The 46,638-nt window shown below is 47.3% G+C and carries 44 protein-coding genes and 1 pseudogene (1 of these 45 cut by a window edge); 42 read left to right on the plus strand and 3 right to left on the minus strand.

From position 1 onward, the window contains the following. The 36 genes and pseudogenes from IEY53_RS17760 to argH all read left to right on the plus strand — a co-directional run. Window positions 1-51 carry the end of a flagellar protein FlgN gene (locus tag IEY53_RS17760; RefSeq protein ID WP_189027250.1) on the plus strand. 450 nt of this gene lie to the left of the window's left edge, so 51 of the gene's 501 nt are visible here — the last part of the coding sequence; its start codon lies beyond the left edge, outside the window; the stop codon is at window positions 49-51. 17 nt (window positions 52-68) lie between these two features. Beyond that, window positions 69-1,649, plus strand: a complete 1,581-nt coding sequence (gene flgK / locus IEY53_RS17765) for a flagellar hook-associated protein FlgK (protein ID WP_189027252.1) — start codon at window positions 69-71, stop codon at window positions 1,647-1,649. 21 nt (window positions 1,650-1,670) lie between these two features. After that, entirely contained in the window at window positions 1,671-2,579 is a 909-nt protein-coding gene (gene flgL / locus IEY53_RS17770; protein WP_189027254.1) for a flagellar hook-associated protein FlgL, read from the plus strand. A gap of 85 nt (window positions 2,580-2,664) precedes the next feature. Then, window positions 2,665-3,114 (plus strand): flagellar assembly protein FliW, encoded by a 450-nt coding sequence (gene fliW, locus IEY53_RS17775; protein ID WP_189027256.1) that lies wholly within the window; start codon window positions 2,665-2,667, stop codon window positions 3,112-3,114. Beyond that, complete coding sequence (csrA, locus tag IEY53_RS17780; RefSeq protein WP_189027258.1) at window positions 3,114-3,347, plus strand: carbon storage regulator CsrA; 234 nt, start codon at window positions 3,114-3,116, stop codon at window positions 3,345-3,347. The genes fliW and csrA overlap by 1 nt, the downstream gene beginning before the upstream one ends. A gap of 221 nt (window positions 3,348-3,568) precedes the next feature. Continuing rightward, on the plus strand, window positions 3,569-4,336 hold the full coding sequence (locus tag IEY53_RS17785) for a flagellin N-terminal helical domain-containing protein (RefSeq protein ID WP_189027260.1): 768 nt from the start codon (window positions 3,569-3,571) through the stop codon (window positions 4,334-4,336). A 163-nt stretch (window positions 4,337-4,499) separates the two neighbouring features. Beyond that, window positions 4,500-4,874: a flagellar protein FlaG gene (locus tag IEY53_RS17790; protein ID WP_189027262.1), complete on the plus strand. Its 375-nt coding sequence runs from the start codon at window positions 4,500-4,502 to the stop codon at window positions 4,872-4,874. An 11-nt stretch (window positions 4,875-4,885) separates the two neighbouring features. After that, a complete protein-coding gene (gene fliD / locus IEY53_RS17795; protein WP_189027264.1) occupies window positions 4,886-6,412 on the plus strand; it encodes a flagellar filament capping protein FliD in 1,527 nt (508 codons plus the stop codon). A gap of 18 nt (window positions 6,413-6,430) precedes the next feature. After that, on the plus strand, window positions 6,431-6,823 hold the full coding sequence (gene fliS, locus IEY53_RS17800) for a flagellar export chaperone FliS (RefSeq protein WP_189027266.1): 393 nt from the start codon (window positions 6,431-6,433) through the stop codon (window positions 6,821-6,823). Next, window positions 6,813-7,157: a flagellar protein FliT gene (fliT, locus tag IEY53_RS17805; protein WP_189027268.1), complete on the plus strand. Its 345-nt coding sequence runs from the start codon at window positions 6,813-6,815 to the stop codon at window positions 7,155-7,157. Before fliS ends, fliT begins: the two co-directional genes overlap by 11 nt. Before the next feature lie 124 nt (window positions 7,158-7,281). Further along, a complete protein-coding gene (locus tag IEY53_RS17810) occupies window positions 7,282-9,081 on the plus strand; it encodes a motility associated factor glycosyltransferase family protein (protein ID WP_229696212.1) in 1,800 nt (599 codons plus the stop codon). Window position 9,082: 1 nt separating this feature from the next. Continuing rightward, on the plus strand, window positions 9,083-10,096 hold the full coding sequence (locus IEY53_RS17815; RefSeq protein WP_189027270.1) for a UDP-N-acetylglucosamine 4,6-dehydratase family protein: 1,014 nt from the start codon (window positions 9,083-9,085) through the stop codon (window positions 10,094-10,096). 76 nt (window positions 10,097-10,172) lie between these two features. Further along, window positions 10,173-11,690: a UDP-2,4-diacetamido-2,4,6-trideoxy-beta-L-altropyranose hydrolase gene (gene pseG, locus IEY53_RS17820; protein WP_189027272.1), complete on the plus strand. Its 1,518-nt coding sequence runs from the start codon at window positions 10,173-10,175 to the stop codon at window positions 11,688-11,690. Window positions 11,691-11,693: 3 nt separating this feature from the next. Continuing rightward, window positions 11,694-12,755 carry a pseudaminic acid synthase gene (gene pseI / locus IEY53_RS17825; protein ID WP_373293879.1) on the plus strand — a complete coding sequence of 354 codons (1,062 nt, stop codon included), beginning with the start codon at window positions 11,694-11,696 and terminating at the stop codon, window positions 12,753-12,755. A gap of 22 nt (window positions 12,756-12,777) precedes the next feature. Continuing rightward, on the plus strand, window positions 12,778-13,503 hold the full coding sequence (locus IEY53_RS17830) for a cytidylyltransferase domain-containing protein (RefSeq protein WP_189027274.1): 726 nt from the start codon (window positions 12,778-12,780) through the stop codon (window positions 13,501-13,503). 52 nt (window positions 13,504-13,555) lie between these two features. After that, complete coding sequence (locus IEY53_RS17835) at window positions 13,556-14,503, plus strand: dTDP-glucose 4,6-dehydratase (protein ID WP_189027343.1); 948 nt, start codon at window positions 13,556-13,558, stop codon at window positions 14,501-14,503. 75 nt (window positions 14,504-14,578) lie between these two features. Beyond that, window positions 14,579-15,721, plus strand: a complete 1,143-nt coding sequence (gene pseC, locus IEY53_RS17840; protein ID WP_189027345.1) for a UDP-4-amino-4,6-dideoxy-N-acetyl-beta-L-altrosamine transaminase — start codon at window positions 14,579-14,581, stop codon at window positions 15,719-15,721. 48 nt (window positions 15,722-15,769) lie between these two features. After that, the gene (locus IEY53_RS17845) at window positions 15,770-17,326 is read left to right on the plus strand and encodes a glycosyltransferase family 4 protein (RefSeq protein ID WP_189027276.1); all 1,557 of its coding nucleotides are present in this window, start codon (window positions 15,770-15,772) and stop codon (window positions 17,324-17,326) included. A 2-nt stretch (window positions 17,327-17,328) separates the two neighbouring features. Then, window positions 17,329-17,607: a hypothetical protein gene (locus IEY53_RS17850; protein WP_189027278.1), complete on the plus strand. Its 279-nt coding sequence runs from the start codon at window positions 17,329-17,331 to the stop codon at window positions 17,605-17,607. Window positions 17,608-17,617: 10 nt separating this feature from the next. Beyond that, window positions 17,618-17,785 (plus strand): annotated as a pseudogene (locus IEY53_RS36075) (3-oxoacyl-[acyl-carrier-protein] synthase III C-terminal domain-containing protein); the annotation flags it as partial. A gap of 23 nt (window positions 17,786-17,808) precedes the next feature. Beyond that, the gene (locus IEY53_RS17860; protein ID WP_189027282.1) at window positions 17,809-18,018 is read left to right on the plus strand and encodes an acyl carrier protein; all 210 of its coding nucleotides are present in this window, start codon (window positions 17,809-17,811) and stop codon (window positions 18,016-18,018) included. After that, the gene (locus IEY53_RS17865) at window positions 17,996-18,487 is read left to right on the plus strand and encodes an SDR family NAD(P)-dependent oxidoreductase (RefSeq protein ID WP_268240786.1); all 492 of its coding nucleotides are present in this window, start codon (window positions 17,996-17,998) and stop codon (window positions 18,485-18,487) included. Before IEY53_RS17860 ends, IEY53_RS17865 begins: the two co-directional genes overlap by 23 nt. A gap of 129 nt (window positions 18,488-18,616) precedes the next feature. Further along, window positions 18,617-18,934 (plus strand): GNAT family N-acetyltransferase, encoded by a 318-nt coding sequence (locus IEY53_RS17870; protein ID WP_268240787.1) that lies wholly within the window; start codon window positions 18,617-18,619, stop codon window positions 18,932-18,934. Window positions 18,935-19,280: 346 nt separating this feature from the next. Continuing rightward, window positions 19,281-19,478 (plus strand): cold shock domain-containing protein, encoded by a 198-nt coding sequence (locus IEY53_RS17875; RefSeq protein WP_019915069.1) that lies wholly within the window; start codon window positions 19,281-19,283, stop codon window positions 19,476-19,478. 277 nt (window positions 19,479-19,755) lie between these two features. Next, window positions 19,756-21,210: an S-layer homology domain-containing protein gene (locus IEY53_RS17880; protein ID WP_189027288.1), complete on the plus strand. Its 1,455-nt coding sequence runs from the start codon at window positions 19,756-19,758 to the stop codon at window positions 21,208-21,210. Window positions 21,211-21,413: 203 nt separating this feature from the next. Continuing rightward, window positions 21,414-21,968 (plus strand): ribosome hibernation-promoting factor, HPF/YfiA family, encoded by a 555-nt coding sequence (hpf, locus tag IEY53_RS17885; protein ID WP_189027290.1) that lies wholly within the window; start codon window positions 21,414-21,416, stop codon window positions 21,966-21,968. Between the two features lie 277 nt (window positions 21,969-22,245). Continuing rightward, window positions 22,246-24,756: a preprotein translocase subunit SecA gene (gene secA, locus IEY53_RS17890; protein WP_189027292.1), complete on the plus strand. Its 2,511-nt coding sequence runs from the start codon at window positions 22,246-22,248 to the stop codon at window positions 24,754-24,756. Between the two features lie 308 nt (window positions 24,757-25,064). Further along, a protein-coding gene (gene prfB, locus IEY53_RS17895; protein WP_189027294.1) for a peptide chain release factor 2 occupies window positions 25,065-26,178 on the plus strand; the annotation gives its coding sequence in 2 pieces (ribosomal slippage) (window positions 25,065-25,136 and window positions 25,138-26,178; 1,113 coding nt in all). A 98-nt stretch (window positions 26,179-26,276) separates the two neighbouring features. Then, entirely contained in the window at window positions 26,277-27,161 is an 885-nt protein-coding gene (locus IEY53_RS17900) for a YitT family protein (protein WP_189027296.1), read from the plus strand. A 163-nt stretch (window positions 27,162-27,324) separates the two neighbouring features. Next, window positions 27,325-28,380 (plus strand): N-acetyl-gamma-glutamyl-phosphate reductase, encoded by a 1,056-nt coding sequence (gene argC / locus IEY53_RS17905; RefSeq protein ID WP_189027298.1) that lies wholly within the window; start codon window positions 27,325-27,327, stop codon window positions 28,378-28,380. A gap of 19 nt (window positions 28,381-28,399) precedes the next feature. Then, window positions 28,400-29,629 carry a bifunctional glutamate N-acetyltransferase/amino-acid acetyltransferase ArgJ gene (gene argJ / locus IEY53_RS17910; RefSeq protein WP_189027347.1) on the plus strand — a complete coding sequence of 410 codons (1,230 nt, stop codon included), beginning with the start codon at window positions 28,400-28,402 and terminating at the stop codon, window positions 29,627-29,629. Between the two features lie 40 nt (window positions 29,630-29,669). After that, complete coding sequence (gene argB, locus IEY53_RS17915; protein WP_189027349.1) at window positions 29,670-30,497, plus strand: acetylglutamate kinase; 828 nt, start codon at window positions 29,670-29,672, stop codon at window positions 30,495-30,497. 85 nt (window positions 30,498-30,582) lie between these two features. Next, window positions 30,583-31,800 carry an aspartate aminotransferase family protein gene (locus tag IEY53_RS17920; protein ID WP_189027300.1) on the plus strand — a complete coding sequence of 406 codons (1,218 nt, stop codon included), beginning with the start codon at window positions 30,583-30,585 and terminating at the stop codon, window positions 31,798-31,800. Beyond that, window positions 31,797-32,765 (plus strand): ornithine carbamoyltransferase, encoded by a 969-nt coding sequence (gene argF / locus IEY53_RS17925; protein ID WP_189027302.1) that lies wholly within the window; start codon window positions 31,797-31,799, stop codon window positions 32,763-32,765. Before IEY53_RS17920 ends, argF begins: the two co-directional genes overlap by 4 nt. 605 nt (window positions 32,766-33,370) lie before the next feature. Beyond that, window positions 33,371-34,609, plus strand: a complete 1,239-nt coding sequence (locus IEY53_RS17930) for an argininosuccinate synthase (protein WP_189027304.1) — start codon at window positions 33,371-33,373, stop codon at window positions 34,607-34,609. Between the two features lie 84 nt (window positions 34,610-34,693). Then, a complete protein-coding gene (argH, locus tag IEY53_RS17935; RefSeq protein ID WP_189027306.1) occupies window positions 34,694-36,109 on the plus strand; it encodes an argininosuccinate lyase in 1,416 nt (471 codons plus the stop codon). Window positions 36,110-36,213: 104 nt separating this feature from the next. Here argH and IEY53_RS17940 read toward each other — a convergent pair whose 3' ends face one another. Then, complete coding sequence (locus IEY53_RS17940) at window positions 36,214-36,999, minus strand: alpha/beta hydrolase (RefSeq protein ID WP_189027308.1); 786 nt, start codon at window positions 36,997-36,999, stop codon at window positions 36,214-36,216. A 254-nt stretch (window positions 37,000-37,253) separates the two neighbouring features. On the opposite strand from IEY53_RS17940, the gene IEY53_RS17945 reads away from it, so the two are divergent. Next, window positions 37,254-37,853: a DL-endopeptidase inhibitor IseA family protein gene (locus IEY53_RS17945; RefSeq protein WP_189027310.1), complete on the plus strand. Its 600-nt coding sequence runs from the start codon at window positions 37,254-37,256 to the stop codon at window positions 37,851-37,853. 14 nt (window positions 37,854-37,867) lie between these two features. Here the strand turns inward: IEY53_RS17945 and IEY53_RS17950 are convergent, their stop codons facing one another. Beyond that, the gene (locus tag IEY53_RS17950; RefSeq protein WP_189027312.1) at window positions 37,868-38,275 is read right to left on the minus strand and encodes a CBS domain-containing protein; all 408 of its coding nucleotides are present in this window, start codon (window positions 38,273-38,275) and stop codon (window positions 37,868-37,870) included. A gap of 131 nt (window positions 38,276-38,406) precedes the next feature. After that, window positions 38,407-39,831 carry a VanW family protein gene (locus IEY53_RS17955; RefSeq protein ID WP_189027314.1) on the minus strand — a complete coding sequence of 475 codons (1,425 nt, stop codon included), beginning with the start codon at window positions 39,829-39,831 and terminating at the stop codon, window positions 38,407-38,409. A gap of 197 nt (window positions 39,832-40,028) precedes the next feature. Between IEY53_RS17955 and ftsE the strand changes: the two genes are divergently transcribed. The 5 genes from ftsE (at window position 40,029) to IEY53_RS17980 (ending at window position 46,252) form a co-directional block, all read left to right on the plus strand. Next, window positions 40,029-40,715: a cell division ATP-binding protein FtsE gene (ftsE, locus tag IEY53_RS17960; protein WP_189027316.1), complete on the plus strand. Its 687-nt coding sequence runs from the start codon at window positions 40,029-40,031 to the stop codon at window positions 40,713-40,715. After that, window positions 40,705-41,619, plus strand: a complete 915-nt coding sequence (ftsX, locus tag IEY53_RS17965) for a permease-like cell division protein FtsX (protein WP_189027318.1) — start codon at window positions 40,705-40,707, stop codon at window positions 41,617-41,619. The genes ftsE and ftsX overlap by 11 nt, the downstream gene beginning before the upstream one ends. Before the next feature lie 57 nt (window positions 41,620-41,676). Beyond that, a complete protein-coding gene (locus tag IEY53_RS17970) occupies window positions 41,677-42,978 on the plus strand; it encodes a murein hydrolase activator EnvC family protein (RefSeq protein ID WP_189027320.1) in 1,302 nt (433 codons plus the stop codon). 116 nt (window positions 42,979-43,094) lie between these two features. Further along, window positions 43,095-44,561, plus strand: coding sequence for a S41 family peptidase (locus IEY53_RS17975; RefSeq protein ID WP_189027322.1), 1,467 nt, complete (start codon window positions 43,095-43,097; stop codon window positions 44,559-44,561). Window positions 44,562-44,881: 320 nt separating this feature from the next. Continuing rightward, a complete protein-coding gene (locus IEY53_RS17980) occupies window positions 44,882-46,252 on the plus strand; it encodes a PDZ domain-containing protein (protein ID WP_229696213.1) in 1,371 nt (456 codons plus the stop codon). Window positions 46,253-46,638: the final 386 nt, after the last annotated feature.

Here is a 46,638-nt window from a genome sequence, read left to right on the forward strand (position 1 = left end):
GGGAAAACAGCTGGAGTGCAACGCTCCGGACTTTTTGATTCTCGGGCCTAACTTTGGAGGAATAAAAGATGACCTCAACATTTCATAGTATAGAAACCGCCAAGCGAAGCCTGAACACCCAGACGGCTGCATTAAACACGGCAGGACATAACATTGCTAATGTCAATACAGAAGGATATTCAAGACAAGTTGTGAAGATGCAAGCCTCTCTTCCTATGGAAGCCTATGGTTTCTTGCGTTCTACAGCAGCCGGGCAAATGGGCACGGGGGTCGAATTCACATCGATTGAACGGGTGAGACAGAGTTTTCTGGATGATCAATACCGTAATGAAAGCTCGAATGCGGGGAGCTGGGATATCAGATTCGATACCCTGCAAAAGCTTGAATCTATTGTGAATGAACCATCAGATACTGGTATTCGCAAGGTTCTGGATAATTTTTGGAGTGCCTGGTCCGACCTGAGTCAGGATCCCGAGAATATTACCAACCGTAAAATCGTCAAAGAAACAACACAGGCGCTTACGGATGCTATGAATCAAATCAGCACACAACTGGATGCCTTGACCTCTGACCTGACCAGTAATATTTCTCTAAAAGCTACAGAGATCAATTCTCTATTGCAGACAGTAGCAGATCTTAATAATAACATTACCAAGCTTGAGGGCTTGGGTGATAATCCTAACGATCTCCGGGACCAGCGGGACTTGGCCATCGACAAGCTCTCCAAGCTTGCCAATGTTCAGGTTACCCAGCTCAGTGACGGCTATCAAGTGACATTGGGCGGTCAATTGGTTGTGACTGGTGATCAGGTAACAGCAGTAACGGCGGAGGGTCTGAAGGCAGCATATGATGGAGGGACACTTACCGGTGGTGAAGTCTATGGCATGTTTATGTCCAGGGATAAATACGTAACCGATTATAAGAGTCAGATGAACCAACTGGCCAATACCCTTGCTAATGGTGACATCGAAATCACTTTGCCTGCCGGAACAGTTTTACCTGAAGGTACTGTCCTGAATACCGGAGCCAATAACACACCTGTTACCTATTCGAATGCGAATAATAACCGGACGATAACAGCGGACACCAAAGTAACCGTCAAAGGAATTAATGGACTGCTGCAATTAGGTTACACTGTTAGCGGCACAACACCGGAGAAGGGGCTCGCACTCTTTACTTCCAAAGATAGTGGAGTAATCACAGCGGGCAATATTACGCTTAATCCGTTAATTGCAACCGACCCTAACAAAATCTCCACATCCATGCGTGTCACTGGGGTTGGCACCACCAACGAGAAGGTTGTTATCGGAAATAACGATATGGCCCTGACGATGGCAGGGCTAAAGACAGCCAAATTTGATTTTGGAGCTGCTTTGTCCACACCAGGCACCGTGGATGATTATTTCAGCTCTATAGTAGGACAACTGGGTGTTCAAACACAGGAAGCTGAACGTCAAGCCAAGAATGCGGAACAGCTGACAGAGCAGGTAGCATTGAATCGGGCTTCAGTCAGTGGAGTATCACTGGATGAGGAAATGACGGATCTGATTAAATTCCAGCATGCTTACAGCGCAGCTTCCAGATTTATGACCACATTTGACGAGCTTCTAAATAAACTAATTAACGGAACAGGCCGGGTAGGTCTCTAATCTGAGGAAGGAGGGTAATCCATGTCTATTCGTGTAACCCAAGGGATGATGAGCATGCAGACGCTCAGCAATCTGAACAAAAATAATAGTACCAGAAGTGATTTGTCCAATCAGGCCTCCACAGGACGCAAGATCAATAAGCCTTCAGATGACCCGGTGGGTGTGACATACTCACTCCGTTACAGAGCGGAGCTTGCTTCTAATGAGCAATTCCAGAGCAATGCTGACGCAGCCGTGAGCTGGCTTGATTTTACCGATACAACCATGCAGCAGGCAACAGATGTGATGAAACGGATGAAAGAATTAACGATACAAGGATCTAATGGAACACTACCTCAATCTGGCCGAGATGCGATTAAGTTGGAAATTCAACAATTAAAAGAGCAAATGGGCAATATTGGTAATGCTCAAATAAGAGGAAAGTATATTTTTAATGGTCAAAATTATGATAAGGTTCCATATGAGTTATCTGGCACAGTAACGAGTTTTTCTCAAATTGATACGGATTCTGGTTCGGTTAATTATGCCATTGGTGATCAATCGACATTCCAAGTGAATACTCCAGGTAACGATTTTTTTGGGAAATCTACGGATGCTGATAACGTTTATAAAGTAATGGATGATTTAATAGCTGCACTTGCAAGCGGTGATACGTCACAAGTAGCCGCACAAACCGCTAATATGGACTCGAGAACTAATAAAATGCAGTCTGCTCTGTCTGAAGTGGGAGCGAGGACAAATCGAGTGGAATTGGTTCAGGCCCGGTTAGATGACCGTAATTTAAATTTAACTACGCTGCAGTCCAAGGTAGAGGATGCAGATATTGCCGAAGTGTTAATTAAGTCAACAACTGCTCAGACTATTTATGAGGCTGCTTTAAAATCTTCAGCTCAAATATTACAACCATCGCTAATGGATTTTATGAGATAGACTTGATTCTTTGAAACCGAAATGAGAAGCTATGGACAAAGCAGTCCATAGCTTCTTTTGTTAATATCCCAAGGAGGATGAGAGAATGACATCAGACCATACACATCATGAGGAAGCAAATTTAACTATAACACCCATATATTCATTTCCAAAAGGATTGCCAGGTTTTGATCAGTTGAAAGAGTTTTTACTTCAGGAGCACAACGAGGTATTCAGCTTATTAAGCGCTGTAGACCAACCAGAGATTAGTTTTATTACGGTTAATCCATTTGATTTTATATCAGATTACGAATTTTCCCTGTCTGATGATACGATGTTGGATATAGAAGTCAACAATCGCGAACAAGTTGCAGTGCGTTGTATCGTGACATGGCATAGTGATCGAGTGAAGACAACAATTAATTTGCTAGCCCCTCTTATCTTTAATGTTGAATCTTTTAAAGCCAAGCAAATTGTATTGCAGAATACCGTATATACTACTAAACATCCTTTGTGGTCAGAGTCTGAAACTGATGGTGAAGGCGGTGATTCCTGATGCTGGTGCTCACACGAAGAAAAGGGGAGTCTATTGTTATCCAAAATGATATCGTGATTACAGTGCTCTCTGTTGAAGGCGACGTCGTAAAAGTTGGAATCTCTGCTCCGAGGGATATTGATATCTATCGAAAAGAGATTTTTGAAGCTATTCAGCAGAATAACCAAAGTGCAGCTATGGATTTGGAAAAAATAAAGAATGTTATGTCAGATCTCAATGGAACAAACAAATAATAATCATCAGAGATCGAGAAAAATGCATTGATTTGTATGAATTCCTCTATGTATTAAAAATAATTACTAAAGTCAAAGAAAAAAACGGTATTGACTATAAACAATCCTATCCGTTAAGTCGATATATAATGTAGAGCGGTAATTCTTCAGGGCGGCCGACCTGTGAAGACGCTAATACCACATGGATGTGGGATAAAACCATTTCAGGGAGGAAATATCAAATGATTATCAATCACAATCTACCGGCTTTTAACACACACCGTAACATGGGGCTGAACAATGCTGCAGCTAGTAAGAACATGGAGAAATTGTCTTCAGGTTTGAAAATCAACCGCGCAGCTGACGATGCTGCTGGTCTCTCCATTTCCGAAAAAATGCGTGGTCAAATCCGCGGTTTGGAACAAGCACAACGTAACGTTCAAGACGGTATCTCATTCGCTCAAACAGCTGAAGGTGCAATGAACGAGGTTTCCTCCATGCTGACTCGTATGAAAGAATTGAATGTACAAAAACTCAATGGTACTTATGGTGCTGGCGATAAATCTAATATCAATGCTGAATTGAATCAATTAGGTTCGCAAATTGATAACATCATGTCGAAAACTACATTCAACGGAATCAAGATTACTTCCAATGTTAGTGTACAGGCTGATGACAGTACCTTTACAATTGCTATCGCTGGTGTAGCAACAACTGGCTTTACTGGCCTTAAATCTACAACTAATCTCTCTAACGTAAGTGCTGCTATTGAAAAAGTTGCAACTCAACGGGCTAACCTCGGTGCTGTACAAAACCGTCTGGAATACACTTCCAACAACCTGGGAACTACTGTTGAGAACTTGACAGCCTCCGAATCCCGTATCCGTGATACTGATATGGCTAAGGAAATGGTTGCTCTCTCCAAGAACAACATCTTGCTGCAAGCATCCCAATCTATGTTGGCTCAAGCCAACTCCGCTCCACAGGGCGTATTGTCCCTGCTTCGTTAATTTTCACTTTAAGCATTTCATTCAAAGATCCTGCATTTGCAGGGTCTTTTTTTTGTTATTCCATAAACATTTCAACAGGTTGACCGATATATAAAGTAACAGCTTGGGATTTCTAACCGGACAATATTATGTAGATAATCTAGCGACAAGCGAGGGATTAGATATGGACTCATTGATTTCTGCAAATTCAGGAGTAGGTGCACAGGTACAACATCCGAGTTTTGGGAAAAAGGATGTTGTTATGAGTGATGACCCGGCATCATCTATAGCACAGAAGACAACCCAATCTGTGATTTCAGGGGATAGCCAAAAGTCACATGAACAAGTAGTTGCAGAACTGCAAAAAGCAATTGATGCCATCCAAGGGCCGCAAAAGTCATTGGAGATCTCTGTACATGAAAAAACGCATGCCATTATGATCAAAGTACTTAACAAGGAGACAGGCGAGTTAATACGCGAAGTGCCACCAGAAAAAATTCTGGATTTAGCAGCACGGATGATGGAGATAACAGGAATAATTGTTGATAAAAAAGTATAAGGAGGCGCTTTATGGTTACAAGAATTAGCGGATTAGCTTCAGGGATGGATATTGACGCTATAGTAAAAAAATTAATGACAGCAGAAAGTGCACCCCTCAATAAATTAAACCAACAAAAACAGCTGATGGAGTGGAAGCGTGATAACTACCGTCAAACCAGTGTTAAACTGGTTTCATTTCTACAAGATAAACTAGATACGTTAAGTAAAAGCAGCTCTCTCAGTGCACAAAAAGCTACTACGACAGGTAACACAACTTCTGTTAGTGCTATTGCTACACCCTCAGCTAGTGGTTCTCTTGAGGTCACGGTTACTTCATTGGCTACGGCTGCTAGAATAACCTCCTCAGCTCCCCCTACCAAAAGTGATGCAACAACCACTGATTGGGGAAATGTAAAACTATCAGCAATTACGGGTTCTGGTATTGATTCCAATAGTACTGCCAAAGTTGCAGTTACAATTGGTGGCGCCAGTATCGAAATAGATCCTCAGACGGAAACCTTAAGCTCTTTTGTAAATAAGATCAATGACAGTACAACTGCTGGTGTATCTGCTCTGTATGATTCTGCAACTGGTCAAGTATCTATAACAAGCAAGAGCACTGGGGCACAGGGCAATGCTATTAAGTTAGATGGAGCTGGAGCAGCAGTATTTACAGCCTTAAAGTTGGATAGCTCATTTTTAAGTGGAGGGGCAGATGCTAAGCTTAACGTTAATGGCATGGACATTACCCGCTCGACTAACAGCTTTACTATGAATGGCGTTCAACTGACGCTTAATAGCGGCAGTGGAGGGGTCTCTACTAAAATTGAAGTGAACAAAGACGTTGATACACTTGTGTCGGCTGTAAAAGGTTTTGTGGATGCATATAATGAGGTTTTGACCTTTATGAATAGCAAAGTTAGTGAGGAACGTTATACCAAGTACTCACCTCTTACTACTGAACAAAGAAAGGATATGTCAGATACCGAAGCTGAGCTTTGGGACTCTAAGGCAAAGAGCGGAATGCTCAAAAATGATAGTATTTTAACCTCAGCAATTTCAAGCATGCGAACAGCAATGGTAGAAGGAGTTCAGCTAGCTGATGGTTCGAAAATAGACTTTACGCAGTTGGGCATAACAACGGGAACTTATGAAACTAAAGGTAAATTAAGTCTGAATACGGATAAGCTGAAAACAGCATTAGAGGGAAACCCAGAGATGATTAATAACTTTTTAGGAAATAATTATTCGACCTCATCTTTGAATAACACCTACACATCAGAAGATGGAATGCTGGCACGTATGAAGAAAATCTCTAATTCGGCACTTATTAAACTGGCTGAAACAGCAGGTACATCTAAGTATAGTTCTGATTTAACAGCATCCTTCATGAGTACTAGTACGATGGGGGAAACACTGACTAGCTTAGATAAAAGGATCAGCGATCTTACAGCTAAATTAACAATGAGGGAAACGAACTATTATAAAAAGTTTACAGCAATGGAAACGGCCATAAATAAGTACAATAGCATATCATCAAGTCTAATAAGCTCTTAGTAACAAGGGGGAGGAAATTTGATTAACTCGCCATACCAAAAATATCAACAAGCCCAGGCACAGACGGCATCTAAGCCAAAACTTTTAATCATGCTTTATGATGGTGCTATTCGTTTTGTGAAGTTAGGCATGGATGGCATATCACAAAAGGATTATGAGAAAGCTAATAATAACCTTTGCAGGGCACAGGCTATTATTAACGAATTGATCTCAGCTTTGGATTATAATTACCCTATTTCGAATGATTTGCTTAAAGTATACGAATATATGCAACGTAGATTAATTGAGGCAAATGTGAATAAGCAAAATAAACAGGCCGAAGAAGTTCTAGAATATTTAATAGATCTTAGGGAAGCTTGGTTCGAGGCCAGCAAGTCACAGGGATTAAATACGGTGCAAGATGGAAGATGAGCATTTCCTGTTACTCTTTACAGAGTTACAAAGAATATCGGCACAAGCAATAAGTGATATTTCTGCAATGGACACAGATGAATTAGTGGCATTTGTAGAACGGAGAGAAGAGATTGTGTGCGCCATGAAGCCCTATCTATCAATGATTTCTTCCAAAGATAAACAAATAATTGATCAGATGCTTAAAGATGAGCAAGTTATTGTGGACAGAATGTATGAATTGAAGAATGAAGCTGGAGAATGGCTTCAAAACCTTAGTACCGTTCGTGTTCAACAAAATGCGTACAAACAATCTTTTTCGGTAGACAGTCTATTCATAGATCATCGTAAGTAAGGACAAATAAAATGAAAACCCTCAACCATTTTATGGATGAGGGTTTTCATTTTTAAGAGGTTCATTCTTATGGGATAAAGTCCGATATATACAATATAAATTAATCCGGAATGGTGGTATCGCCGTGTCATATTTCCAACAGAATCAGGCAGTGTTACGACTACGTTTTCCTCATGTTGCTGATCAAGTATCTAATATAGAAGAGCAAGATATTGAATTAATTAAGTATTCTGAACCGGTTGAAAAAGATGAGAATTGGCTGGAAGCAGTAAGAGGTTCGGTAGGTGACCTAAGTATTATTCTTTTGTATGGATTTGGACAGGGGATTAGCATAGCTGATTTAGTGGAAATGTATCCAGATCGTTTATTATTTGTATACGAACCAAATGAAGAAAATTTCCATGATAGTTTGAATACGATGGATTTAACGCTGATATTGGAGCATCCAAATCTATATTTTTTAGCGGTTGGTAAATCACAGTTAAAAGCTCTATTTCATTCTATTTCTACACATATGCGTAAAGATATGGCTTTTGTAGCGTTAAGACATTACCTGGAGCACAACGCGGATTCTCTCCAAGATATAAAAAAGAAATTTGAAGAGTACTCTGAAACGTTTGATTCAAACAAACTTACACGAAATTTGTTTCGTAGGGATTGGATCCGAAACAGTATGTATCATATGGCAGGAATGCTGTCTTCGCCAAGTATTAAAGAATTCTATAAAGAATATGAAAATGCTACAGCTGTTATCATTGCTTCAGGCCCATCTTTACAAGCGGATATTGAATGGGTAAAGCGAATTAAACCCCATGCGTTAATTATATCTGCTGGTTCAAGTATTCAAGCATTAGTCAAGAATGGAATAGAACCCCATTTAGCTACTCTTTTAGATGGCGGAGTCATTAATAACAAAGTTTTTGCGGATCCTGCTACTTTAAAAGCTCCCTTTCTATTTGTTTCATCATCTTATTATGGAATATCAGATAAAAAAGATAAGCACAAGATTCACGCTGTCGTTAAAAATGATGAAGTTGCACAATACTATATGGGTATAGATACCGATGAGGCTGAGATCATACCAACCTCAACAGTGACTGGAACTGCTATACAAGCGGCAGTATGGTTAGGGGTCAAAAGAATTGTCATGATGGGGCAGGATCTCTCCTTCCCGAATAAAAAGTATTATGCTGATGGTGTTGGTCATAGTGAACTTAATATACTAAATGCTATGGTGAAAAATTCTGATCACAAGGTATTAAGTGTTCAAGGAAATTACAATGCTACTAGTTCGGCTTTTATGTCGATGAAGGACGGATTGGAGAATCTAATTTCAACTCTTCCTGGTATAGAATTCATAAACTCTACTCGTAATGGCGCTGTAATTGAAGGTACTTTGTGGAAACCAATTGAGCAAGTATATGAGCTATTAGCTGAAGAGATTATAGATGAAAGAGCAATTGAAAATTTAATTGATAAAAAAGAGTTTGCTGAATATAATGAAGCTTTTGAAAAAGTAGAAAAAAGAATTTCTTCAACCGTACGTGATTTTTCTGAAATTATTAAGGATTTCAAAATACTTAAAAAATTATTTAGTGATATAAGAGAACTAAGTCGTACCAATCCTCTAAAATGTCAGCGGAAAATTGTGAAAATTGAGCAAGTATGGGGTGGTGTTGTAAACCGCCCTTGGTTTGAAGCATTGATTGAGACATTATTGCCTATAGAATTGCAAGAATACGATAGAGAATTACCTTCCATTATATTGGAGAAAAACTTAGTGCAAAAATGTAATCTTATTGAAAAGTATCTTGGAACACTGGTTAAACAAATTGAAAGTGAAATTCCCTTCCTGGAAGAAGTATTTATAGAATCCTTGCGAAGAATTGAAGCATTAAGCGATAAAGTACAAGGGGGCAGATAACTTGGAAGAGGGACTTTATAGTGGTAAGAGGATATTAGTAACCGGTGGAACTGGTACGATAGGTCGCCACTTAATACAAAGGCTATTAATGGAAAACCCCAAGGTTATACGTGTCTTTAGCCGGGACGAACACAAACAATATGAAATGGGTATAGATTTCAAACAAGATTCAGAACATTTAAGATTCCTAATTGGAGATGTTAGAGATCAGCAACGTCTTAACAGAGCCATGGAGGATATTGATTATGTATTTCATTGTGCAGCCATGAAACATGTTCCTGCATGTGAATACAATCCTTTCGAAGCAGTGCAGACAAATGTAATAGGGACACAGAATGTTATTCAAGCGGCAATCGAAAACAAAGTGAAGAAGGTATTGTTTATAAGCACAGATAAAGCTATTTCTCCCACCAATACTTATGGTGCCACTAAATTAACAGCAGAGCGCTTAATTTCGGCTACAGAGTATCATAAAGGAGCAAAGTCTACAATATTTTCATCTGTACGCTTTGGAAATGTAATGGGTTCCAGAGGATCTGTTATTCCTTTATTTAAGAAACAAATATCCGAAAAACGTATGATTACACTGACTGATCCAAATATGTTAAGGTACATGATGACTCCTTCCCAAGCTATTGAACTTATACTTAAAGCTAATGACATGGCCTTAGGTGGAGAAGTATTTGTGTTAAAAATGCCACTAATAAAAATAGGTGAACTAGCTGAAGTTCTTATAGAAGACGCTAAGATAAGAAATGGAATTACCGAAGAAATTATTATTGATGTAATAGGACTTCGTCCAGGGGAAAAAAGGTTTGAAGAACTGATGACAGATGATGAAGCGGTTATCGCTTATGAGACAAAGGATATGTACATTATTCCGCAGCATGGGATGAATAACTCTAGTCACTGGAGAGAGTATGATAAAGTCCTAGAGAAACCTTTTCCTAATGAAGCCCAAATTATCGAAAAAGATCAAATAAAAGATTGGTTGATTACAGAACAAATAATGTAAGGGTAATAAATGATGCGTTTAAAGTGTTTTTATACAGCTACATGGAACAGAATAATAAATCAAAGGAAGTTATTTGATGAAGTGTTTTATTCGTGCAGATGCATCGGAGAAATTAGGTATAGGACATGTTATGAGATGTCTAGCATTAAGTTCAGGACTTATTGAACAAAAGCATGAAGTGATATTCATCAGTAGAGAGCTTAACCCATTTGTTTCTGAACTAATTATTACGCAAGGTTGCTCAATTATCCAAATTGAAACCCCATTACCGTTGGGGAGTGCTTTGGAATCAGAGTTTATTATCGAACTCATCAATAAGGACTATAGACTAACAAAAGAAGATTGGTTAATTATAGACCATTATTCACTGGATTACAGGTTTGAATCTCACCTTAGAAGCTTGTTTAATAATATTTTGGTCATTGATGATCTAGCTGATAGATTTCATGATTGTAATATTTTACTGGATTCTGGGCTAGACAAAACTAAGGAGATTGAATACAACAGGTTAATTCCTAATTCAGCAATAAAACTCTTAGGCCCGTCGTATGCTTTACTTAGGAGAGAGTTTTCCGATGTGAGTCAAACTATAAATAATATTAACGGAGAACATGTACGGAATATTTTGGTTTGTTTTGGTGGAACGGATCCTACGAATGAAACACTGAAAACAATCAGAGCTTTGGAACCCTGTCTAAACGATATTAGTAACGTTAAAATTATCTTAGGAAAGACGAATCCTCATATAAAGGAACTAACAAATTTATATGAGGGAAATAATAAACTGCAATTCTTAATCCAACCAAGCTCAGTTGCATTAGTAATGGCTTCTTGTGATTTAGCAATCTGCGCTGGTGGAAGTATGACCTGGGAAAGATACTGTCTGGGTTTGCCCGGAATAGTCATAGCTATAGCGGATAACCAATTGAAAAATGCTCAGCAAGGTCATTTAATGGATGTAGATAAGTATTTAGGCTTTCATCAGTTTGTAACAGAGGAAGATATTAGACAGACATTTGAAAGTATAATTCATTCAAAATCGTGGCTTCAAAACGCTAGACAAAAAGCTAGGATGATAGTTGATGGTAAAGGGGTATCGAAGGTAGTGGATCTATTAAGCATGAAGCAGAATCCCCTAGTGCTACGAGATGTAGAACGGAATGAAATTTTATGGATGTGGGAATGCCGGAATGATGCTGAATCAAGGTCCAATTCAGTTCATACTGATGAGATACCCTATAGTGAGCATGTCAAATGGGTAGAACAAAGTAAATCAATGTTAAATAGAAAATTGATGATTGCTTGGGATGGAGAATTTAAGATTGCAGTGGTGAGACTGGATAAAGATGGCGATAGTGCAATTGTTAGCATAAATGTTGCAAAGGAGCATCGAAACAAAGGGAACGCTCTGAAAATATTAAGAGAGCTTGAACTCACAGTAATAAAATGGGATCGCAGGATCCATACTTTACAAGCCCTGATTAAAAAAGAGAATACAGCTTCAATAAGGGTGTTTTTAAAAGCAGGTTATAAACAATGTTGCGATGATAATAAATTCATAAAGATGCAAAAAAAATTGTTTAAAGAAGGTTAGAAGATGAGAAAAGATAATATGAATATAGTCATAGATGGCAGAGTAATCGGGAAGGGATTTAAACCATTTATCATCGCTGAGATGTCTGGAAATCATAATCAGTCTTTGGATCGAGCGTTAGCTATTGTAGAGTCTGCTGCAAAAACAGGAGTGGACGCTATTAAGTTGCAAACGTATACCGCTGATACAATGACACTTAATGTTGACTCCTCAGACTTTATGATTAGTGAGGAAAAAAGCTTATGGAAAGGGAATTCATTATACAATTTGTATAAACAAGCATACACTCCGTGGGAATGGCATTCAGAGATCTTTAAAAAGTGTAAAGAATTAGGTCTCATTGTCTTTAGTTCACCTTTTGATGAATCAGCAGTAGATTTTTTAGAAACGTTAGATGTTCCTGCATATAAGATTGCCTCTTTTGAGAATACAGATCTTCCACTGATTAAAAAGGTGGCTGCTACTGGTAAACCTATAATTATGTCTACAGGTATGGCGTCTGCTGCTGAATTGGATGAGGCAGTACAGACTCTTAGAGAGTCAGGGTGTGAACAGTTAGTACTATTAAAATGTACTAGCACTTACCCTGCAGAGCCTACTAATTCAAATCTTGCAACCATTCCGCACATGAAACAGCTATTTAATTGTGAAGTAGGATTATCGGATCACACTTTAGGAATTGGGGTATCGATAGCAAGCGTTGTTCTGGGGGCAACCGTAATCGAGAAACATTTTACATTATCAAGAGCAGATGGCGGTGTGGATTCTGCTTTCTCTATGGAACCTCACGAAATGAAAAGTTTAGTTGAAGAAACTATAAAGGCATGGCAGTCGATAGGTCAGATTTCCTATGGTGCTACCGAAAGTGAAAAGGATTCACGGAAATTAAGAAGATCTATTTATGCATCTGAAAATATTAAAAGCGGTGAGAAGATTAGTATGGAAAATATTAAAATAATTAGGCCTGGTTATGGCCTCCCGCCAAAATTTTTAGGTATGGTAATGGATAGAACTGCTGTGGTAGATATCCCAAAAGGGACACCAATAACTTGGGATTTAATCTAGTATACTAAAATCGGGGTGCATGATGAACTTTGTTGCCATTATTCAAGCTCGTATGGGATCTACCCGTCTCCCAGGCAAGGTGTTAATGCCGCTTGGTGATACTTGTATTCTTGATTACGTTGTTGCTCGTTGTCAGAAGATTCAAAAAGTTTCGCAAGTGGTAGTCGCTACTTCAATTTTGAAACAGGATGATGATATTGAAAATTGGTGTGAATTAAATGGTGTGAGTTGTTTTCGTGGTTCGGAAGAGGATGTATTAGAACGGTACTATGTATGTGCTCAAAAATATAAAGCCGATTATATATTGCGGGTAACAGCTGATTGCCCATTCGTAGATTATGAGTTAGCCAGTTTGATGATTGAAGCTATGATAACTAATCCATCCGATATATTGTTATACGAGGGGCAGATACCCCGCGGGTTGGCTGTCGAAGTGATTTCCTTACAAGCGCTTGAGAAGGTTAATCTTCAAGGGACTGAGTCTAGGCATCGCGAACATGTCACTTATTATGCCTACGAAAATAAAGACAATTTCACCTGTGTCTCGTTAAATTTACCTAAATATCTAGATCACCCTCAATTAAGAATAACGGTGGATACCTCTGAGGATTATGAGGTTTGCCAATTGATAGCAGAAAAGTTTGTGGATAATAAAACAATTAGTTCTGCAGAAGTGATTCAATATCTTTTGAATTCTCCTGAGGTATCTGAGATTAATGCACACATAGAACAAAAACCTGTAATTTAACAATTAGTTAAGCTTATTAGGTAACCATGTATATCTAAAAGGAGTGGGAATAATAAATATTTTACTTACTGGAGGAGCCGGTTTTATCGGTCGTTGGGTTGCAAAGCGGTTATTGGACGAAGGGCATCAGTTATGGATTATAGACGACCTATCTAATGGACGGGAAGAAAATATTGAGGAATTCCGCGAACATCCGTCTTTACGCCAATTTATAAATGGAACAATCCTAGATGTGGCTCTTTTAAGTCATTTGTTTAGTGAAAACAATTTTGAAGTATGCTACCATTTGGGTGCTTCAATTAATGTACAGGATTCCATTGATAATCCATCCACCACATTTAATAACGACACTGTAGGCACATTTAATATTCTGGAGCAATGCCGTAAATATCGTACTAAAGTGGTATTTATGAGCACCTGTATGGTATACGACCAATGCAGCAAAGGAGACGGTATATCAGAGCTACATCCTACAAAGCCTGCCTCCCCTTATGCTGGCGCAAAGGTTGCCGCGGAGAATATGGTTCTCTCGTATTTTTATGCTTATAATCTGCCTACGGTGGTAATACGGCCCTTTAATACTTACGGACCGTTCCAAAAGACAGGAGGAGAAGGCGGAGTAGTTGCGATCTTCATTAAAAATCAATTGAGTGGTAAGGATCTTAATATTTATGGAGAAGGTACGCAAACTCGCGATCTTTTGTATGTAGAGGACTGTGCTAAGTTTGTAACAGCGGCAGGTTTCTCGGATGCAGTAAACGGTGAAATTGTAAATGCTGGATTGGGACGGGATATTGCAATCAATGATTTGGCACTGCTTATTGCTGGTGATTCATCGCGAATTAAGCATATAGAACATATTCATCCACAGAGCGAAATTCAGAAGCTACTATGTAATTCCTCGAAGGCCAAGCATCTGCTGAATTGGGAGCCGGAAATTAGTTTGGAAGAAGGAATTGCGCGTACTACAGAATGGATTAAGTCTGGAGGTCTTGACTAAAATAAAAAAGCTCAAGGGGGAGACTTAGTGTCTGATAAATCTAATGGATTTTCTACCAAGCCGGTTCGATCAACAATGTTGCCATATGGACAGCAATGGATTGACGAACAGGATATTGAAGCTGTTGTAGAAGTACTTAGGGGAGATATGATTACCCAAGGGCCAGCTATCGAAGCATTTGAAAATAAGGTCGCTGCGTATGTAGGAGCTAAGTATGCTGTTGCCTTCACCAATGGAACTGCTGCGCTTCATGGGGCTTGTTTTGCTGCTGGTATCGGGGAAGAGGATGAAGTGATTACTACACCCATTACTTTTTTGGCGAGCAGTAATTGCGTACTCTACCAGGGGGGCACCCCGGTGTTTGCAGATATTGACATGAACACGTATAACGTGGATCCAGTAAAAATCGAATTGAAAATTACAGAACGGACAAAGGCGATTATAGCAGTAGACTTCACGGGGCAGCCTGTAGAAATTGATCGGATTTCTATGCTTGCTCGTGATCGGCAACTGGTGCTCATTCAGGATGCAGCCCATTCTCTTGGAGCTAGTTTCGGGGGGCGAAAGATAGGTTCATGGGCAGATATGACGATGTTTAGCTTCCATCCTGTTAAGCATGTAACCACAGGAGAAGGGGGCATTATCACAACCGATAATGAAGAGTATTATCGTAAGCTTATGCTATTTCGCAGCCATGGGGTGACTAAGATTCCGGAAGAAATGACTAAGAATGACGGACCTTGGTACCACGAAATGCAAGAACTGGGGTATAATTACAGAATGACGGATTTACAAGCTGCACTAGGTGTAAGTCAGATGGATAAATTAGATAGTTTCATTGCAAGAAGACGTGAGATTGTATCAATGTACAATGAACGGCTAAGTAATTTACCAGGAGTTATAATTCCGACGCAGCATCCTAAAGCAGAGTCCAGCTGGCATCTCTACGTTATACGTATTCTACCTACATCTTCGCAAGGAAGCCGTCGGGAATGGTTTGAGGCATTGCGTGCAGAAGGAATCGGCGTAAATGTACATTATATTCCAGTGTATCTCCAACCTTTTTATAAAAAAATGGGGTATCAGTCAGGTTTATGTGAAAATGCAGAGCATTATTATGAAACTGCAATAACGTTACCTTTATTTCCAAAAATGAGCAATAGCGATGTGGATGATGTAGTAGCAGCTATTGTGAAAATATCCAAAAGATTTTCATGAAGATGTCATTTTTGGTGAATAATTACATTCAAAGTTTAAGGAGATATTATGAATCTCACAAGTGAAATTCTAAAAGATTTAGTTTATAACTCCGACCTTTCAATAGGACAAAGTGTTAAACAGTTAGAAAAGGCATTTTTTGAAATAAGAAACTCTGAAAAGGATTATGCACTGACTGCACTGATCGATATTATTGCTGTGATAGATGATAGTTCAAAGTCAATGCACTGGAAGTTAGAGTGCTATATTCTTTCCTTTTTACTAGATTACTCTAGAGAAGAAAAATACTTGAACAAATTAATGTCTCATTTAGAGAGCAATCCTAAAATTGATACCAATGAGTACAACTTCTTGTATTGGCAGCTAACCAAAACTATGTTTGTGTCACCCGAATTAAATACGAAGATTAATCAGATTCGGATGCGGAAGATATATGCTCAAATGTTTAGTTTTTTTAATGAGCAGATTCAGCAGGAAAACAATTGGATTTCTTCAGACGAAAGGGATCAAGGGTTAGTTATCGTTATGACCGGCCAACTGCTGTCGCCGCAACACGCTCCTACGCAAATTGCTTTAGAAAGTTGCTATACACTTATTAAAAATTATAATAAGAAAGTGTTACTGATAAATGCTGCTAATATGCCTAGAAGTATGTGCCTTCCATATTACTCACCACAATTATGGAACTATATGAATGAATTTAATAACAGAAACATTCTTACTTATCAGAATATTGAGATTCCATTTTATCAATTTGTTGAAGAGATGCCCAGTGGTGAAGAGATGGACTCTGTTTTAAAGACTGTAATGGAATTGAAGCCGGAATACATCCTATCTATTGGAGGTTCCAACGTAATTGCGGATCTTTGCTCCAATTTTGTACCAGTAGTTACAATACCATGCGTGGTTGAAATTCCGATCTCAGAAGGTACATTTCTTGTACTCCCAAGAAAAATTACTAATGATGATGCCGATGTTATAAGCAAGTTAACCCAGTCCCTAGACAAAGTTATTGAGAGCGAAGTATCTTATAAGCCAAAGGAAACAGAAAACGAATTTAATAGATCAGATTGGGGTATCCATAAGGATGATCATGTAATAGTGATAATTGGAAACCGGTTAAATGAAGAAATGTCCGAAGAATTTATTGGTTCTTTAAATAAATTGCTTGATAATAATTTGAAAGCGCGCCTTGCAATAATAGGGGATTTTAGTATTAGTGAGAAAATTGCAGGAAAATACAAGAGCTTTAAGGAACGAACCATACTTATGGGGTATCAAAAGGATCTTTCAGCAGTTTTTTCAATTTGTGATATCTATTTAAATCCGCCACGTACAGGCGGAGGGACCTCAGCTGCAGATGCTTTATACAGGGGAGTTCCTGTATTAACATATCCCTTTGGGGATGTCTCTTATGTCGTAACTGACAAATATCATATTGAGAATTTGGAGCGAGTGGAAGAATATCTCATTAATTGGAAACAGGAAGAGTTTAGAGAGTTAGAGCGGAAAGCTGCTTTGAGAAGAGCTGATGAGATCTTTGACTCCAGTAGAGTTTTTTCGAATCTTGTCAATGAGATGAAAAAGTCATCTGGGTTCCATTAATAATGGAAAGAGACTTATCACATGAAGGAGCATATGAGAACAAGTTTGACGCAGCAAAGGTTCTCTTAACTACTTCTTGTACACACGATGGTAAAGGTGCAGAAAATCTCATTATTCCGGCAGGAGGCTTAAAGGAACCAATCTCTAACCTGAATAAAGAGGAGACAGAGGATACCTTCGGAAACGTACGTTCACGTTGTGATTTGTATATGAATGGTCCTGAGATCTTCAACTTCACATTAAAAGAAATACCAGAGGCAATCCAAAGGGTTACATGCTAAAAGTGATAAAAGCATGGAAGACTATGACTACTTAGTATTTCATCAAGCCAATCAATTCATGCTGGAACATTTGCGAAAGAAGTTGCACATCAATAACGAGAAATTTTCAATTCAGTTAAAAGATATAGGCAACACTGTATCATCGTTTATTCAAATTGCATTAAAGAGAGACTCCTAAAATTACACGAGTTTATTGAAGAAATGGAGAATACAGTATTGGATGTACCTGCTGGAACAATTGAATTGGATACAGTTCTTGAGGATATTGAGGAGTGGGACTCCATGGTTAGAGTAGCTTTGAATGCAGTATTAGATACAAATTTAGATTTTACGCTTAATACTGAGGAATTACAGAATATTGTCACTTTTTCCGATATTGTTGCCAAGCTTGAAGGAAAGCTGGAAGCTTAATTATGCCTACTCAAACTATATTCGTACGTTGACAACAGCACAGATAAATACAGTAATGAATGTGAACTTATACTCAGGAATAATGTTGTTAAAAGCATGTGCTAATAAAAAAGCTTCAAATGAAGGTTCATCCTTTGTATTTATCTCATCTGCCAACGCTTCTTTAGGAGCTCCCGGTAACTCAATTTATTCCGCTAGTAAGGCTGCAATAGATGCTATGGTGAGATGTTCAGCAGTGGAACTTAGTCCAAGAGTAAGAGTGAACAGCATTGCTCCTGGTCTCGTAGAAACCTCGTTGTTAGTGAGCACACCGAACAAGGAAGATATAATAGAACAACATCCTTTGGGCGTTGGGCATCCAGAAGACATTGCTTATGCTGCTGCTTATCTGTTATCCGATTCGGCTAGATGGGTTACCGGGACAACGATGATGGTTGACGGAGGTTTTGTAGTAGGAGGAGTAAAATGAAATGGGATAGTGTCCAATTTTCACGCTTAACAGAGGATGATATAGAGCTTGTGAGTAATTGTAGAAATGATAAAAAATAAGTAAATTTATGCAATATAGAGGTTATATCACTCCGGAAATGCAATTAAAATGGTACGAACAATTAATAATAATGAAAACTTTTATTTTATAATTATGTATGATGAATTGAAAATCGGATTAGTAAATATTAAAGATATAGATTGGGATAGAAAATGTGGTGAAGTAGGGATATATATTTATGAGGATACCTATCTTAATTCCCTACTTCCTTATGTAGTAGCACTTAAAGGATTAGAGTTAGATTTTAAAGAGTATAATCTTCAATATGTGTATGCACATATACTTAAGACCAATAAAAGGGCTATTCGTTTCAATAAATCTTTTGGTTTTGAGCTGGAGTCTGATCAAGAAGATGTAGAAAATTAAAAATATATATTAACTAGGGAAAATTATGAGAAGAAAGCTAACTCCTTAGAGAAAATAATTAGAAAGTCAATGATTTAATGCGAAATATTCTTTTAGTAGACCTGTTATTCTTCTATCACTGATTCAATAGGATAATAGTCGGTTAATTATCTTTAAACTATGTTATTGCCGTTTTTAATAAGGGTCTTTTGTAGAATAATGTTGAAAAAAATAAGTTAATATTTTGGTGGTAATTTATTGCAAGTAAACATTTTCTTTTCCAATTGACAATGAAGAAGCTGCGGTGGTATAGTCGATTTGTGAGCAAGACTCACGTTCATCTGATGACGAAGGGAATGTTTAATCAATGGAAGGTAAAGTAAAATGGTTTAATGCAGAAAAAGGTTATGGTTTTATCGAAACTGCAGATGGTGGGGACGTATTCGTACACTTTTCCGCGATTCAAACAGACGGTTTCAAGACATTGGATGAAGGTCAATCCGTAGAATTTGACATCGTTGAAGGTGCACGCGGTCCACAAGCAGCTAACGTAATCAAATTATAATCATCCGGCGAAGCCGACCTACATATATGGTAGATGGTTAGCAATTGAGACAACGCTAGCGTGGACCCTGGGATTCTTCCCGGGGTCTTTTTTCTGTTGTTTTGTTCCAAGAGGTCATACAACATGTGTCGAAATAAAGACAGGAATTAGACAATTTGTACAGTTTCTTTTTGAGAAACCGTTACCAACCTCCAGAATCTGGGTAATTAGAGACGTTGAGCTCTTTATTTTGCAAGGGCGCACATTACACTTAAGCTTAAGGAGGATGAACAGCAGAATGAAAAAGAAGTGGCGTGGTCTTTTGACCGGATTGCTTGGAGTCAGTATGTTATTCGGATCTCTGGGCAGTGTATCGGCAGCCCCGGTACCCAAGGATATTCAAGGACACTGGGCGCAGGGCCAGTTGCAGGAGTGGCTGAATAAGGGGTATCTGGGAGGATACCCGGACGGAACCGTCAGACCCAATAAGCCAATCACCCGGGGAGAGTATGTGGCACTGGTGAACCGGTTGTTCGGCTTCACGGAGACGGCGACGATTAGCTTCAAGGATATCAAAAGTTCAAACTGGGTATACAGTGAAGTTTCCAAAGCCGTAAAAGCCGGTTACATCGGAGGCTATGAGAATAATACGTTCCGTCCCAATAGTCCGCTCACCAGACAAGAGGCGGCTGTGATTGCCGCGAAGATCCTCAAGCTGGATACCAAAGCCACTTCGTCCAAGTTCAAGGACAGTGCACAGATTGCAGCCTGGAGCCGGGGTGCGATTGCGGCAGCGGCGGACAAAAAGATTATTAATGGTTATCCCAATGGAACCTTTGGTCCCAAGAAACCTTTGACACGCGCTGAAGCGGTAGGCATTATCGGCAACTCGGTAGTGTACAAGCCTGCCGGAACCGGTGGCGGGGTGACACCTCCGAAACCGGCGCCTAGTCCCGGTGCAACGCCAGCACCGACAGCCAGTCCTGCACCAGCGCCAACCTCAACTCCTGTCACAGGTGGGGGTTCTGGCGGCGGCGGCGGTGGTGGCGGCGGGGGTTCGACCCCATCCGCTCCGTCGGTAACCGGTGCTGCCTATGGACATGTGGGCTCGGTTACGGCTGATGTGTATCTCACGTCAACGGTAACAGGGGCAGTGTATTATGTGGTGGCTCCTTATCAGAGCAATGTGGCCGCGCCGACTGCGATGCAGGTCAAGGATGGCATGACAAGTGCCGGAACGGCCGGCACCTTGCATGGCTCTACAGCAACGGTCGCTAATACCAAGACATCTTTCTCGATATACAAGCTGCAAGCCAACACAGAATATGCCTTTTATGTGGCGGCAACAGATACTTCGGGGAATTGGTCCACAGTGACGACGGTTCGCTTGAAAACTGCTCCAAGCTCAACGAACGCCATTACGCTCCTGGAGCCTGGACAAGCCGGAACAGTAACAGCTGATGTGTATGTAACTTATGGACAGGTATCCGGCACCGCAGCACCGGTAAGATATGTGGTATTGCCGGCAGGTGCGGCTGATCCAAACGCAAGCCAAATAGCTGCCGGACAGAACAGCACAGGCGGCGCGTTAGCTTCTCCTTGGACAGGCTTGATTTCGCCGGCACCGGGAGTAAGACATACGCTAACGCTGACTGGACTGACAGCCAATACAGGGTATAAGGTGTATCTGATAACGGGGGCTGGCAGCACCTGGTCGCCGGTGGAAATCATTCGTATTCATACGCGCGGATAAGACAGATGAAACCTACAATCCGATAGGTTTTGAACAAGTCCGGGAGGGCAGCTAGACGGCTCTTCCCGGATTTTCTTTTTAGTTTCACTTGAGGCGGGACTTGGACATCTTTTGTCAGATAATTGTAAAGGATGTCATGGATTGCTTTTTACTTAGCGATAACAATTTGGTATAATGGGAATGTAAACAAAGGAGGAGTGCCCATGCAATTCAGCATTCGAGGTCAACAAATTGAAGTGACCGACGCTTTGAGAGATTATGTTGATAAGAAGCTCAGCAGACTTGAGAAGTATTTCGATGCACCCCCTACCTCAGAAGGATATGTGACGCTTAGCGTGGTTCGCGGTATTCACACGGTGGAGGTTACCATTCCACTGGCAGGTGTGACGCTTCGTGCAGAAGACCGCAGCGACGACATGTATGCCTCTATTGACGCTGTAGTGGACAAGCTGGAACGCCAGATTCGCAAGCACAAGACCAAACTCAACCGTAAATTCCGTCAGGAAGGCAGCTTGAAGACTTTATTCGTAGAAGGAGCCAATGGCTCTGTTGCGGTAGAGGAACAGGATACCGATGATGATTTGGCTGTTGTGCGGAACAAGCGCTTCACCTTGAAGCCTATGGATGTAGAGGAAGCTATCCTGCAGATGAACATGGTGGGACACAACTTCTTCGTCTTCTCCAACATTGACACTTCTGAAGTGAGTGTCGTTTACAAACGCAATGATGGCAAATATGGACTGATCGAACAGGATTAAGCCCGGCTGTTGCCGATTATCCGGTAAGTGTTGCCAGCAATCACAGCTTTTTTTGATAAAAAATTTAAACGAGCCCCTATTCGCGCGAAGCGAATAGGGCTCTTGTGCGTATATATAGTTATGGATAAAATTTGTGAGCGCGGCTGCTTGTATTGCGGCATCTCTTACAAACTGTTACAATTTATGAAGCAGCGGAATCGATAGTGTACACAGGCCCTTTCAGTTTTATGAGGATGGGCTCGGTTCCACCATCTGTGTTGCATGAAAGGGGTTAACCATGCTAGGACTTGTGAAGAAAATTTTTGGCGATACCAACGAACGTGATGTCAAACGTCTCATGAAGACGGTCGAAGTTATTAATGGATTAGAGCCTGATTTTGTGGCGCTTTCGGATGAAGCGCTCAAGGCAAAGACGGATGAATTCCGTGCCCGTATTGAGAAGGGCGAAACCCTTGAGGAGATTCTCCCTGAGGCCTTTGCAACCGTACGTGAAGCTTCCAAACGGACGCTTGGCATGCGGCATTTTGACGTTCAACTCGTTGGAGGTATGGCGCTGCATGAAGGCCGGATCTCCGAGATGAAGACTGGTGAAGGGAAGACGCTTGTAGGTACATTGCCGGTCTATCTGAACGCCTTGCTGGGCAAGGGTGTACACGTGGTTACGGTCAATGACTATCTGGCTCAGCGCGACAGCGCGCAGATGGCACAAATCTATAACTTTCTGGGACTGACCGTTGGGGTAAACCTGACGGGTATGGACCATGCCAATAAACAAGATGCTTATGCCTGCGATATTACGTATGGCACGAATAACGAGTTTGGTTTCGACTATTTGCGTGACAACATGGTGCTCTACAAAGAGCAAATGGTACAGCGCCCGCTCTATTTCTGTATTATTGATGAAGTGGATTCCATTCTTATCGACGAAGCGCGTACTCCACTGATTATTTCCGGACAAGCCGAAAAGTCGACGGAGCTTTATTTTGCAGCAGACCGGTTTGTGAAGAAATTGACTGCGGAAGAGGACTACACTGTAGACATTAAGGTGAAGTCCGTAGCCTTGACTGAGAAGGGCGTAGCGAAGGCTGAACGCGCTTTTGGCATCGAGAACCTCTATGACCACAGCCATGTCACTCTGAATCACCATATCGTACAAGCACTCAAGGCCAATGTGATTATGCGCCGTGACGTAGACTACGTAGTAACTGAAGAGGAAGAAGTAGTGATTGTAGACGAGTTCACGGGCCGTTTGATGGCTGGACGCCGTTACAGCGACGGACTGCATCAGGCGATTGAAGCCAAGGAAGAAATTGAGGTACAGAACGAGAGCATGACGCTCGCTACGATTACCTTCCAGAACTACTTCCGGATGTACCGCAAACTGGGCGGAATGACAGGAACTGCGAAGACGGAAGAAGAGGAATTTAAGAAGATTTATGGCCTGGAAGTTCTGCAAGTGCCAACGAACAAACCGAATAGACGTCAGGACATGCCGGACGTGGTCTACAAAAGCGAAAATGGCAAGTTTAATGCTGTAGTAGACGAAATAGTGGAACGCCACAAAAAGAACCAACCGGTACTGGTCGGTACCGTCTCGATTGAAAACTCCGAACGTGTATCTGATATGCTGAAACGCAAAGGAGTCAGACATCAGGTGCTTAACGCCAAGCATCACGCAGCGGAAGCGGAAATTATCTCGCAAGCCGGTCAACCGGGTACGGTTACGATTGCGACTAACATGGCCGGACGCGGAACAGACATTGTGCTGGGTGAAGGTGTGACCGATCTCGGCGGCCTGCATATTATTGGTACGGAGCGTCATGAATCGCGCCGGATCGATAATCAGCTGCGCGGACGGGCGGGACGTCAAGGCGACCCGGGTTCCACACAGTTCTACCTGTCGCTCGGCGACGAACTGATGAAACGTTTTGGCGCAGATAATGTACTGAATATGATGGACCGCCTTGGCTTTGAAGAAGATCAGCCGATCGAGAGCCGCATGATTACACGTGCTGTGGAATCTGCGCAGAAGCGGGTGGAAGGCAATAACTTTGATATCCGCAAAGTCGTGCTGCAATATGATGATGTGATGAATCAACAGCGTGAGATTATCTATAAGCAACGCCGCGAGATTCTGGAATCCGAGAATATTAAGGATATTGTTGTGGAAATGATCAAGCCGGTCATTGACCGTATTGTGAATGCCCACTGCAGTGACGACATTCCGGAGAACTGGGAACTGCAGGAGGTTGCTGATTATGTGAACAGCAAGCTGCTGGAGGAAGGCGCTTTGACCCGTGATGATCTGTGGGGCAAGGAAGTCGAAGAGATTGTGGAGTACATTTTTGGGCGTGTGCTTGAGAAGTATGCTGCCCGTGAGGAACGTCTTGGCGCCGAGCTGGTCCGGGAATTCGAGAAGGTTATCGTGCTCCGTTCCGTAGACAGCAAATGGATGGATCACATCGACGCGATGGATCAGCTGCGTCAAGGGATTCACTTGCGTGCTTACGGCGGTACCGATCCGCTGCGTGAATACCAGTTCGAAGGGTTCCAAATGTTCAACGATATGACAGCCAACATTCAGGAGGAAGTAGCCACCTATATTATGAAGGCGCACATCGAAACGAACCAGGAACGCCAATCGGTGGTGGAGGAAGACAAGATTTCTACCAACGGTGAACCTGCCGAGAAACAGCCGGTGCATGTTCAGGCCACTGTTGGCCGCAACGATCCATGCCCTTGCGGCAGCGGCAAGAAATACAAGAACTGCCACGGCCAGAATGCATAAGCCACAGTAATAACAATAAAGAGCGGCCTGGGCCCGGGGGACTCCCCGTTTGCGGCCCAGCCGCTTTTTTGAGTCTTCTGTGCTTGGGTGATTATAGAGCGGAGCAGGCGGAATTGTTCTGTAGAAGCGTCAGCGTTCGCCTTTATCCCCGGATTCCAACCACAGGTGTGGTTTCGTTCAGGAATCTGGGGATAACAGCGATCGGAAGAATAATCCGTTGGCGGAGCGGGTGTTAATCACTATTGCTTACAGACGGCTCAACCAAGCGGCCCGGCGTCATATCTTATTTTGAAAGGTGAAGTGACCACATGATCGATGCTAATGTTAAGCAGGACCTGCGTGAAATAGGCAAGAAACTTACCAACCTTAGGGGGTCTCTTTGACTTAGATCTGAAGCAGGAGATGATCTCGAACTTTGAGGAGAAGATGGCTGCTCCAGGGTTCTGGGATGAACCAGACAAAGCGCAGGCTGTAATTGCCGAGATGAATGCGGTGAAGCTGTCCGTGGATCAATACGAGAAGCTGCAGCAGGAATATGATGATGCGGCGATGATGGCTGAGCTGGCAGATGAAGAAGGCGATGAAGGGCTGGCGGCGGAGATGGCAGAAACGATCCGCAGCCTGAGCGGCAAGCTGGATGAGTTCGAGCTGCAGCTGCTGCTGAATCAGCCTTATGACAAGCTGAACGCCATTCTGGAGCTGCATCCGGGAGCAGGCGGCACAGAGTCCCAGGACTGGGGACAGATGCTGCTGCGGATGTATACCCGCTGGGCGGAGAAACGCGGCTTCAAGGTTGAGGTGCTCGATTATCTGCCAGGCGACGAGGCAGGGATCAAAAGTGTGACGCTTCTGATCAAGGGCTTCAATGTCTACGGATACCTTAAGGCAGAGAAAGGTGTGCACCGGCTGGTACGCATCTCGCCTTTTGACTCCTCCGGCAGACGGCATACTTCTTTCGTTTCTTGCGATGTAGTGCCGGAAATCTCGGATGATGTAGAAGTGGAGATCCGCACAGAGGACTTGAAGATTGATACGTACCGGGCCAGCGGCGCGGGCGGCCAGCATATTAATACTACAGATTCAGCGGTGCGGATTACCCACTTGCCAAGTGGTGTAGTAGTCACATGCCAGAACGAGCGGTCGCAGATCAAGAACCGGGAGCAAGCGATGAAAATGCTGCGCTCCAAGCTTTATGAACGCAAGCTGCAGGAGCAGCAGCAGCATTTGGATGAGATTCGCGGCGAGCAGTCCGATATTGCCTGGGGCAGCCAGATCCGCTCTTATGTCTTCCATCCCTACAGTATGGTGAAGGATCACCGTACCTCCGTGGAGACCGGAAACGTGGGCGCCGTCATGGACGGAGATCTGGACGGTTTCATTGATGGCTATTTGCGCAGCCAGATCAAGACTGTGGCTGAATAAGGGTTATTACATTCCTACGCCTTTGTGGAGGCGTAGGGATTTTTTTGGAATATGGGAAGGCTAAGTTCCACGAGAACACTTGAAGGAGAACTCCTTGCATGCAAAAAATGAATTCACGCAACAAACCGCCGCTGATTCCCCTGAATGGCCCCCTGCGTCATACGGTGGATATTGGGCTGATCCTGATCGGATCGCTGATTACGGCACTGGCCTTTAATCTGTTTTTTCTGCCCAATAAAATAGCCTCGGGCGGGGTGTCCGGTCTGTCTGTACTGGCCCAAGCCTGGTTCGGTGCAGAGCCGGCGTTCACGCAGTGGGCGCTGAATATCCCGTTGTTTATTCTTGGGGTGCTGATTCTCGGTAAGCAATACGGGGCCCGTTCCCTGCTCGGCAGCTTTGTGCTGCCGCTGTTCATTTTCCTGACCAAAGATGGACCGATCCCCACGACGAATCCGTTGCTGGCTTCGATTTATGGGGGGATTGGTGTAGGACTGGGGCTTGGGCTGGTGTTCCGGGGTCGGGGCTCCACCGGGGGACTGACCATTCTGGCGCAGATTATTCAGAAGCTGTCGGGACTGAGCTTTTCCATGTCTGTAGTGCTGCTGGATGGTACAGTGATTACGCTGGCGGCTTTTGTACTGGGAATGGAGCAGGCGCTGTATGCGCTGATTGGGCTATTTGTCACGGGCAGGGTCATCAATGCGCTGGAAGTAGGCTTCAGTTATACGAAGGTGGCGTATATTATCTCGGACAAAACAGAGGACATTTCGCAGGCGATCTTAAATGACCTGGACCGCGGCCTCACGAAGCTGAATGCCCAAGGGGGGTATACCGGTGATGATCGTACAGTCCTGATGGTGGTGGTGGGGCAGAATGAGATCACCCGGCTCAAGGCCATTGTCCGCTCGGTAGATCCGGGGGCTTTCGTTATTATTACCGAAGCTCACGAAGTGCTTGGCGAAGGATTCAAAAGAGAAGCGTAACCTCTTCCGCGCGGGGAGGCGCTTCTCTTTTTTTTGAAGAAAAATAGTGGCTCTCCACTGAATAAAAGTTCACTTCACATGTTGTATTTATATTAATTCAGTCGTATAATAATACATATTTGCAGGACGGTATTCAGACATAACTGATAAACAGGAAGCGGGGATGGCAGTGGAAGGCAAACTGAGAGCGGCGATTGTGGGATCAACGGGTTATGGGGGCGTGGAGCTGATTCGGCTGCTGCAAAGTCATCCCAAAGTAGAGATTACATCGGTCATTTCCTCCTCAAGCGCGGGAGCTCCTATAGAGGAAGGATTTCCTCATCTGACGGGAATTGTGGAGCGGAGCCTGGACGGCGTGGATCCGGCGGAGATCGCGGGCCGGGCGGACATCGTATTTACGGCTACCCCCTCCGGGGTGAGCGCCAAATTGGTGCCTCAGCTGCTGGAAGCCGGTCTGAAGGTTGTAGATTTATCGGGGGATTTCCGGTTAAAAAACGGCGCCGACTACGAGCAATGGTATAAGCATCCGGCTCCGGCCGATGCCTACCTGGAGCAGGCGGTATACGGGCTATGCGAAGTGTTTGGAGAACGTGCCGCGGGTGCGGGCTTCATCTCCAATCCGGGCTGTTACCCTACCGCTACGCTGCTGGGCCTGATCCCTGCCATCGAGGCCGGCTGGATTAAGCCGGACAGCATCATCATTGATGCCAAGTCAGGGGTGTCCGGAGCCGGCCGGGGAACGAGCCTGATGGTACATTTTGCCGAGATCAATGAGAATCTCAAAGCCTACAAAATTAACAAACATCAGCATATTCCGGAAATTGAGCAGGCGTTGTCCGAGATTGCGGGAGAACAGGTGACCGTTACGTTCACCACTCACCTGGTTCCGATGAACCGGGGGATTATGAGCACCATGTATGCGGGAATGAAGGGTTCTTATACCGAGCAGGATTTTGTGGACTTATACCGTAAGTATTATGCAGGCAGGCCGTATGTGCGTGTGCGGGATGCGGGGATTATTCCGGCGACGAAGGAAGTCAGCGGCTCGAATTATTGCGATATCGGATTTGCGGCGGATGCCCGTACAGGGCGGATCACGATTGTGTCCGTCATTGACAACATTGTGAAGGGTGCGGCAGGGCAGGCCATTCAGAACCTGAATTTGATGATGGGATGGGAGGAAACCCTTGGGCTCGGCTACACTCCGGTGTATCCGTAAGTTCAGCGGTAACAATAACATGAGCGAGAAGCAGGGATATACCGTCGTGGACGGCGGAAGCATCATTACACCAAAAGGATTCACCTCCGGAGGTCTGCACTGCGGCCTCAAAAAAACCGACCGCAACGATCTCGGAGCGATTGTATGCGAGGTGCCGGCAGCGGCGGCGGCGGTATATACAACGAATGTGTTCCAGGCGGCTCCGCTGAAGGTTACGCGTGAGAGCCTGGCGAACGGGACGCTGCGCGCGGTTATTGTGAACAGCGGGAATGCCAACGCCTGCACCGGCGAACAGGGCGAAGCGGATGCGTATGAGATGCGTGCGGCAGCGGCCAATCATCTGGGTGTGGCTGAAAACGATGTGGCTGTAGCGTCCACGGGAGTGATTGGCGAGCTGCTGAAGATGGATTGTGTGCGCAGCGGCGTAGCCGGATTGCCGGAGAAGCTCAGCGGCGGCGCGGGTGGTGCGGAGGAATTTTGCCAGGCGATTCTCACTACAGACTTGGTCAAAAAAGAATCCTGCGTGCAGGTTCAGGTCGACGGCAAAACCGTAACCATTGCCGGAGCCGCAAAAGGTTCGGGGATGATCCATCCCAACATGGCGACAATGCTCGGCTTTATGACCACCGATGCTGCGATTGATGCGGAAGATTTGCATAGTCTGCTGCGTGCTGCGACAAATGTTACGTTTAATATGATCACTGTAGACGGCGATACCAGCACCAATGACATGCTGGTGGCGATGGCCAGCGGACTGGCGGAGAATGGGAAGCTGAACCGGCTGCATCCGGATTGGGATGCTTTTGCTGCAGGATTTACGTTTGTCTGCGAGACTCTGGCCAAGGCGATCGCCCGGGATGGGGAAGGTGCAAACCATCTGATTGAGGTTCAAGTGAATGGGGCTGTGCATGATGAAGCGGCTGCGGCCATTGCCAAGACAGTGGTCGGCTCCAGCCTGGTCAAATCGGCCGTGTTCGGTGCGGATGCTAACTGGGGGCGGATTATCGCCGCTGTTGGGCGTGCAGGCGTTCCGGTCTCGCCGGACCGGGTGGATATTTCACTGGGGAGTATAGCGGTGCTGAAACAATCCAGTCCGGTAGCTTTTGATGAAGAGCTGGCCCTGGCCTACTTGCAAGGGGATACGGTGCTGATTACGGTGGACCTGCATGATGGAGACGGCAAGGCTACCGCCTGGGGCTGCGACCTTACGTATGATTATGTGCGGATCAATGCGGCTTACCGGACTTGATGGCTGGCTGTTAATGAACCGAAGGAAGGATGCCGAAACGATGACGTTAAATACTGCGCATGAACCTATAGGCAACACGGATGGAACCAAACTGTTCGTGATGAAATGTGGCGGAAGTACGCTGGCAACGCTGCCGGATTCGTTTTTTGAGGATTTGCGGGCATTGCAGCAGGAAGGCGCGCAGCCGGTAATTGTCCATGGCGGCGGCCCGGCCATCTCGGAGAATCTGGCCAAGCTGGGCATCGAGAGCAGCTTCGTGAACGGTCTGCGGGTGACGACTGAAGAAGTGCTGGATGTGGTGGAAATGACGCTCGCAGGCAGTATCAACAAAGCGATTGTGCGGCGGATACAAGGAAGCGGCGGGCGTGCGCTGGGGATTTCGGGTATCGACGGCGGGCTGATAATGGCCCGCCCCGTATCGAATAGCGCGGAGGTAGGGCTGGTTGGCGAAGTAACCAAGGTACAGGCAGAAATTGTGACGGGTATCCTTGCCTTGGGTTACATGCCAATTATAGCCCCAATCGGAGTGGATGCATCGGGTCAGCGGTATAACATCAATGCAGATACGGCTGCGGGAGCGGTGGCTTCCTATGTGGAATCGTCCCGAATGATTGTGGTCACGGATGTGCCGGGGATTATGCGGACAGTAGACGGCCAGAAGGTCGTCCTTCCTTCGGTGACCGTGCAGCAGATCGAAGAGCTGATCGAAAGCGGCGAGATTTACGGCGGTATGATTCCCAAGGTTCGGGCGGCAATGGATTGTATTCAAGGAGCGGTCTCGGAAGTCGTCATTGTAGATGGCAAAGAGCCGCGGGTACTCAGCCGGGTGCTTCAAGGTGAAGTGCTCGGAACACGGATTGTGCGTTGAGGTGAATGCGAGAGGGATAGAAAATGCACCACCATTATACAAAGCGGCCGGGATAAGGTGCGGCAGGGCAGGAGAGTGACTTAGAATGAGCAAGCTTACACAAACGGAGAAACTAAGTAAGGTATTCCCGTCATACGGCAGATTCGATATCAGCCTGGTCAAAGGGAAAGGAAGCTGGGTGTGGGACGACGAGGGGAACAAATATCTGGATTTCACCTGTGGACTCGCTGTGACCAGTCTGGGTCACGCTCCGGAGAAGGTTGGGGCCAAGCTTAAAGAGCAGATTGATACACTGTGGCATGTCTCCAACCTGTTCCACATCCCGGGACAGGACAAAGTGGCCCAGCTGCTGACGGAGAATAGCTGTGCGGATCAGGTATTCTTCTGCAACAGCGGGGCGGAAGCGAATGAAGCGGCCATCAAGCTGGCGCGCCGCTACCAGCAGAAGATCAAGGGAGTAGACCGCTATGAGGTCATTACCTTCGAACAATCCTTCCACGGCCGCACGCTCGCGACGTTGACAGCTACCGGGCAGCAGAAGGTCAAAGAAGGGTTCCTGCCGCTGCCGGCCGGCTTCAAGACAGTGCCGCTGCATGATCTGCCAGCGCTGGAGGCAGCGATCGGCGACCATACCGCAGCGGTTATGCTGGAAATGGTCTTGGCTGAAGGCGGTGTGCTGGAAGTGCAGGCGGATTTCCTGCAAGCAGTAGTGGAACTGTGCAAACAGCACGGCCTGCTGCTGATCGTGGATGAAGTGCAGACCGGCATGGGCCGTACAGGCAAGCTGTTTGCGCACCAGCATTATGGCATCGAGCCGGATATTTTCACCTTGGCCAAAGGCGTAGCCAGCGGATTCCCTGCAGGCGTAATGCTGGGCAAAGATTACCTGCGCGAAGCCTTCAGTCCAGGCAGCCATGCTTCTACCTTCGGCGGAACACCGCTGGCGGCTGCGGTGATGTCGGCGACGATTGAGACGATGCTTGAAGATAAGCTGCCCGAGCGTGCCGCGGAAATGGGCAGTTACTTAAAAGGACAACTGACAGAGAAGCTGGCAGATTGCAGCTTTGTACTGGATATCCGCGGCAAAGGCTTGCTCATCGGCATCGAATGTAAATCAGCGGTAGGCGATATTGTATTGGCCGGGCAAAAGCGCGGGCTGTTATTCGTCACAGCAGGACCCAATGTCCTGCGTCTGCTGCCGAACCTATATGTAAGCAAAGAGGAGATTCACCAGGCGGTGGACATCGTGTCAGAACTCATTCATACTTATGCTGAACAAACGGACGGGGAGGCAAACTCATGAGCCAGAGCGTAAAGAATTCTACAGAGAACATTGCACAGCAGCTGAAGGGCCGTGACTTGCTGGAGCTGAACGATTATACACCGGAAGAGATCACGTATCTGATTGAACTGGCAATTGAACTGAAGAAGAAACAGAAGAGCGGAGAAGTATTCCAGCCGCTGAAGGGGAAGACGATTGGCCTGATTTTTGAGAAGTCTTCGACACGCACACGTGTATCCTTTGAAGTCGGCATGTATCAGCTCGGCGGTCATGCACTGTTCTTGAGCAAAAATGACATTCAGCTGGGTCGCGGCGAAACGGTTGGCGATACAGCCCAGGTGATGTCCCGTTATCTTGACGGCATTATGATCCGCACCTTCGGCCATGATAAAGTGGAAGAGCTGGCGAAGTACGCTTCCGTTCCCGTAATCAACGGGCTGAGCGATCTGGCGCATCCATGCCAGGTGCTGGCCGATTACCAGACCGTATATGAGCATAAAGGCAAACTCCAAGGCCTGAAACTCGCCTACATCGGCGACGGCAACAATATGGCCCATTCGCTGCTCATTGGCGGAGCCAAGCTTGGCGTACATGTATCCATTGCCGGGCCGGAGGGTTACGAGCCTGATGCCGTCGTAGTGGCCGAGGCGCGTGAGATCGCCAAGGGCACCGGGGCGAACATCGTGATTACCCGCAGCCCGCAGGAAGCGGTACAGGATGCCGATGTGATCTACACCGATGTTTGGGCCAGCATGGGCTTTGAGGAAGAACAGCTGGCGCGGGAAGCGGCGTTCAAGGATTATCAAGTGAACGAGGCGTTGGTTGCCCTTGCCAAGAGCGATTACCTGTTCCTGCACTGCCTGCCGGCGCACCGGGAGGAAGAGGTCAGCACTGGCGTTATTGACGGCCCGAATTCGGTCATCTTTGACCAGGCCGAGAACCGCCTGCACGCGCAAAAGGCGCTGATGGCCGCTTTAATGGGTTAGGTTATGCTTTTGCCCGAAGCGGCCTAATGAATGAAACCCTGACTCGCCTATCCCCAAGCGGGATGCTTGAATCCCTGGGAAAAGGCGCAGGATAGGGAGTCGATTGGGTGCTTGGGGTCCTCGGTGTGTTAAAGGGAAAATGACCCGCTAAATTCACGGTGTGCGGCATATTGGGGAATTAACGGGAATTCCACCCCTTAATTTCATCCAAAAGGCCCTTCTGCGGCTAAATTGGACAGATTAGCGGGTGACATTCCCTCTATTCTCAAAATTCACCCACATTTGCTGAAATTAAGGCCCATTATTCTCTTTAGCTGCTCAGAGCTGCTCCGAGCAAACGTTGATTTAAGTGTTGTACCCAAATAAACTATATAAATGAAGTTTGAGTGGACTTGATGCAGACTTTGGAGCATAGAGAGCGGAATTATTCTGGAGAAACGGCAGTGGTCGCCTTTATCCTCCGATTCCCCCGGCATAGGGAGTAAGTTCAAGGAATCGGAGGATAACAGTGATCGGAAGAATAATCCGCACGCGAAGCGGCTTGAGGTCGGCCCGGTTTACAATATTCATTTCATATAGCCCACACGAAAGGAAGTTGCCCCACCATGCCCAAAGACAAAATCGTGCTCGCCTATTCCGGCGGCCTGGATACCTCGGTCATTCTGAAATGGCTGAAGGAAACCTATGATGCGGAGATTATTGCGTTTACGGCCGATATCGGCCAGAAGGAAGAACTCGACGGCCTGGAGGAAAAAGCACTCGCCACCGGCGCCTCCAAGGTGTACATCGACGACCTGCGCGATGAATTCGCGAATGACTTCATCTATCCGATGTTCCAATCGGGTGCACTCTATGAAGGGCAGTATCTGCTAGGCACAAGCATCGCGCGTCCGCTGATCGCCAAGCGTATGGTGGATATCGCCATTGCCGAAGGCGCTACAGCCATCGCGCACGGCGCGACTGGCAAAGGCAACGACCAGGTGCGTTTTGAACTCAACGCAGCGGCGCTGGCTCCCGGCATCAAGGTGATTGCACCTTGGCGGCTGGAAGAGTTCCGCAACCAGTTCCCGGGCCGGGCGGAAATGATCGCCTATGCGGAAGCGAACGGCATTCCGGTCCAGGCCTCGGCGGCCAAGCCGTACTCCATGGACCGCAACCTGCTGCACATCAGCTATGAGAGCGGCGTATTGGAAGATCCATGGTTCGACCCGAGCGCACCGGAGAACAAAGAGATGTTCCTCCTGAGCAACGCGCCCGAGGATGCACCGGATGAAGCGGAATATCTGGAGCTGGATTTCGTCAAAGGTGATTGTGTGGCGCTTAACGGCGAGCCGCTGACACCGCTGCAGGTAATGGAGAAGCTGAACGAGCTGGGCGGCAAGCACGGCATCGGGCGTGTGGATATGGTCGAGAACCGTTTTGTCGGCATGAAGAGCCGCGGCGTGTATGAGACTCCGGGCGGAACCATCCTGTTCACCGCTCACCGCAAGATGGAGTCCATCACCATGGACCGTGAAGTCATGAACCTGCGCGACAGCCTGATTACCCGTTACAGCACCTTGGTGTATAACGGCTTCTGGTTTGCGCCTGAGCGCAAGGTGCTGCAGGCACTGGTGACTGAAAGCCAGCAGACTGTAACAGGTACTGTACGCCTCAAGCTGTATAAAGGCAATATCATCGGCGCCGGCGTGAAGAGCCCGGTCAGCCTGTACAACCCGGACATCGCGACGATGGAAGCTGATCCTACGCAAGCTTACGATCAAGGCGATGCGACTGGTTTTATCCATTTGAATGCACTGCGTCTGAAAGTATCCGCCGGTGTGGCGGAATCAGCCAAATCATAAATAGATCATGAGAGACCAAGAAAAGGCCGTTCCTCCCGTCAGGACAGGAGCGGCCCTCTGGCGTCCTAAAGGAGGAGTCGACAGGTGAGCAAGCTGTGGGGTGGACGGTTTACGAAGGGAACAAACAAGCTGGTGGAGGAATATACGGCATCCATTGGTTTTGATAAAGCGCTGGCCGAGGAAGATGTGCAGGGAAGTCTGGCGCATGTGACTATGCTGGGCAAATGCGGGATTCTGCCGCAGGAAGACGTGGAGACGATCAAGGCAGGACTGAACAAGGTACTTGAAAAGGTACGCGCAGGTGAGGTGGAGTTCTCCGTATCCGATGAAGACATTCATATGAATATTGAGAAACACCTGATTGAGGAAATCGGTCCGGTAGGCGGCAAGCTGCACACCGGACGCAGCCGCAACGATCAGGTGGCCACAGACATGCACTTGTATTTGCGCAATCGTGTGGTGGAACTGGTCGGACTGCTGCATGAACTGCAGGAATCGCTGATTGAGCAGGCCAAGGACAATGTGGAGACGATCATTCCGGGCTATACGCATTTGCAGCGTGCCCAGCCGATTCTGTTCGCCCACCACTTGCTGGCCTATGTCTCGATGTTCCGCCGCGATGCGGAGCGCCTGACGGACAGCTACAAGCGTATCAACGTACTGCCGCTCGGCGCCGGGGCTTTGGCGGGAACGACGTTCCCCATTGACCGCCATTTGGTGGCCGAGCAGCTTGGCTTCGACAGCGTATATGAGAACAGCCTTGACGCAGTCAGCGACCGTGACTTCATTGTGGAATTCCTGGCGAATGCTGCGCTCGTCATGACCCATTTGTCCCGGCTCAGCGAAGAGCTGGTGCTCTGGAGCAGCACCGAGTTCAGCTTCATCGAGCTGGATGATGCCTTCTGCACGGGCAGCAGCATCATGCCGCAGAAGAAGAACCCGGATGTGCCGGAACTGGTCCGCGGCAAAACCGGCCGGGTCTACGGCAACCTGATCGGCCTCTTGACCGTCCTCAAGTCGCTTCCGCTGGCCTACAACAAGGATATGCAGGAAGATAAGGAAGGGATGTTCGACACCGTGACCACGCTGACTGGAGCACTGCAGCTGTTCGCACCGATGATTACCACGATGAAGGTGAACAAGGGCCGGATGCGCGAGGCGGTGAATACCGACTTCTCCAACGCTACCGACATCGCCGACTTCCTGGTCGGCAAAGGGCTTCCTTTCCGCCAGGCGCATGAAGTGATCGGCAAAACGGTACTCTACTGCATCAATGAGGGCAAATTTCTGCTCGACTTGACGCTGGATGAATTCAAGCAGTTCTCCCCGCTGTTCGACGATCAGATCTACGCGGTATTGCAGCCGGAAGCGGTAGTGAATGCACGGAATGTTTATGGCGGAACGGCCACCGTTCAGGTGAAGGCTGCCATCGAACGGGCTGAAGCTTCCTTGCGTGCGGCGAATGAGTGGGTAGTGCAGCACGGAGAAGCCTTGATATAAGGTAAGGCATTAGGACGGAATATACGATGGAGCAGCCCCCAGGGTTTGCTTCAGACTCAAAAGCAGCAACTCCTGTCATCAGGGTTGCTGTTTTTGGTATGGACCTATTTCTTTAAGGGCAGCCAAGCCAGTATAGCCTGAATTTTAGTGTCCCAATAGCCCCATTCATGGGCGCCCGGGCCTTCCTCATACGTTAGTGACAACGAGGTCTTGCGGCAGGCGTCACGGAAGGTCAGGTTGTCCGCATACAGGAAATCCTCGGTTCCGCAGCATTGGTAGAGGGCCGGCTTGGGCCCCTTGGACCGGTCAACTTCCTGCAGCAGCCAGAGCAGATCATCAGGCGTGCCGGAGATATCCCCGGGCCCAAAAATCAAGTCGTATTCCTTGCTTCTGCTGGCCGGGTCGCCCCAGTTCATGAAATGATGCGCCATATCAAGCGCCCCCGATAAGCTTGCGGCTGCAGCAAAAGTCTCCGGCTTGCGCAGCCCCAGCTTGACCGCTCCATACCCGCCCATCGAAAGCCCGGCGACAAAGGTATCCTCGCGTTTGGCAGACAGCGGAAAAAAGGAGCGGGCCAGTGCCGGAAGCTCCTCGCTGATGAACGTCCAGTATTGGCCGCCTGCCGCCATATCCGTATAAAAGCTGCGGTGTACCTGCGGCATCACAACGGCAATTCCGAGCTCCGCCACATAACGCTCAATGGAGGTGCGGCGCAGCCAGATCGAATCATCATCGGACAAGCCGTGCAGCAGATACAGTACAGGATGAAGCGTGCCGCGGGCTACGTTGCTCATTCCGATCTGTGTTGTGGTTTGCTGAGGTAAAATGACGGTCATCGATGTATTTAGTCCAAGCACTTCCGAGTAGAACTTGCATTCTATTAATGCCATTTGTATTCATCCCCTTTCGCTCAAATCATAGCATATCGCCTATTCCAAATGCGATATGCGGTTTGAGCGCAGAAACAGGACCGTTTTGTAATATAGTTCCAAATAATCAGGCCCTGGACGTGTTGATGGCTTTTTTTATGCAGGATTAACCGTTCCGGAGTTTTCATCCTGCCCTGTATTGGGTATTTTAGCTTACGGGGTACCGTAAGGTCTTAATGTGCCTATCGTCTGGAAATGGAAAGAGGAGGATATTCATGAAGAACAACAAGGTAATGATCGGTGCACTGGCACTATCGCTGGGATTAGTATCTGCAGGAAGTGCCGCAATGGCATCGCCGGCTGCAGCAAGCACAACGTATAGAACGGTGGCGGTGTCGGCTCCAGGCAAGGAAGGTCCGGCAACGATCAATAATTTGACAGTCAGAAGCATCATTCCGCTCGTGGTCCATGCCAAAAAGATTTATACGTATGCCAATAACGGGGGGATCGTATACCAACCGGAGCTGTTTATGTACAAAGGACAGGAGTTTCGTTATTTGTCCAATGATATTGGAACCAAACCGCAACTGCTGAATTACATAAAAAAAGCGTTCACCCATAACGCAGCAGCGTTTTATGCGCAAACCCAGTTCCTGGAGCAGAACGGGCGTATGGCGCAGGTGAACAACGATATCGGAAATTCGCTGGCTTATGAACAGGCGACTGCCAGAATGATCTCCAAAAATGCAACGACAGCTGTTTACGAGCTGAGCGTACCGCATAAAGATCAGACTGTGATTGACACCGTTACGGTGAAGCTGAAAAAGGTAAGCGGATACTGGAGAATTGACATGTCCCCGGATGCGCTTTTCTAGGCAGGGAAAAGGCTCTACTGCTGGCAGCGGAGCAGATCGGAAGGGTAGACGACACCGGCATATTTGCCGCTGCGGGTAAGGATGAGGGCATCGCTACGGAGTGAATCAGGACGGTTCAGGGCTGCGGAGAGTACGGAATCAAGCGGTGCGGACAGGTCAACAATCAGCGGCTGTGCATTCATCTGCTTCGTGACAGGCTCGGTGTAGAACATATCTCTTCCGAGCCTGCCGGTAGCCCGCAGGAAGAAAGGTTCGCTCATCAGCAGACCCAGCGGTTCATTTGCGGCATTGCATACGACAAGGCATTTCGATTCGGGATGCTGGAACATAACGCGCAAAGTCTCACGGCAGGTGCGGGAGGCATAGACAGCCGGGGCAGTACGCATAAGGCCAGCCAGCCTGTTTACTAGAGCGGTAGTCATAAAGTTCACCCTTTCTAAAATAACAGTCTTATACTACTGTACCCCCCCAGCGTAAATTGTGACGGCATCAATCGTCATCCGTATGTAAAAGCTCTAAAAACAGCCGGACCTCCAAGCAGGTCCGGCTGTTTTTATGGCCGCACACCATCCTCCAGCAGCGGCCGTTCTGTGGCTTCCGGCACAGGGGAGCGGCGGGAAGCGGCTTGATTGGCCGCAACCAGGCGTTTCTGCGCAAGGTAGGTATCGCGGGAGAGCTTTGTCTTCTCAACGGGTTTGCCGTCAACGAGCCGGATTAAATAGGTATCGATCACATAGCCGGTTTTGCCGTTCTGCAGTATTCTGGAGCTTCCCGGAGCCATAGAAGCATCGCGGATGATTTTGTCTTCCGGCGGCAGCACCTTGACAGTCTTCGACTCTACCGTATAAGAGACATTGCGGGGGAAGGTGCCGAACAGCTTGATGGTCAAGGAACGGCCTTGAACCGCAGCCTTGATCATAAGATATTTGCCGGTAGTGTTGCGGAACCGGAAATTAATATAACCTTCGGCAAAGGTGGCGTCCTGGCCTTTGGGCAGATAACTGACCGGCAGGGAGTGATTACGCCGCTCTACAATCTCCAGGCCCGAACGCAGTGCGGCATTGTACAGCGTGCTCGACACTTGGCAGATGCCTCCGCCTATCCCAGGCTGGAGCTTGCCGCTGACAATAACCGGCGCTTCCCGGAAGCCGTAGTCCGTTTTGGCTTTTTCAATAGCCTTGCCGTAATCAAAGATCCCTTCCGGCGGGAGGATGGTTCCGTCAACGGCTTTGGCTGCAGCCTCTACGTTGTAGGTCCGTCCGGGGCCGCTTGCGCCCAGGGAGGTGCTGAATTGAGTGATTTTCCGCTCGACCCCCTGTTCCTTCAGCGCCTGCAGGGTAACATCCGGCTGCAGGACAACCAGAGGGATCTCCAGGGCGAGGCCCTGCCCAGCAAGCGTCTCCAGACGGCTGAAGCCGGTCGGCAGCGCTGCCTGAAGGGCTGTCTCCAGCGCGTTCCAGTCGACGGCGTAAGCCGTGGTGCCCGGGGAATATAGAACACGGTCATCCTCCGTGATCCGTCTGGTAGCGTCTACGGGTGTACCAAACGCCTTTTTTTCCCAATCCGGGCTAAGCTGCTGCTTGAGCGGCTTCCAATCCATCCGGCCTTCGATTTCCCAGCTGCGCGGAAAGTTCCTGCGGGCGTTCACCCGGTCCAGCAGGCTGCCTTCGGTTAGACGGCTCAGGCCTTGTACAAAAGAATCGGCCGAATAGCGCAGCCCCGCCTCCTTAAGTGTCAGTGTCAGCTGAGAAGCACCCTTTGCCGTAAGCGTAAGGCGGAGCGATTCCAGGGCAACAAGGCGCTGCTCCAGTCCGGAACGGACTTCACCGTAGTCCATTCCCCCGACCTCCCAGCCGGCGAGCCGGGTTCCTTCGGGCAAGGTGGGCTGCCCGGCATATAAATGAAGCCCTCCGGCAACAAGGGAACCGGCCAGGATAAGACTGATGACCACAATCAGGGCGGCGTGAATTTTTTTCATGTAGGAGCTCCTTCCAGTGGCGGTTTGGGTGATGTATTAATGTATATGTGCGGTGAACGTAAAACTTTCGGGTACTCAAGCGGTTACGGATTTGTTACAATAGATACGTTGCGGTAATCATGCAGTTTATGGAACCTTACGCTGGACGTTGTCGAAACGCTCCAGGCATAAAATGTCAGAATCGGGAAGTGATAGAAATGATCGAAATGCAGGATGTGTGGAAGACGTACCCTAACGGCACCCATGCGTTGCAAGGAGTCTCCGTCAAAATCGACCGCAACGAATTCGTGTATATTGTCGGACCGTCCGGCGCAGGTAAATCCACTTTCATGAAATTAATTTATAGAGAAGAATCTCCGACCAAAGGACAAATCTCGGTGGGCGGATTCAACATAGGCAAGCTGAAACCGCGCAAAATCCCTTACGTCCGCCGCAATATCGGCGTCGTGTTCCAGGATTTCCGGCTGCTGCCGAAAATGACGGCCTTTGAGAATGTTGCATTTGCGATGGAAGTGATTGAAGCCCCGAAGAAGGTCATCAAGAAACGTGTGAATGAAGTTCTGGATCTGGTCGGGCTGCGCAGCAAGGCGAACCGTGAGCCCTCGCAGCTCTCAGGCGGAGAGCAGCAGCGGATTGCCATTGCCCGGGCCATCGTCAACAATCCTTCCGTAATTATTGCGGACGAGCCGACCGGTAACCTGGACCCCGAGACCTCCTGGGACATCATGCAGCTGCTGGATGAGATTAATTTTCGCGGGACCACGATCGTTATGGCGACCCACAACCGGGATATTGTGAACAAAATGCGCAAACGGGTGCTGGCTATTGAGAACGGCAACATCGTGAGAGACCAAGTGAGAGGGGAATATGGTTATGAGTTTTAAAACCTTCTTGCGGCATGTGCGGGAAGGCTTCAAAAACGTATTCCGCAATGGGTGGATGTCGGTGGCTTCCATTACGTCCATCGTCGTATCCCTTTTTGTATTGGGTGTGTTTATACTGCTGGTGCTTAATGTTAATGCGATAGCGGATAAAGCCGACAGTCAGGTACAGATCAATGTACATCTGGCTCTGAACACCGAGCAGAAGATGCGTGAAGTCTTGGAGAATGAAATCGGCGGGATGCCGGAAGTGAGCAAGATCGAATTTGTCTCCAAAGAGCAGGGGCTGAAGGAGTTCCGCGAAGATATGGGCGAGGACGCCGCAGGACTGCTTGAAGGGTTCGACAAGGACAACAATCCGCTGCCGGACAAGCTGGTGGTGGAAGTGATTCAGCCGACAACGGTGCCGTTCGTGGCCGAGAAGATTCAAGCGCTCAACAAGACCCACACGGAACAGCCGATTTACAAGGTCAATTATGGCAAAGGTTCGATTGAAACATTGTTCAAGGTTACGCGTACGGTGCGGAATATCGGATTTATTTTTGTGGCAGGGCTGGCGCTGATGTCGATGTTCCTGATCTCCAATACAATCCGTGTAACGATTCTCGCCCGGCGCAAGGAAATTGGAATTATGAAGCTGGTGGGAGCGACCAATTATTTTATTCGCTGGCCGTTTTTTATAGAAGGGGCACTGATTGGATTAATCGGTTCGCTGGTTACATCCGTTACATTATATATAGGGTATAGCGGTCTGGAGCGCTCGGTGCAGGGAGATCCCATGCTGGGCCTGAGCCTTATCCCTTTTGGTGACATCTGGCTGCTGCTCTGCGGTTTGCTGGTGGGACTTGGTGTACTGATCGGCGTCTGGGGAAGTACCGTATCCATTCGCAAATTTTTGAAGGTGTAGAACTGAACTTATTTATTACTCAGGTTATTATTCAGGATAAAGGATGGGGAGTGCGAGTTGAAAAAGATTGCCGCCGGATTAGCCGCTTTGTTGCTGGTCGCCACTATGTTCGGGCCCTCTGACGGATTTGCCAAAAAAAGTACCGTCGCAGACATCGACAAGCAGCTTCAAAAGCTGCAGCAAGAGGTGAAGAATGCCAAGGCGCAGCAGGAGAAAGCGGCCTCGCGTAATCAGGAAGCCCAGCACTATAAGAACAAGACGACGCTTAATCTGGAGTATGTTCTGGATCAGATTGCTCTTGTCAAAGGAGAAATGAGCACCACCTCGAGCAAAATCTCCGCCACCGAGGAATCGCTGAATGTGACCGCTACGGAACTGGCGGATGCAGAGGCGCGTGTAGCTTCCCGGGAGAAGCTGCTGGAATCGCGGGTACGGCTGATGTATACAGACGGGGCAGTCTCCTATTTGGATGTGCTGCTCTCCTCCAGCAGCTTTACGGACTTCCTGGACCGTGCCGATTCGCTCAAGACGATTGTGAATCAGGATCAGGACCTGCTGGTGCAGCATAAAGTGGACAAGCAGACAGTCATCGACAAGAAGAAGCAGCTTGAAGGGCAATATGCCCAGGCGAAGGAGCTATACACAGATCTGGAATCCCAGCGCAGTGTGCTGAAAGACAAAGAAGCCGAGAAGCAGCAGCTTATCGCGTATTATGATAAGGAAATCCGGGTCACGGATGATATCAGTGAAGAGCAGAATGCCAAACTTGTGCAGCTTGCCAGTAACCGCTCTTTGCTGGAGAAGAAAAAAGATCAATTGAAGGCGGAAGAAGCAGCCCGCAAAGCCGCAGCAGCCAAAGCTGCCGCTGCCAAAGCGGAAGCGGCCCGCAAGGCGGCTGCAGCCAAGCGCGTAGCCTCCTCCGGACGAAGCTCCAGCCCCAGTGTGCCGGCATACTCCGGCGGTGATGGACCTTTCCTGCTGCCTGTAGGCTCGGCGCGGGTCTCATCCGGCTATGGTCCGCGGACACATCCGGTTACGGGTGAGGTTGGCAAGATGCATACCGGTGTGGACTTTGCGGTTCCGCAGGGGACAAGCATTCATGCCGCTGACAGCGGAACGGTTCTGGTTGCCGAATGGTGGAGCGGTTACGGCTATTGTGTCATTATTGATCATGGCGGCGGCGTCTGGACGCTTTACGGACATATCCGTCAGGGTGGTATCCGCGTGAACGTCGGCGACCGGGTGGAGCGTGGCCAGGTGATTGCCGAATCCGGATCAACCGGACGTTCGACCGGACCCCATCTTCATTTCGAAGTACGGGTTGACGGCAAGACGGTCAACCCTATGCCTTATCTCTAAATTTATACGCTCATAAATATTAATTGCGTTTACGGCATATACTGGAAGAGATACCGTTCCTTCCAGGACGGACGGATGAAATGGCAAGATGGACAAGAAGGGACGGTGGGAACATCATGTTAAAAAAGAGCACAGCGGCGTTTATGATTGTCGCCGCCCTGCTGTGCGGCAGCATTCTGACTTTGGGCGTGACCGGTTATGTCAATGTATTCGGACAGGCCGCCGGAGAAGGGGCAGCCCCGATGGTGCAGAGCAGCGGCCTGGGAGCCAAGGAATCCAAGAAGCTCGGAACCGCTTTGGATCTGATAGAGAGCAATTATGTGGAAGCGGTCGATCGGGACAAGCTGATTGACGGCGCTGTCAACGGGATGATGGAAGCCCTGGGCGATCCCTATTCCAACTATATGGGCAAAGAAACGGCTGAGAAGTTCGAGGAGAGCATAGAAGGTTCCTTCACCGGAATCGGTGCGGAAGTCTCTTCGGAGAATGGCAAGGTTGTTGTAGTCTCGCCAATCAAGGGTTCTCCGGCGGAGAAATCCGGTATTCAGGCCAAGGATATCATTCTGTCCGTCAACGGAGAATCACTGGAAGGCCTGGAGCTGAATATGGCCGTATCCAAAATACGCGGTCCCAAAGGAAGCAAGGCCACCTTGCGAATCCAGCGTGCCGGTTCTGTGGAACCGCTGGAATATGTGATCACGCGTGATGATGTGAAGCTGGAGACAGTGTACGCCAGCATGGAGAAAGACGGTGTCGGCGTTATTGAAGTGACCCAGTTCTCCATGAATACCGGTGAACGCTTCGCGGAAGAACTGGAGAAGCTGGAGAAAAAGGGCATGAAGGGGCTTGTGATTGATGTCCGCAATGATCCGGGCGGTGTGCTTCCGGTCGTCATTGAAATGGCTGAACAGTTCGTGCCGAAGGGCAAAGCCATTGTACAGGTTGAGGATAAGAACAAGCAGCGTGAAGTCAGCACCTCCAAAGGTTCAAGCAAACCTTATCCGGTTGTAGTCCTTATGAACAAGGGGAGCGCAAGCGCTTCGGAGATTCTGGCCGGTGCCTTGCAGCAGTCGGCGGGAGCGAAGCTGATTGGAGAGAATTCGTTCGGCAAGGGCACGGTACAGACCAGCTTCGACAAGCAGCTTGGAGACGGCAGCCTGCTGAAGATTACGATTGCCAAATGGCTGACCCCGGATGGCACCTGGATTCACGGCAAAGGAATTAAGCCGGATATTGCAGTGGCCCAGCCGGATTACTTTTCCGTAGCACCGATTAACAAAAGTGTCACCCTGCAATACAACATGAACAGCACGGATGTAAAAAATGCACAAACCATGCTGAACGGGCTGGGTTATAAGCCGGGCCGCAAAGACGGTTATTTCGACACCGAAACCAAAAACGCGGTGAAGAAGTTCCAAAGCACCGCCAAACTTCCTGTGACCGGCAGCATTGATGCCAAAACGGCAGAAGCGCTGGAGGCGGCTTTGATCAAATCCATTCAGGACCCGGTTAATGACAACCAGCGGAACAGAGGAATTGCAGAGGTTCAGAAGGAAATAACGGCGGGAGCGTCGAACAAGTAAGAAGGCTGATCCCAGCCTTCTTTTTTTCTTTTGAATTCTAAACATTTAAAAGAGTGGATGTTTCGTGTTAGAACCGGGCTCAGGTGCTGCCAATCGCGGGCTTGAGAGATAAAGGGAAAATGCACCACTAAATTCATCGAAATATGGAATGTTGGACACATAAGGGGGATTTTACCCGCTAATTTTATCGTTAGGGCCTCTTTTGGGTTAAATTGAGTTTATTAGCGGGTGACTTTTCCTCTAGTTATGGAGTTCTTCCACTTTCGGAATAATTAAGGCCAACTTTTCCCTTTAATTGAATACACCGGACGAAAAGGAGTGTGACGAAAGTTTTGGATGTGCTGCTGGAATGGTTAGGGAGCTGGGGCAATGCTTTGTTGCATTTGCTGATCCAGCCCTATTACTATATCGCTGTTGTGTTCATTATGCTGTATTACCGCAGGCAGGTGGCGCTGGAGCGGAGATTGATTCATGTGAAGCTGCACAGCTGGGGGCAGGAGACCTGGCGTACGGTGTGGAGCGGATTGGTGATGGGGCTCGGCGTGTCACTGGTAGCGGTGCTGCTCGGAATATCCTTGACGGGGACGATGGTGACCTGCATCTGGATCGTCAGCCTGCTGCTGATGCTGTTCCGGGTTCGCTATCTCTGTTTTGCCTATTCGATTGGTGTTTTGGGTATTATACAGTTCGTAATGTCCTTTTTTCCGGATCCTTTCGGAAACGGTTTTGTTCAAAATATCGCTGGCGCTGTGCGGGACATGGATATTCCCGCGCTTCTGGTGCTGGCTGGCTTGCTGCACCTGGCGGAAGCACTGCTGGCCCGCTGGCAGGGGCCGGCTCTCGCGACCCCGCTTTTCCTGGCCGGCAAACGGGGCAAGGTTGTCGGCGGCTACCAGCTGCAGGCCTTCTGGCCGCTGCCGCTGTTCCTGCTGGTTCCCGCCGGTGCGGGAGCTGCAGAGCTGCCCTGGCAGCCGCTGCTGGGCGGCGGCATGGGGCTGGTCTCCCTGCCCGTCATCATCGGCTTCAGCGAGATGACGCAGGGCCTGCTGCCCGGGCGCAAGGCGGCCCGCACATCAGGACGGCTGCTGATCTACAGCATCGTCCTGATGGGCCTCAGCCTGCTTGCCGCCTGGTGGAGCCCGCTGACGCTGCTCGCGGCATTGGCAGCGATCCTGCTGCACGAAGGGCTCTCCTGGTACAGCGCTCTGGAAGAGCGCAGTATCAGTCCCATCTTCGTGCATCCGCAGCGCGGCCGCAAGGTGCTGGCCGTGCTGCCGGGCAGTCCCGCGCAGGAGCTGGGCATCCTGCCCGGCGAGATCCTGCTGAAGGTCAACGGGGTCCTGTTGACCGAAGTGGAGCAGCTGCATGAGGCGCTGCGCATGAACCCGGCGTTCTGCAAGCTGGAGGTGCAGAACCGCGAAGGGGAGAGCAAATACCTGCAGCGTGCGATCTATGATGGCGATCACCATCAGCTCGGCATCATATTGGTGCCGGAGCCGGACGGCACGGTGACTGCAGAAGCGAAGCCATCCAGCATCTTCAGCATCGCCCTGATGAAGACGGGTACGCGCAGCCGGAGTCATCCGGTCAAGCGGCTCCGCCGAACCCGGGCCGGCAGCTCCAAGCCCGATTCTCCCAAGGTCGATGCTTCCAAAGTCGATGCGCCTAAGGCCGAATCGGCTGAGGGCTAGCTGGGACGGGTTGATCTTGGGCATGAACCAGGGGATGTCCCCAAAGCGGTTTTTTCTAAGCATGTACCGGTTTTTGTTAATTTAGAAACTGTCTAAACACAGCAGAGCAGCGAATCCCCCGTTAGCCGGAGAATCGCTGCTCTGTATTTGTGTCTGCGGCTTGCTTTAACAGGTCAGTGAATATTCCTCTTCATTGTGCAGAAGTTGCATGCCTGTCGCTTGCTCCTAAGATGGAATTAATAGGAGTTTCCCAACAGTCTGACTCTATCCAGCTAATCAATCCCTCCAACCCCCTTTAGATTGCGCGAATAATTGGATAAACTCCCACTAGTACCTTGACTGCATCAAATTTCAGGGTACAAATGTTTCAATTTGCCTCTGGCCTG

This window comes from Paenibacillus albidus, from assembly GCF_014644435.1.
GTDB classification, from domain to species: Bacteria; Bacillota; Bacilli; order Paenibacillales; family Paenibacillaceae; genus Paenibacillus_AQ; species Paenibacillus_AQ albidus.

Coding starts and splice junctions, on each gene's coding strand:
- flgK (WP_189027252.1), top strand. CDS start 69: ATGACCTCAACATTTCATAGTATAGAAACCGCCAAGCGAAGCCTGAAC.
- flgL (WP_189027254.1), top strand. CDS start 1,671: ATGTCTATTCGTGTAACCCAAGGGATGATGAGCATGCAGACGCTCAGC.
- fliW (WP_189027256.1), top strand. CDS start 2,665: ATGACATCAGACCATACACATCATGAGGAAGCAAATTTAACTATAACA.
- csrA (WP_189027258.1), top strand. CDS start 3,114: ATGCTGGTGCTCACACGAAGAAAAGGGGAGTCTATTGTTATCCAAAAT.
- IEY53_RS17785 (WP_189027260.1), top strand. CDS start 3,569: ATGATTATCAATCACAATCTACCGGCTTTTAACACACACCGTAACATG.
- IEY53_RS17790 (WP_189027262.1), top strand. CDS start 4,500: ATGGACTCATTGATTTCTGCAAATTCAGGAGTAGGTGCACAGGTACAA.
- fliD (WP_189027264.1), top strand. CDS start 4,886: ATGGTTACAAGAATTAGCGGATTAGCTTCAGGGATGGATATTGACGCT.
- fliT (WP_189027268.1), top strand. CDS start 6,813: ATGGAAGATGAGCATTTCCTGTTACTCTTTACAGAGTTACAAAGAATA.
- pseG (WP_189027272.1), top strand. CDS start 10,173: ATGAAGTGTTTTATTCGTGCAGATGCATCGGAGAAATTAGGTATAGGA.
- pseI (WP_373293879.1), top strand. CDS start 11,694: ATGAGAAAAGATAATATGAATATAGTCATAGATGGCAGAGTAATCGGG.
- IEY53_RS17830 (WP_189027274.1), top strand. CDS start 12,778: ATGAACTTTGTTGCCATTATTCAAGCTCGTATGGGATCTACCCGTCTC.
- pseC (WP_189027345.1), top strand. CDS start 14,579: ATGTTGCCATATGGACAGCAATGGATTGACGAACAGGATATTGAAGCT.
- IEY53_RS17845 (WP_189027276.1), top strand. CDS start 15,770: ATGAATCTCACAAGTGAAATTCTAAAAGATTTAGTTTATAACTCCGAC.
- IEY53_RS17850 (WP_189027278.1), top strand. CDS start 17,329: ATGGAAAGAGACTTATCACATGAAGGAGCATATGAGAACAAGTTTGAC.
- IEY53_RS17860 (WP_189027282.1), top strand. CDS start 17,809: ATGGAGAATACAGTATTGGATGTACCTGCTGGAACAATTGAATTGGAT.
- IEY53_RS17870 (WP_268240787.1), top strand. CDS start 18,617: ATGGTACGAACAATTAATAATAATGAAAACTTTTATTTTATAATTATG.
- IEY53_RS17875 (WP_019915069.1), top strand. CDS start 19,281: ATGGAAGGTAAAGTAAAATGGTTTAATGCAGAAAAAGGTTATGGTTTT.
- IEY53_RS17880 (WP_189027288.1), top strand. CDS start 19,756: ATGAAAAAGAAGTGGCGTGGTCTTTTGACCGGATTGCTTGGAGTCAGT.
- hpf (WP_189027290.1), top strand. CDS start 21,414: ATGCAATTCAGCATTCGAGGTCAACAAATTGAAGTGACCGACGCTTTG.
- secA (WP_189027292.1), top strand. CDS start 22,246: ATGCTAGGACTTGTGAAGAAAATTTTTGGCGATACCAACGAACGTGAT.
- IEY53_RS17900 (WP_189027296.1), top strand. CDS start 26,277: ATGCAAAAAATGAATTCACGCAACAAACCGCCGCTGATTCCCCTGAAT.
- argC (WP_189027298.1), top strand. CDS start 27,325: ATGGCAGTGGAAGGCAAACTGAGAGCGGCGATTGTGGGATCAACGGGT.
- argJ (WP_189027347.1), top strand. CDS start 28,400: ATGAGCGAGAAGCAGGGATATACCGTCGTGGACGGCGGAAGCATCATT.
- argB (WP_189027349.1), top strand. CDS start 29,670: ATGACGTTAAATACTGCGCATGAACCTATAGGCAACACGGATGGAACC.
- IEY53_RS17920 (WP_189027300.1), top strand. CDS start 30,583: ATGAGCAAGCTTACACAAACGGAGAAACTAAGTAAGGTATTCCCGTCA.
- argF (WP_189027302.1), top strand. CDS start 31,797: ATGAGCCAGAGCGTAAAGAATTCTACAGAGAACATTGCACAGCAGCTG.
- IEY53_RS17930 (WP_189027304.1), top strand. CDS start 33,371: ATGCCCAAAGACAAAATCGTGCTCGCCTATTCCGGCGGCCTGGATACC.
- IEY53_RS17940 (WP_189027308.1), bottom strand. CDS start 36,999: ATGGCATTAATAGAATGCAAGTTCTACTCGGAAGTGCTTGGACTAAAT.
- IEY53_RS17945 (WP_189027310.1), top strand. CDS start 37,254: ATGAAGAACAACAAGGTAATGATCGGTGCACTGGCACTATCGCTGGGA.
- IEY53_RS17950 (WP_189027312.1), bottom strand. CDS start 38,275: ATGACTACCGCTCTAGTAAACAGGCTGGCTGGCCTTATGCGTACTGCC.
- IEY53_RS17955 (WP_189027314.1), bottom strand. CDS start 39,831: ATGAAAAAAATTCACGCCGCCCTGATTGTGGTCATCAGTCTTATCCTG.
- ftsE (WP_189027316.1), top strand. CDS start 40,029: ATGATCGAAATGCAGGATGTGTGGAAGACGTACCCTAACGGCACCCAT.
- ftsX (WP_189027318.1), top strand. CDS start 40,705: ATGAGTTTTAAAACCTTCTTGCGGCATGTGCGGGAAGGCTTCAAAAAC.
- IEY53_RS17975 (WP_189027322.1), top strand. CDS start 43,095: ATGTTAAAAAAGAGCACAGCGGCGTTTATGATTGTCGCCGCCCTGCTG.